Here is a 57,671-nt window from a genome sequence, read left to right as displayed (position 1 = left end):
GGCGCACATCGTTTGCCCATACTCAAATGCAACACGCAACAATGTCGATGTGCGTCTAACCGTGGTGTAGAAGCACCGATGGCGCTGTGCCAGAAAGCGATCATCATCATTGACGGATAAAGGCAGTTTTCACTGCCTTTTTCTTCTTTCTCGTCTTACTGCATTTTGCTGTTTCGCCAGTTATCGGATGACCACTCGGTGAAACGTGTTCCCCAGAATACCGCCAAGAATCAAAAACGGCAGGTACACCCAGCCAGAGAGTGAGAAGTTCGCGATCGGTGTAAACAAAGCACCGACATTACAGCCGTTGGCAAGGCGAGTGCCCAGTCCCATCAGTAGACCGCCCAGCGCGAACAGGGCAAATTGTTTCGCAGAATGGTTGAGCTGGAACGAGAAAGAGAAATTGCCCAGAAACAGCACCGCGATTAAAGTGCCCAGCATAATGGCCAGGTTCTGAACAGAAATACTGTGGCTGAAAAAAGGCGTGGTAAACATCTCAGCTGGGCGGTGGGTAAAGTCGGCGATTGTCTCTGCGCTCACTCCCAGTGCCATCAAGCCTTTACCAAACCAGATTCCAAAGGGGGTAGAGGCTCCCCAACCGGCCCCGGTCGAAACCATCATGATGCCGAAGATCAGCGCAATCACCAGTGCTGCGGTTTTCATTTCCCAGATGTTGCCGAACCAGCGGCGATATGTCTCTGCGCTAAACAGCGAAAAATGCTGGGGTTTATCGTTGTTGGCCAGGTTTTGGCGGGCAATTTCGCCGTCAACACCCAGGAAGGTACCGTTAGCATGGCGGTAGTTCTGGTACATTTTCGCTAAGTAACCAACGACAGAGGCCAGAACAATGGTGGTTATCACTGACATGAAGTAGCCGTTTAACGGTCCCCAGGTGAACAGATCCGGCATATATACCCCTTTCCCGGCAAAGCTAGGTGTCGAGATGGCCGTTGTGGTGATCCACGACTGAGTCGCTTGCAACGGAAAGCCCAGAAACACCCCGGCAGCGAAAAAGATCAGGGTGGTTAACGCCCTTGGCACATCGCTCACCATCTCAACCATCACACCGGTTGCACAGCAGCTCGAGAAGCTCATACCGGCACCAAACATGACGCCACCCAGCATCAGCCCCAGGTTGATAGGGTTCACCCATAAATCGTAATCCGCGACGTTTGCATTGAACAACAAACCGGCATTGATAATTGCAGTGACGACGAACATGAACATCAGGGTTTGCAGGAGTTGTGTCGAGCCACGTCGGTAAGCGCGGTTCACACTGCCGGCAAAGCCAATGGAACCTTTGGTTAACGCAAATCCAAGACTCAGACCGAACAACAGACGTAAAAACAGCGATGTATTTTCAAGGAAAACCGCGCCAAGGGTGAGCGAACTGAGGGTGATGAGACTGGCAAGCAGTGCCTGTTTTTTGTTCATAGTGATAACCAAAAATAACTAAAGCGATTAACGAGCGGGTACGCTAGTGAGTAGGTGTGAGTGAAGGAGAGGATTATTCTCTTTGTTTAGGTATAAATCCAGCTATTGATATAACCATTTATTATATGACCATGCATAGCGTTATATTGCTGGCGTGACACTCTTAACGGTTATTGCAAATAGGCTTTTTGATGGCTTGGGTTGAGGGAAGGATCCGTTGAGTGGCCTAAGTCTCACCACTATTCTGAATACGCATGTTTTATGATCTGGTACACGCCTTCTAGTTCTAAATGGGTATTGCATGTGGTGGCATAGGAAAGATACTCTTTTTACCGTTAACGTTATGAAAAAATAGATAAATATTGTTTAGTCAATCAATGCGATTGAGCTGGCCTTTTTCAAAGGCCGTGATTTAAAACAGCACTCAGCAACATGCCGTGTTCTACCTGACCTAACCTAGCCTTTGCTCGATGTATCACTGGAAGACAATATGAGCAGCCCCTGCAAAGGGGTTTCTTTTTAGTACAGACAGGTTATATCCATGCTGCCTTCTTAATCCTCTTCCTGAAAGAGCTGGTGAATCCAGTGATACTGCACATTCTTCTGGCGGCACAACCAAATTGACTGTACGCAAGCGTACGGACAGCCTCGGGTCGTAATAATCGGGAGTTGTTCATGCTCCGCTAAATATTGCGGCATATATGCTAACCAGGGTTGAGTGTTCACCAGGGCGATCAGCGTCGATATATCATCCACTCTTGCGGTAATTTTGCGCTTAAATTCTGAATCAAACCACCCGTCTTCACTGCTGTTTTCGACAGTATGTCCGTACACCGGATGGGAAGGAACAATAAACGGATGGGTTAAGACTGTTTGGATATCAATCGGCTGAGAGTGAGTGGCAACATGAATGGCGAGAGGGTGATGTTTGCTGGCAACAATCACAAAGGGGACGTCACAGATTTTCTCGCTGTAGATGGAGGGTAGCACAACAGATTGGCCCGCCAGTGTTGTTGTCAGGGCAATGTCCACCTGATGTTTCAGTAAGGGTGACAGATCGGGCGCAATTTTTATGTCGAGGCTGTGATCGGCCTGATGTGTGCTTAACCGGTTTACCACTGTCGGCAGATAATGGGCGAGCACTCCCGCCGGCCCAGATACTCTGACGTGACAGCGCCTCGGGTTACCCAGTTCAAATTCGATTTTTTCATGGATTCCCAGTAGCTCGACAGCGCGTTCACGCAGTAACTTTCCGGCTGGGGTAAGTTGCCAGCCATGACCTGTGCGGTCAAACAGTTCATGTTGATAATAGTCTTCGATTCTTTTAATGGCTTTTGACAGTGTCCCCGGTTGCATGGAAAGCCGAACTGCGGCATTTCGTAAGCTGGCTTCTTTCGCGACTTCGACAAACAGGTGCAAGTCTTCAATTTTCATAATGATTCCAAAGTGGAAACACTTGTTGGTTTTGTGTTTCTTAATTGTAGTCAAAGGTCAATATACAATAAAAACCCAAAGACACAATCAGGGCAGCAGAAGTGAACCGATTTACGCCGTTAACAGTGTCAGGTAAGCACCTGAAAAACAGACTTGTCGTGCCTCCTATGGCATCGCAAACCGCCAATGTGGAAGGGTTGGCAACCGAGCAGACGCTTCGCCATTATGCGAATCTGGCCAAGGCAAATCCTGGCTTGTTGATGGTGGAATACTCGTTTGTGGACCTCTCAGGCCGCAGTGAAACCAATCAGCTTGGCGCACACAGTGATGCCTGCCTGCCAGGGCTGAGTGAGATTGCCAATGTTATTAAACAGCAGGGTACGCTGGTGGGGTTGCAGTTAACCCACTGTGGCGGGAAAGCACCCAGAGTCATTTGCAGCGATCTGATGGGGCCATCCGGCATCACAGTGCCTGCGTATGATCGGGTGCTGGAAAAGCCGAGAGCGATGACTCGTGAAGATGTGGAGCTGTGGAAAACGCGATTCATTGAGGCCGCAATACGTGCAGAAAAAGCGGGGTTTGATTTTGTCGAAATCCACTGTGCGCATGGTTACGGTCTGAATCAGTTTCTTTCGCCGATTACCAATCAACGTGAGGATGAGTACGGTGGTGACCAGCGCAATCGCTCCCGATTAATGGTGGAAATCATTCAGGGAATCACACAACACACTAACCTGACAATCATGGCGCGTATTCCGGGTCAGGATCTATACCCAGAAGGGCTCACCCCAAACCAGATGCTGGAAACTTGCCGTTATTTCATTGAAGCCGGGCTCGATGTACTGGATGTGTCTTCAGGTATTGGCGGCTGGAACCGACCTAAACAACGTCGAGGACAGGGGTATCTGGTTGAAGAGTCAGCATACATCAAAGCGGCTGACTTGGGAGTGCCTGTGATTGGTGTGGGTGGTATCGAAGAGGGCGATTTCATTGATCACGCGATTGAACAACAATGGCTCGACTTAGCCGCCGTCGGGCGGGCGATTCTTCATGACCCTGAAGGTTTTGCCTGGCAGCAAATGAAGCAACCTAGTCGGGAGCTTGAGCCGTCATAAAGCTGTGCTGCTGACGTCATCAGTGAATTGACGAAGTTTATACCCATTAAAAAAGGTCTGGTTTCAAACCAGACCTTTCTCTTATGCCCCGTGTCCGCTTACGATTGATTAAGCAAGCGGTTCTGGCTGATTTCTGGCAAAACAACGTGCTGGCTCATTGCTTTAGCATGTTGCAGCTGTTTTTTTCTCAGCTGGATATGACACAGTTCCATCACCATACCAAACGCCATGGCAAAGTAGACATAGCCTTTGTTGATATGAAGATTAAAGCCTTCCGCCATTAACAAGCCACCCAGCAATACCAGGAACATCAGTGCCAGTGTTTTAAACCCAGGGTACTCGTTGACAACCTTATTCACCTTTTCAACGATCAAGACCATTACTATCGCGGAGGAAACAATGGCTGCCACCATGATAGGAACTTCTTTGGTCAGACCGACGGCGGTAATCACCGAGTCCATCGAGAACACTGCATCAATGGCGAGGATCTGGAGCAGAACCACCACGATACCGGTTCGCGCATGAGTTGAATGGTGAGTTTCGACTTGTGTCAGCCATGACCACAGCTCTTTACCACTTTTTGCCAGCAGGAAAGCACCACCACCAATCATGATTAAAGCACGACCGGTTAGTGAGAGATCACCGACTGTCAGGAGTGGTTGAGTTAACGACATGACCCAGCTGATCGAAAAGACCAGACCAATTCGTGCCGCCACGGCCAGGGCAATACCCAGGTTACGTGCCATCTTTCGTTGATGGAGTGGCAAACGCTCACACAAAACGGAAATAAAAACAACGTTATCTACGCCGAGCACAAGTTCAAGAGCAAATAAAGTTGCGAACACCACCCAGGTTTCGGGTTGCATGAAGAGTTCTAACATGTTGTTGCCTCCAGGAAAGTGGAAGCAGGGGAGTAACACGATCGACTAAGGGGATCGTCCATGGAGTTTTAATACCTCTGTTGCTTAGGAAGCATGAGTAAATCACCACACCGAATTTTTAGCAAGAGAAATAATTGTGTCAAATTGTAACCGTAATAATCGTAGGAAAGACAAATCTCAGACTCCAGATTGCATTGAAAACTATTTATTTGTTAACCAGATCAGTAAATAACAATAAGCTGGACAATAGAGCCTCAATAATTCATGGCACTGAATAGCAGATGAAAAATCTCATAGCCAATAAGAAAACAGATAGCTAATGGAAAAACAGTACGCGGTTAATAGATTGTGAACTGAAAATAACAGTAAACAGGTAGTTGAGCTTGATCATTTTGTTATATTTCAGAATTTTCCGTATATGTGAATGCCATTTCGAAATGAGCCTGAGCGGGCGGTGAAAGCAAGTTTATCTATCCCCCAATGAAATATTCGGGTGGCAGCGGATCGCAATAACTCGAGGGTATCCATTGGAATCAGAGTGATGCAGAAGTGATAACGTTGAGATGTACATCTGCATATATCAAATTAAAAGCAACATTTATTATATATCCCTCTGATCTAATAGAGTTGTTTAAAGTGGCTAATGTAAAACACGTAATGCTAATTGTGGCTGTTTTGGGGAGTGAAAGATATTTAGCAATTAAATGCCACTGTTAATCGGTGTTCATATTCGGCGTAAGTTTCTTTTCGTTTCATTTAAAACAATGAACCTCGACGTATTCCAATTTGGTATATGTGGTTATGATTCGAACCTCTATCACTATTTCTATTACAAATGAAAACGCTTTGTCAGCCGCTGATTAAAAACAGATGTGCACGTGTAGGCTGTGCACTGCTTATCGGGTTACTGTGTTTCTCGCTGGGTATTTTTCAATTGCTTCGACAGGCTGAAAGAGTTGTTCGGCAGCAAGTGCATGTCGATCTGTCACTTGCTACCTACGTGTTTGATAAAACTATCGCCAATGCTGAATTTGCCGCGGAAAGCGCGGCACCTCTTCTAGGAGCAGAATGTAGTCGGGCACTTCCGATATTGCGAAACCTGGTTGCCACGGTGCCTGATGTCAGAACGATCAATCTGGTTACAGACGGCCAGCAGATGTGTAGTTCATTGTATGAAGGGGGAGATACGGCACTCGCGACTGGCACCAATAATACTGTCGAAGTCACTAGCGCTCAGTTTACTGAGCACACACTGCAATTATTACCTGTGAATTCAGGCATTCCTAACGCATCTGTTCTGGGTTACCGTCATCGCTTGACCGAAGGTGAAGTGCTGATTGGCATAAGCATTTATTACATTGAAAACATACTTCGCTATACCAGCAGCCGGGATATTCTGATGAGCTTTGAAGTGGGTGGACAATGGCTGACTGAGTCAGGCGAGATTACTCGGGGGGGCGCGATTCAAGCATCAGATACACTGGCGTCTGAAACGTACGAGTACAAGGTAAATGCTTACATCCCTGATAATTATATTCTTGGTTATGCTCTGGGGAATTACCGCCTCAGTGCCTTTTGGTATCTGGTGGTGAGCGCGGTTTTTTCTTTCCTGGCTTATTGGCGTCTGAGCCAGTCGACCTCTCCGGTGGCTGAACTTCGCAGGGGGTTGGAGAAAAAGGAGTTTGTTCCTTTTTTACAGCCCATCTTTTCACCGCAAGGGACATTGATTGGCGGCGAGGTGCTGGCGCGCTGGAACCACCCGGAACTCGGAGCAATCAGGCCGGATAACTTTATTCCATTGGCGGAAGAAACCGGGTTAGTTAAGCCCATGACCCTGCAGCTGATGGATCAGGTTGAACGTGATTTTCTTGGCCTTGGCGAGCTGCTGCCATCAGGATTTCATATTGGCTTTAATATCTGTGCAGCCCATTGTGAAGATATGTCGTTTGTGCGGCGCTGTGAGCAATTTCTGAGCACATTCGCTGAGCGGCAGATTGAATTGGTTATTGAACTGACCGAACGTTCGGTTATTCAGGATGAAAAGCAAGCCAAGTTGTTTTTTCAGGCGCTCTCGGATTGCGATGTCAAAATTGCGGTCGATGATTTTGGCACCGGTTATTCCAGTCTGACAACACTGAAAAATTACCATGTCGATTTTCTGAAAGTGGATAAGAGCTTTGTCTCGTTGATTGGCAGTAACGCGATTACCCGGCATATTGTCGAGAATGTGCTGGACTTGGCATTGCGGATGAACCTGAAAGTGGTGGCTGAAGGTGTCGAAACGCAGGAACAGGCGGATTACCTTAGCCGAAAAGGGGTGGATTATCTGCAAGGCTTCCTGCTTGGAGCGCCGGTCAGTATCGATGAGTTCATTCGGCGTTATATCCTCTCTCAGGATACAGATATAGCCTCAACACAGACTGCCCAAATCCAAACCCGATTTAACTATGCAGAACAAAAAAGGCGGCCCGCCAGCATAAACTCCCTTTCATAGGTATTGGGCTGAGGCCGCCTTGTGCATAGACTTAGCGCTCTCATTTATCCGAGTTTTGCCGAGCCTGAAGCAAATAGTCGGCAAACTCGGCGAACCCTAATCCTCCGGGTTGGCGAGTGATATACGTCGGTTTGTGCGTCAGGTTGGGCAATGACTGACGAATATTGGCGACGCCTATGGTCAGTGGCAGCCATTCAAACATGGCTTCATCATTGAGTGAATCGCCGAGATAAACGAGCGGTGTGCTATTCGCTTTTAGAGGCGGCTGCGCCGCCGATAAGTCAGCCGATAAGCGATCTGATACAGTACTCGGCAATGCCACCGATAATGTCCCCAACAAGGCTTCGCTGCTTACCCGTTTACTGTGTTCGCCCACCCAGGCATTGATATGAATGGAGCTTTGGGTGGCATGCACGGTTTGGCCATTAACCCGCATCGCATGGATATTTTTCAGTATGTCAGCACAAATTGCCGGGTCGACCGCAGGCCGATCCTGACCGATATTCACAGCCACGTCGCAGAATCGCAGTGGCTGATCCGCTGCCAGTTCGATGTCCGGATACTGGTTCAGTAATTCCTGAATCTGCCTTTTTAGCGCATTCTGATTGGCTTGCATAATAGCCTGTGAGGAGGCAAAACGGGTGATGAACTGCCCGTCACGCTTAGACATCCAGAAAGCACCATTTTCGCCGATCACCGTATGAACAGGCCAAAGTTTGGCGATATGATCACACCATCCGGCACAGGCTCCGGTCACCGCAACGACATGGATACCAGCCTGCTGCAGTTGTTCAAGCGCTATCAGTGTTTGGGAAGGCAGGCGTCCTTCCCAGGTCAGTGTATCGTCGACGTCAGTGAATACCCACTTTATGTGCCGTGCTGTGTCGGACGGTAATGCCGTTAGCGGTTCAGGCATTCATCACCTCTTTGATGTCAGAGCAGGCCGGATCCCAGTGGATGCGTTGCTCAGTGTGTTTATCGAATACGTGCAGGTGTTTATGTGCAACCCCAACGCCAAACTTATCACCAATAACGACTTTTGTATGGCCTTCCACTCGCATAACCAGTTTTTGCGGGGTGTGGTCTGATTGATTTATCAGAGCAGGATTCTGGTTTCCGCTGTCAGTCACCTGGCAATAAAGGAGCAGGTCAGCACCAAGCGACTCAATCAACTCGACATCAACATGGAACCAAGGATGTTGCGGATTCATAACCAGGTGTTCAGGGCGCAGGCCGAGAGTCACGGCTCCTTGCGGTAGGGCACCTGTATCGATTGGCAAAATGGCACTGTCAGACAGCCGGATTCCTTGTGAGGTGATTTCCGCGTCAAGGATATTCATGGAGGGAGAGCCGATGAAAGTGGCCACAAACACTGATGCTGGATTATCGTAAAGGTCCAGTGGTGTGCCGACCTGCTCAACGTTCCCTTTGTTGAGTACCACCAATTTGTCGGCAAGGGTCATGGCTTCAACCTGATCGTGAGTGACATAGACCGACGTTGTTCCCAGACGACGTTGCAGCTTTTTGATTTCAAGGCGCATCTGTACCCGCAGCTTGGCATCAAGGTTGGATAAAGGCTCATCGAACAGGAACACCTTCGGCTCGCGGACAATGGCCCGACCCATGGCGACACGCTGACGTTGGCCGCCAGACAATTGCTTCGGTTTGCGATCCAACAGGTGAGACAGCTCCAGCATAGTCGCCGCCTCGGTGACCAGCCGCTTGATTTCCGCTTTGGGTGTTTTACGGTTTTTCAGGCCATAAGCCATGTTGTCGTACACCGACATGTGCGGATAAAGCGCATAGTTTTGAAAGACCATGGCGATGTCACGTTCGCCCGGTTCCAGATGGTTGACTTCCCGGCTGTCGATTTTCAGGCTGCCGTTGGTGATTTCCTCCAGCCCGGCAATCATCCGGAGCAGGGTGGATTTCCCGCAGCCGCTCGGGCCGACCAGCACGACCATCTCGCCGTCAGCGATAGTCAGGTTGAGTTGTTTGATCGCCTGATAGCCGTTCGGGTAACTTTTTGCGATGTCTGTGAGGGTTAACGTTGCCATTTATTTCTCCGAATCCACTAAACCTTTGACAAATGCCTTTTGCATCACGATGACCACAATGACCGGGGGCAGCATCGCAATCAGGGTCGTTGCCATAATCTTGTTCCATTCAATCACACCATCGACTACGCCTAGCATCTGTTTGATTCCCATGACGATGGTGTAGTAGTCGCTATCGGTGGTGATCAGCAGTGGCCAGAGATACTGGTTCCAGCCGTAAATGAAGGTGATCACAAACAGCGCGGCTATATTGGTGCGCGACAGCGGCAACAGAATGTCAAAAAAGAACTTAATGGGACCGGCGCCATCGATACGTGCCGCTTCGACCAGTTCGGCAGGCACAGTAAGGAAAAACTGACGGAACAGGAAAGTGGCGGTTGCACTGGCAATTAACGGGATGGTCAGGCCGTAAAACGAGTTCAGCATGTTGAGGTTAGCGATCACTTCAAAGGTTGGCATGATTCGTACCTCAACCGGCAGCATCAGCGTGAAGAAGATCATCCAGAATGCCAGCATACGACCGGGAAAGCGGAAAAATACCACAGCATATGCCGATAAAATGGAGATGCTCAGTTTGCCGACGGTAATGCAGAGTGCCATGATCAGGGAATTAACCAGCATCAGCGTAATAGGCAGTTCACTGTTGTTAAATGCACTTTCGTTGCGAAACAACTCACCAAAGACAGAAAAGCCCAGATCCCCGAACCAGAGGGGGGTGCCGGTAGCAAAAGCCGTGTTTTCGTGGGTGGTCGCCACCAGAGCCAGCCAAACCGGTAAGGCGATACTGACAATGCCAAGTATCAGTAACAGATGGCAGAAAAATGTAAACAGGGGTCTTCGCTCTACCATCAGTACGCTACCTTCTTCTCAACATATTTAAACTGGAACACAGTCAGCACGCCAACCAGTGCCATCAGGATGACCGATTGCGCCGCTGACGAGCCCAGATCCAAACCAATGAAGCCGTCGTTGTACACCTTGTACACCAGAGTGGAGGTGCTGTTACCCGGTCCGCCCTGCGTCATCCCGTGAATGATTGGGAAAGTATCGAAAAAGGCATAGACAAAGTTAACGACAAGCAGGAAAAAGCTGGTCGGGGAAATCAACGGAAAGCTGATAGTCCAGAAGCGCTTTAGCGGGCCACTGCCGTCAATCGCAGCGGCCTCAAGCAGGGATTTAGGCACTGATTGCAGCGCGGCAAGAAAGAACAGGAAGTTATAGCTGACCTGTTTCCAGGTCGCGGTGATGATCACCATCCACATGGCGTGAGTGCCGTTCAGGGTCGGATTCCAGTCGATACCTATAGCCTCAAGCATGGCGGTAATGATTCCGATGGTCGGATCAAACAGGAACAGCCACAGTGAGCCGGCAACCACGGGAGCAACCGCATAGGGCCAGATCAGAAAAGTACGATAGAGCATGGCTCCACGCACGATTTGCTCCGCAACGGCAGACAGGATCAGCGCAGCAACAAGGGCCAGCACCGCAACACTGATACTGAACTGAAGCGTGGTGAGCAGAGAGCCGAGATAATAGCTGTCGCTGAACAGCTTGATAAAATTCTCCAAGCCGACAAATTCGCGGCTCATCCCAAAGGCATCTTCTAATTGTGAAGATTGAAACACCGCTTGCCCGGCTGGCCAGATAAAGAACACCACAGTAATGATGAGCTGAGGCGTAATAAGCGCAACGGGCAGCCATTTGTGTTTAAAAATGACTTGTGAAGACATAACGGATACCAAAAAAGGTAAAATCAAAAACGTATGACCAGCTTTAGCTTCAGCCTTAGTCTTAGCTTCAGACGCAAGGGGCAGGGGCTGGTAAGAAGTGTTCCGGTGGCTGCTGGTCACTTGTTCATACAGCCAGCGGTTAGTAAAGCTGCCGATTCATAAAGCCAGCAGTCTTAGTCAGGCATCTGGAAACATTGCTGACCGCGATTGCAGCCAGCAATGTATCAGAGCCCGGGATTCACTTACTGGGTACGTTCGAAGCGACGAAGTTGCTCATCGCCCCGGCGGACGGCGTTGTTGAGTGCAGTTTTTGCCGATTGCTTGCCCGCCCAGACGGCTTCCAACTCTTCGTTGATAATGTCACGGGTTTGCAGGAAGTTACCGAAACGTAGCCCTTTTGAGTTGGCTGTCGGTGCAGAAGACGTCATCTGCAAGACCGCGGTGTCAGTCCCCGGGTTCGACTGATAAAAGCCTTGTTTCTGAGTCAGCTCATAAGCCTGTTTAGTGATAGGCAGGTAACCGGAGAACTGGTGCCAATCGGCCTGAACTTCAGGGCTCGACAGGTAAGAGAAAAACTTGGCAACGCCTTTATATTCGTCTTTCGTATGGCCCTGCAGTACCCACAGCGAAGCCCCGCCGATGATGGTATTTTGAGGTTTGTCGATAACGGTATCGTCGTAAGGCAACTGTGCAACGCCAACGTTGATGCCTTTCATGTTTTCTTTAATACCCGCCAGACCCGCTGATGAGCCCATGGTCATTGCACATTCTTGCGTGTAGAACAGTGGCATACCGTCCGACTGACGACCACCGTATTTAAAGATACCTTCTTTCGACCATTCTCCAATCTGGGCGATATGCTTGATGAATGGCTCAGAGTTGAAGGTAAACTCGGTGTCATTGCCTTTGAAGCCGTTGTTATTAGTGGCCAGTGGCAGGTTGTTGCGGGCTCCAAAGTTTTCAATCTGAGTCCAGGACTGCCAGGTGGTGGTAAAGCCACATTTCGCACCGGATTCAATCAGTTTGCGAGAAATGGCATCCATCTCTTTCCAGGTTGCCGGTGGCTGAGTGATACCGGCTTTCTGGAACATATCTTTGTTGTAATACAGTACCGGTGTTGAGCTGTTAAACGGCATCGACAGCATCTTGCCGTCATTGGTGGTGTAGTATCCGGTCACCGCAGCCAGGTAGTTATCCGGAGTGAAAGGTTCTTTGGTGTCTTCCATCAGCTGATAAACCGGGTAAATCGCTTTTTCGGCACCCATCATGGTGGCAGTACCTACTTCAAACACCTGGACAATAGCTGGTTGTTCTTTAGCGCGAAATGCGGCGATTGCACTGGTCATGGTCTCGGCGTAGCTGCCTTTGTAGACTGGCTTTATCACATAGTCAGACTGGCTGGCATTAAAGTCGGCTGCGATTGCATTGACTTTCTGCCCTAGCGCGCCGCCCATGGCGTGCCACCATTCAACTTCTGTTTTGGCCTGAACACTGGCGCTGGCCAGCGCAGCGGTGACCGCCAGTCCCACGAGGTGCTTCATAGACATTTTTTTCCCCGACATTGTGTATTCCCTTAACGTTTAGACGCTGATGAAAAGTGTGGAATGCGCTTCGTTCCTGAACCGGGCTGACGTACAGCCAGTCGTTTGAAAACAGGCGGGCAGAAGCACATTCCTGAAAATGTTCATATGAAACCTAAAGAACTCTGATGACGCTTCAATGACAGTAAAATGAACATATATGAACGTGTTATCGGTTCGTTTGATGCAATCCTGCTGTCACAAAACTCTGTCAGCCTGCCAGTCATTTTCTTCTGCATGCGATCGCTTCAGGCCATTCATCCTGAACGCATGGGGAGTGGGTAAGGACACAAGACACGAGATGGAACCATTGAATATTCGCCAACAGCACATTGTTGAGCTGCTGAATCAACAGGAATATTGCTCGATTGACGATCTGGCCTCAGCGTTTAGTGTGACGACGCAAACCATTCGGCGGGATATCAATGCGCTGTGCGATTTGGGGATGGCAAGGCGGCACCATGGAGGGGTTGGTTTGCCGGGTTCCCTGAGCAACCGCAGTTACGTGACCCGACAAGTAACGCATCAGGCGGAGAAGCAACGTATCGCTCAAGCGGTTGTGCGGGAAATTCCGGATGGCAGTACAATCTTTCTGGGGATTGGCACCACAATCGCGGCCATTGCTGAACATTTGGGGCATTTACAAAGTTTGCGGGTGATCACTAATAATTTTGAAGCCGCACAAATTCTGACCCGGTTTCCCCAGATCGAAACCTGGATGCCCGGCGGACGAATACGGTGCAATGACCGGGATATTGTCGGAGATACGGTCGCGTCGTTTTTCGGCCAGTTTTATGCCGATATCGGTATCATCGGTTGCGCCGCAGTGAGCCACATTTCGGCGTCAAAGTTGCTGGCCCCTGACCCGGCTAAAGCTTCAGGCTCAGAGACAGTTTTAGGCACAGCCAAATGTTTATGCACCGATAATTTGCCAGCGGGTGATGTCGAAATAGCTTCAGTCAGCACGGCGTTTGCTATGGAGTATGAGCTTCGAGAGGCAAAGGTTAGCCAGGCGATTCTATCGGGCTCACAGCAAACATGGCTGGTGGCCAACAGAACAAAATGGCAGCGTAAAGCAAACGCGATCATTGCACCACTGCACAGCTTTGATCGGGTTTTCAGTGGTGACCAGGATTAAGCGTCATCAACAAGATATGAAGAGCGGAATTTAAGATCAGGTAAAAGAATGACTGAAAACTGCATCAGAAATGCTGTGACAACTTGCCTTTGAAAAACTTATTGAGAGATATCAATGAGGGTGAAAAAGAGCCTGATAACGGGGTAATTTCGCCATCACGGGGCGATTTTTCTCTATCTTCACTGATTCGGTTATCTGAGAAGATGTGCAGAAAGCTTACACATGGTGTCGGGTTCGAATAAAAACCGTAATGTCTCTCAGTGTTTATCGTGTTAATTAAAGACTAGACTGTAGAAATGCTTATCCAATGAAGGAAATAACAATGATCGAGCAAGGCCAAAAACTACCGGCAGCGACCCTGAGCCAACTGACCAAAGACGGTATGGTCAACCACGAAGTTACCGAGCTGTTTGCCGGTAAGAAAGTGGTACTGTTTGCTGTACCAGGTGCATTCACACCAACGTGTTCAGAAGCGCATCTGCCGGGTTATGTCGTACTGGCTGACCAGCTTAAGGATAAAGGCGTGGATCTGATTGCCTGTGTTTCTGTCAACGATGCATTTGTGATGAAAGCATGGGGCGAAGCACAAAATGCCTCTGAAATCATGATGCTGGCTGACGGCGATGCCAGCTTCACCAAAGCTCTGGGCCTGGAGATGGATACTGAGTCATTTGGTGGTGTCCGTTCGCAGCGCTATGCGATGGTGATTGAAGACGGTGTGGTGACGCTGCTGAACGTTGAAGCGCCAAAAGAATTTGAAGCGAGCAAAGCAGAAACTATTCTGGCGAGCCTGTAATTCAGTATTTGCTTTTAAGCACCATTACGAAAAACGGAAGCCAAGGCTTCCGTTTTTTTATGTGCGCAATGCCTTCAACGCGTTTTTCGACTCGCTTAACGGTAAGCCCGACGACATTATTCCCAGCAAAGGAGTGAGCCTTATTGAGAGCGCTCTGCCGGAGAATATGACTGCAGCCATGACTCAAAAAACTCAGTGAATGCGCGTACTTGTCGGGGCTGAAATTTTCGGCTTGGAAAAATTGCCTGCAAGCCTATGCTGTCTGAATCTGTTTTTTCTAAATCTATTTTTTCTGAATCAATGTAGCTAAACCCTTTCACCTGGCCTTCGAACAGCAATTGCAGATTACCGACATTGATATCAGCCTGAACATCCACGAGTGATTTCAGTGCAATGCCACATCCTGCCAGCGCCCAAGCCCGGATCAATCCGCCATCACCGGAAACCATTGCCGGTGTCACTTTGAGTGACAACAATTGGTTATTATGACGGAAATACCATTCGTTAAGTAGCTCGCCGTGGCGCTCCATCACCAGACAGCGGTGTTCAAGGAGATCGTTAGGATGGATGGGCATACCATAGGCACGCAAATAGGCTGGTGACGCACACAGTACCCGTCGGTTGTCTGCCAGTGGTTTAGCAATCAGGTTACTGTCAGGCAGGTTGCCGTAGCGGATTGCCATATCTAACCCATCTTCCACCAGCTTTACCACCCCGTCAGTGAGATAGAGATGGGGAATCACCTGCGGGTGTTGAGCAACAAACGCGGCCAGTGCCGGTGCCACATATTGCAGTCCGAAATCTGAAGGGGCAGAGATCCGCAGTGTGCCGGATAATACCGCCTCTGTTTCTGACAGGCTGGCTTCTGTCGCGGCCACTTCATCCAAGACGCGCAGGCAGCCCTGATAAAAACGTTCTCCGGCATGGGTGAGGGTGATACTGCGTGTATTGCGATTGAGCAAGCGCGTCTGATAGCGCTGTTCAAGCCGGTTTATTCGGGCGGTCATACTGGCCGGGGACAAGCCGAGTTGCCGTCCGGCGGCGGCTAATCCGTTCGCTTTAACCACCTGTACAAACAGGGTCATGTCGTCGACTTTGCTCATGGGGTTTTTCTCATAAGATCGTTATCATCTGACTGTTTTTTCAGTGATTTTCTGAGAATGGCTCTTGCTGGTCATTTTCAACGAAGGGCATTCAATTTAAACAAAGCGTGTTCAGCTTTAACGAATACTATTTAGATTTTGTGAATAGTGTTTTCATATCTTAGGGTATTATCAAATTTAACTGAATAGATAGACTGAATCAAAGACCCATCAGTTATTCAGGAAAGGTTATGACCTACAACACGTTATTTACTCAACAGGCTCTTGGCTCCACAACCACGGCAAATCGTATTGTAATGGCTCCGATGACTCGGTCTCGCACTGCGCAACCGGGCGATATTCCGACGCCGATGATGGCGCAGTATTACGCGCAGCGTGCCAGTGCCGGATTCATTGTGACGGAAGCCACGCAAATTACACCGCAGGGGAAAGGGTACTCATTCACGCCGGGAATTTATTCGCAAGCGCAGATCGTCGGCTGGCGTCTGGTTACTGACGCGGTGCATCAGGCAGGTGGTAAGATTTTCCTTCAGCTCTGGCATGTGGGCAGAATGTCGCATCCGTCGTTTCATCCGGATGGTAAGCCAGTGGCACCCTCGGCGATTGCGCCTGATGCGCAGGTCTGGGTTGTCGGTGATGATGGTGTGGGTCGGATGCTGGACTGTCCGGTTCCCCGGGCGTTGGAAAAAGAAGAGATTGAAGACATTATCGAAGACTATCGTCAGGCGGCAATTAACGCCATGGAGGCGGGATTTGACGGGGTGGAGATTCATGGTGCCAATGGCTATTTGATCGATCAGTTTCTGCGTCGCACCTCGAATCATCGTACTGATGAATACGGAGGTTCGATGGAAAACAGGATTCGCTTTGCGGTTGAGGTCGCTCAAGCTATCAGTGAGGCTATCGGAGCTGATAGGGTTGGTATTCGCCTGGCGCCTTATATCACGCAGCGTGGGATGAACGACAGTGAAGCCACAGATACCATTTTACTGGCTGCGGAGTCATTTAATCAGTTAGGGCTGGCGTATATTCATCTGGCAGAAGCCGACTGGGAAGATGCACCGGTAGTGCCTGAAACGTTTCGGTATGCACTGCGAGAACTGTTTGAGGGTGCAATTGTGGTGGCTGGCAACTACAGCAAAGCCGCAGGGGAAGCGTTGCTTGAAAAGGGGCTGATAGACTTTGTGGCGTTTGGCCGCAAGTTCATCGCCAACCCGGATTTGCCTTACCGCCTTGAGCATAATCTGACACTGAGTGAGATCAGTGACGCCGGTACCTTGTTTGGTGGCAATGAACAAGGTTACACCGATTATCCGGTTTATCAGGACTGACGATCAACATTGATAGTTCACGGCTTTTGCGAGCATCAGCGCAGCGCTACACTTACGCCGAAAAAACGACTCAGGCTTTGAGGAGACTCAAAGCCTGAGTCGTGACTGATATAGGGTGAGCGTATTACGACTGAAAACCTGCGGCGTTCATCAGGTAACGAAACCCCATTGACACCATGCCCAGTGCAGTGACACTACATACCCAAATCAATACCAGCCACGCTGTTTGCCGGATTACCGGATGCCTGACCTTTTGGAGGCGACTGGCATTGGCCGTTCTTAGGGCCTTGGTCTCGAAAGTGGCAGCGGCAGTGGGTTGGCCTGTCCCGGTTATGTCTGGCAATTCTTGGTGCATGCGGGCATCGATTTTGCTCATATTATCTCTCCGTTATGAAAGAGAACCTTGTTGAGTGCCGTTCTGTCGTTGCCTTTCAGCAAGCGGAAGCGAACGGCCCTCAATCCTTATCTGTTCATATTCTTCGGTTGAAGATGATCTTAACGTTCAAACTCGTCAATTTCCCGAATCCTGAATGCGAGTTCAAAAGTCTCTCTCGGCATCAGTGATAGGCTTCGCCGGCTTTTACTTTGCCGCTGAACACGTGATAGGTCCAGAAGGTATATCCCAGGATAAATGGAATAATGAACAGCGCCCCAACCAGCATAAAGCCCAGACTTTCCGGAGGTGCCGCCGCTTCCCAGATACTGATTTCCGGTGGAATGATGTTTGGCCATAAGCTGATGCCAAGCCCGCTAAAGCCCAGAAAGGTGAGTAGCAGTGCCATAACAAATGGGCTGGTTTGCCCTTGTTGTTGTATGGCGGTATGAATCCGCCACAGGCAATAACCGGTCAGCAACGGTACGGGTGCGAGGAAAAACAGGTTTGGCATACTGAACCAACGCTCGGCAATCGATGGATAGGCCAACGGTGTCCACAAGCTCACAACGATCATGGCAATAAGAAATGCGATCAGTAAATATCGTGTTGCCTGATACATCTGCTGTTGAAGTGCTGACTCGGTTTTCATGATCAGCCACGTCGAGCCCAATAGCGCGTAGGTCACCACCAGGCCCAGCCCGCAGAATAACGGGAAGGGAGCCAGCCAGTCGAAACCACCACCAGCAAAGGTTCTGCCTGCAACAGGGAAGCCTTCAATGACCGCACCGACCGCGATGCCCTGACAGAAAGTGGCGACAATGGAACCGATAATAAAGGCTTTATCCCAGAAAGCCTGATGTTCCGGTAACGCCTTAAAGCGAAACTCGAACGCAACACCACGAAAAATCAGGGCAATCAGCATGATGGTCAGTGGAATGGTCAGCGCATCAATGATGACGGCATAAGCCAGTGGGAAAGCGCCAAACAGCGCCGCGCCACCCAACACCAGCCAGGTTTCGTTACCGTCCCAAACCGGGGCGACGGTGTTGACCATCAGATCGCGTTCGTCACGGTTTTTTACTAATGGCATCAGTATCCCGATACCTAAGTCAAAGCCATCCATTGTGATATACATCAGGGTGGCGAAAATGATGATGCCGAACCAAATCACGGCAAGTTCAATTCCCATCGTTGTGCTCCTTTAGTGATCCCGAGCGGCTAAAGCCGACCTGACAGGGACAGCGGTTCATGTGTCGTGTTTGGTTTTGCGTTTGTGCCAGTATCAGACAGGCTGGTGTCAGGATCGTCAGGGCCTTGTTTGATCTGATTGATCATGTAGAAATACCCGACCCCGAACACTAGGGAATAGACCACAAAGAAAGTGAGCAGGCTGATACTCATGTGCAAATCACCATGGGCGGACACCGCATGTTGTGTTCTGAGCAGGCCATGAACGACCCAGGGCTGGCGGCCTACCTCGGTGGTTACCCATCCGGCCAGAATCGCAATGAGTCCGGCTGGTCCCATCATCAGGACAAAACGGTGGAAGCGGGGACTGCAGTAGAGGGTGCCCTTTTTCCGTAACCACAGGCTGATGCCTCCTTGCAGCATCATCAGTAGGCCAAGGGCAACCATGATGCGGAACGACCAGAAGACGATGGGGGAGTTCGGTCGATCCTCCGGTGCAAACTCTTTCAGTGCCGGAACCTGCTGTTCGAGGCTGTGCGTCAGGATCAAACTGGCAAGGTAGGGGATCTCGATTTTGTAATCGGTTTGTTCTGTTTTCATGTTCGGCATGCCAAACAGGATCAGTGGGGTAGGTTCACCATTACTGTTGTCCCAGTGCCCTTCAATGGCCGCGATTTTGGCAGGCTGGTATTGCAGGGTATTCAGACCGTGCAAATCACCGACAAATGCCTGAATAGGCGCCGTCAATAACAGCATCCACAATGACATCGAAAACATCCGTTTGATTGCAGAGGAGCGGTTACCTTTGAGCAAGTGCCAGGCGGCAGACGCACCGACAAACAGTGCGCTGCTCAGGAAGGCCGCAATTACCATGTGCGCCAGACGGTATGGGAAAGATGGGTTGAAAATCACCGCCAGCCAGTCGACCGGAATGACCTGACCATTTTGAATCTCAAAGCCCTGTGGAGTGTGCATCCAGCTGTTTGACGCCAGAATCCAGAATGTGGAAATCAGCGTGCCCAGCGCCACCATGCAGGTGGCGAAGAAATGGAGTTTGTCGCCGACCCGATTCCAGCCAAACAGCATGACCCCGAGAAATCCGGCTTCAAGGAAAAAGGCTGTCAGTACCTCATAGGTCAGCAGAGGACCGGTGATACTGCCGGCAAATTCGGAAAATCCACTCCAGTTGGTGCCGAACTGGTAAGCCATGACCAGCCCGGACACAACACCCATTCCGAAATTAACCGCAAAAATTTTGGACCAAAAATGGTAAAGAGTTTTGTAATCCGGGTGGCGGGTTTTCAGCCATAACCCTTCAAGGACGGCCAGATAACTGGCGAGGCCAATGGTGATGGCTGGGAAAATAATGTGGAACGAAACCGTAAAGGCAAACTGGATTCGTGCCAACATGTAAGCATCTAAACCTAACATGTACTACCTGTGCTTAAAAATGGAAGGTGGTGGCATGGTAGGCGGTGGCACATTTCCCGCATAGATACAGAACAGGATTGTTAATCTATAACAGATTTTTCCATCATAGTGTTATAGTTGTTCTCAGGCTGAGTGAGTTCAAACCAGGGTAAGTAAAGCAAGTAAGGCCAGGTAAAGCAGATCAAAGCAAAGCAGGCAGGCGAGTACTTAGCCCAACCACAAAAGTTAGCCCCAGCAGGAAGAAATACGAACAGGTGCGGTTATGGCGAAATATGAACAACTGGTGCAACAGATCCAAAGGCAGATTCATACTGGTGTCTGGCAGGCCGGGGACAAACTTCCATCGCTGCGTAAACAGGCGGAACATGGCAATATGAGCCTGATGACCGTACTGCAGGCGTACCAGGTACTGGAAAGTCAGGGGTGGATCGTCTCGTATCCTCGCTCGGGCTACCGGGTCGCGCCTGAAATCAGGCCGGTTGCTGAAGTACAGGAAGCTGCTGCCGTGCTGTCGACTGAGTCGGTCGACGTGAACGATTTTATCTTCGATGTGCTGCAGGCTATCCGCAATCCGCGCATGGCTAGTTTTGGTCATGCCTACCTGGATCCGGCTCTGGCTCCCCGCCAGCAAGCCAATCGCTCACTGACGGCAGCGGTGCGCTCCATGCCGCTGACCAGCGTGGTCGACAACCTGCCACCTGGCAACGAGGAACTGCGACAGCTGATTGCCCAGCGTTATGCCGCGCAGGGAATGAATATCTCTCCGGATGAAATCGTGATTACCGCTGGAGGGCTAGAGGCACTGAATCTGAGTCTGCGTGCAGTGACCAGACCCGGTGACTGGGTGGTTGTTGAATCACCCACGTTTTACGGTGCGCTGCAAGCGCTTGAAAACCTTGGGCTGAAAGCTATCTCGGTGCGTACTCACCCGCAGGAAGGCATTGATCTGGGCTCCCTGGAGCGGGCACTGCAAACCCACTCTGCGAAAGCATGTTGGTTGATGACCAATCATCAAAACCCGTTGGGTTATACGTTGTCGCTTGAGAAAAAGCAGCAGTTGGCCGCGTTGCTGAAAAAGTATCAGGTACATCTGATTGAAGATGATGTATACAGCGAGCTGTATATCGGTGACAGTAAACCGTTGCCCGCCAAGGCTTTCGATGAACAGGGGCAATTCATGCATTGCTCTTCGTTTTCCAAAACGCTGGTGGAAGGGTTTCGTATCGGCTGGGTTGCCGCAGGAAAACAAGCGCTGAAAATTCAGAAATTGCAATTGATGAGCACTCTTGCCACCAGTGTGCCAATACAGCTGGCGCTGGCTCATTTTCTAACCACCCGCAACTACGGCAGTCACTTACGCCAACTACGCCGTACTCTCAGCCAGCGCAAGCAAGCAAACTATGTGTGTCTGAAAGCTCACTTGCCTGATACGGTGAAAATACACCGTTCAGACGGCGGTTACTTTTTATGGCTAGAACTGCCACCATCCATGGATGCGACAGAACTTTACCAGGCTGCACTGTCTGAAAATATCAGTATTGCGCCGGGCCGGATGTTTGCGACTGGCGAGCAGTTTAATCATTGTTTCCGATTCAACGCGTCATTTCCGCTAAACGATGCCCATGAGCAGGCGATCGTCCGGCTTGCAGAACTGATAAAAGCACAATTGGGTTAGTCACACTGGACTGGCACAACTGCAAAGCCGCAGGTGCCAGTGCTAACGGCCTCATTACTCAATGTTTGCCCCTGGCAGTGCGTGCAAGATCTGAAAAATGGCCGGATTGTCCGGACACCGGTAATGCCTGGCTCTTGGCGAGCTCATCACTGTCTCTTTGACCATATTCGTGGTTTCGAGCCAATGATGCTGATCATCGCTTAGGGAAAATTGATAGGTCACAATCCGCTCATTATTTTCAATATTCAGTCTCAGTTGATTGTGTCGCTCAGAGGGAAGACGAGTCACACTTTTACAGGTCGCCAGGAAGTGATCAAATGCTTCAAGTGCTTGATTGACCATATTAACCTGCTGCTGGCTCAAGGCATAGTAGTGGTGATTGATCTGGTAGCTTCTTAGTTCGGTGTCAATGACACGGCTCGACGCTGACGTATTTGACGCCGAAGAATTTGACGCTGATGGGCTTGATGTCAGCGGCGAGATCAGCTCAATCTGTGCTGGTAACAGTGTGTTGGTCAGTGTCATTACGTTGGGTCTGAACGTAAAATACAGGCTGACTGCAATAACTGAAAAACTGATCGCTATGATTACAAAGGTTTTTTTCATAAGTCACTTGTCATGTTTATCTTGTTTGGACTTTATTATTTTCGCTTATTTAGCTTGGCCCTTTTCACACGAATCTTCTACGCTAATGTGCGCTAAGAGAGCCTAAGCTCTCCTAGCGCAAGATGAAACGCTTTACTGTTTTTTACGTCATCAACTACTGAATAGACGTAGTGATCAGATTTCCTTGTGGGTCAAACAGTTGTATTGCACTGAGATGGATTTTACTCAGGTCATCAGCTGAAATTGTCATGATGCATCCAGAGGCTGGTTGTTCAATCGCTTCCAGATATCCACAACTCTTACTTGCTAAGGTTTGCTCATTCATCAGCAAGAACGTTGCTTCTGCGGCCCGTATTCCTTGCCCCTGAGTAATGGTCAACTGACCGTTCTGCTGGTTGAAAGTCACTGCAGGCTGACCCGAAACTGTTTCGTTGGGGTTATTCGGGCTGACAATCAACGCCATAGAAACAGTATTGTTCAACTGAGTCGGTCCCAGTGCTTTGCTCGCATATTGTTTTCCAACGCCACCGGTATCTGGCGTGCTGTTGTCATTATTGCTGTTGCTATTGTCATCGGAGTTACACGCCGAGAGCAGCAATGTAGCAAGAATTAGCAGACTTTTTCTCATTGTAGTATCCCCTTAAATTACATCGATTTTTTAACAATAGTCAGATCGAACAGATCAATTTTTCCATTCCGGTTAAAGTCACCAAGAATCAGCTTCGGATTTGCCTGAGTACTCTGACCATACATCTCAATTAAATGGTCATAGTCTAGGGTGTCGACTGTAGCGTCCTGGTTAACATCCCCGGCCAGGCCATTTCCAGGAATAAGCATCGATAGATAAACGTCAAAATCCGCTTTGTCTGAGCCGGTTGAGAAGTCTTTTAGAGGGTCCAGACCTAGCTGGTATTCTGTAGAGCTGTTCACACCGTCATTGTCATGATCTTTGTAACCATCGGTCGCGTCTTGAGGATCGAAGCCGTACTGATTTTCGATATGATCAGGGATCCCATCTTTGTCACTGTCGATCGTCGGCAAATAGGCAAATACCACTTTGTTGTCGGTGACCACTTCGTTGGTAAAGTTTTGCGTGAGTGTGATATCCAGGCTGTGTTTATCCAGCTCCGGATTGTTCTCATTCGAATAAACGAAGGTGTGTTGATAGCTCTCACCGTTTGCGTAGTCAGTACTGCTGTCTTGGGCTGAATGGCTGATGAAAGTCAGTGTATTCGCCACAATGCTTGGGGTTACCGCGTTGGCATTAGTGTCCCCGATGTTTTCCAAGGAGACAGTAACAGTAAACAGGGTATGCCCATTTTCAGGCTGGCTACTGACGTTGACTTTATCAATGGTGAACAGCCCTTCATTAGAGGTAAAGCCATCGGCTCTTAAACGAGCTTCTGCCACTTTAGCGGTCAAAATGGTGCTCTCTGTTTGCCAGTGAGTCAGTGCTTCTGACAGTTGAGCGGTCAGTGCTTTTTCCTGAGCCGAATCAGAGGTACCTAACTCCAGCAAGGTGGCAGCGATAGCCAGTTTATTACTGATCGCTTGTATTTTCAGATTAATGGCAGCAGTGAGTGCATCCGTGCGTAGTGCATCCCAGTTACCCGGTCTGCCATACTGCCTTTCCAGCTGATCGGCACTGATGATGTATGCCATCATGGCAGAAATATTTTGTTGGTCATTGTCGACCGCCGGCGTGAGGCTATTGATGTAGTAATCAAAGAATGCGTCTAGCTTGCCATCGCTCAGCAACTGATTAGCCTGAATGAAGTGTTCATCGAGTGTGGCACTGGTTACCGGGATCGATTTCGTTGTGAGCTGAGTGTTTAACTGCTCAAGTTTTTTGTCAGCAAAAGCGAACGATGTGCGGCTCATCGCACGGTAAGGGCTGATCGAAGAGTCTGCGCCGTCGGAAGTTCGCTCAATGACATTCTCAATCTGTGAATCCAGCACAAGGAAATGTGAAGACGCGACAGCAGAGTTAGTCGCGGAAACCGTGATATCACCCACCTTCAAACCTTTATCCAAGGCGCTGAGGGCTGTTTTCACGGTAGCCAAAGCAGGAATGGTATTTGCGATGCTGGCTGGCAGGATATCCAGCGTGCTGTCGATGGAACTGACAGCTCCACCAATAACGCCAATAATATCACTGAGTTTACTGGTATTCGCTAAGGTGGATTTGACGGCTTCCGCTTGCTTAAGCATCTGATTCAGCGACTGGTTAGCCTGATTGAGTCGGTAAGCCAGTGCGTCTGCCGTCAGGGATGTCGTGATGTTCGAGTGAACCCCGATTGATTTCTCAAACTTCGTGTCTGCACCATTGGCGTAGATAGGAATCAGTAAGTCGAGTGCGGCTTGCTGTGCCATGTTTTCAATCAGAGGTAAATTAGGATTGGTGGTTGCGACAGCCAGTAAGGTTTTCAGCTCCGTCACCAGGCCATGATGTTGTTCTTCAAGGTTCATTTTCACAACATCAAGTAGTAAGTTACTGAGATTTTTCGTGAGTTGTCCCAGACTGGATGCTGTAATCTCGAGTAACTCTTTGACCTGGCTATAAGTCCAGCGAATGATAGCCCAGTCTGCTGCGGCAGGATCCAGCTTGCCGGCCACAGTTCTGAGCTGCTCTTCAATTTTTGTGAAAGTAGAGTTGAGGTCAAGGAAGGTCATGACGATTTTCGCCAGGCTGCCACCGATAATCTTGACATCATTTTCAATGTACTGGTTCGATTTATGAACGGCTTGGGTTGCAATATCCATGCGTTTTAACCCTTCTTGCTGGGCATCGGAAGGGCCATCACCAAGCTCGTCGGAGGAATCCGGAATGGTTGAAATCCAGTTTAAAGCCGTATTGGCTTCAGCCTCAAATGGCGCATTGCTGATAAGCGTGGGTCCAAAAGCTTTTATTTGATTGAGTCGTTTACTCACGCTGGCTTTGATTTCAGCCACAGTTAACAGAGCCAGGTTGAATGAGAGTTCCTCAACGCTGATATCAATGTCACCACTGTCGTTGACTGTGGTTGTGACGGTCATTTCCTGCGGTGCGTAAAAACCGGTCAATCCAGCGGTGATTTGATAGGTCTGATCCCCGGTCAATTCAATATCCACAGTTCCGGTACCATCGCTGATGTAAGTGGTGCTGTTACCATCTTTGTCCGTCACGGTGACTTGAGCCGATGCAATTGCCCGAGGTTCCGGATCATTATTCATCACAACTAACGAAAATCGCCCTGTTTTCAGATCCGGGGTATAAGGAGCCTGATCGCGGATCAGAGGTTGACCATTAGGATGAACAATCATTTGGCGGGTCAGTCCATCGTGCAGACCAACAGGATCGGTAAAGCTGAATTGATAGCTGCTGCGAACGGCATCACCGAGTTGTGACAGCAGAACATCGCCATTGAAAGGCCAGTTCAGACTGGTGCCAAGAGAGAGATATTGTGACTCAGGGGATGAGTAGTAAACGGCTTGTTGCTGGGTTGAGAGGGCCGCCAGTGAAAATGTTGCCGTTGTATCACTGTCGCCGCCGTCACCCGCCACATGAGCCGGGGCATCGGTTATGAGCATGATTATTTGCTGCGCATCAGCCCGCCAGCTTAACTCTGAACCGGCTGAGATAATCGAGTCCAGCGGGTTTTCCGGCCAGTCTGAACCACCATGAGCGACAAGGGACGATACCCAGTTTTTAAATGCATCGGCATTGTTGGTAAAGCTGATTTTCTTGCGGTAAGGAACTTCATCACCAAACGAGAACCCGGCCAGTCGGTAATCAATATCGGCAGCGGCCAGTGCATCCACAAATTCACGGATATTGGCAATTACTGTATTAATTTCACCACTCATGGAACCCGTCGAATCGATGACAAAAGCAATGTCAGCTTTCGTCGAGGTGGAACCGATTTCGCTGACAAAAATGTCTAAAGGAGTCTGCCGCTCTGTCAGTGCTGGGTGAGTAATTGCCAATGCTAAGTCAGAGGAAGTTAGGCCTGATACATGTTCACCCTCACTGTCTCGTACACTGAAGAAGCCGCTTACTGTTGGGAAAGAGTGAGCATTGATCTCGGTGATCGTTACCTGACTTGGTGTAGCGATGCCTGCACTGCGGCTGACAGCGATACTTTTCGCTATGGGGGTCTGATTCATAGCTGCCAGATCTTTGGATACAGCTTCAAGGTAAGTTGGCGATAAGTATTCAACCTGAGCCATCGTTGCCGGAGCAATGAACAAGCTCAAGGGTAACAGGTAGGGGTGCTTCACGTTATCTTCCTCTGATATAGGTATGACTGAAAAATCAGAGAGGAAATATAGGTATCTTTTTATAAGCAGTTAACTGCATATTTGCGAAAAATTGCAATCAACAGGCGAGCAAGTAAAAAAACGCGCATTTGTTACATCGTTTCTCTTTTTATTGTGATATATGTCGGTCATAACTCTCTGTTATTGATGTGATCTATCAATAATTTGTGCTTAATGTTTGATTTGAAATGCAAAGGATTACATTGTTGCTCAATAGTATGCGTTTTAGGCACGATTATTGACTCTTCAGTGTGATCTTTATACCAACTTGAAATTTGAGCTTTGAGCAGTCGTTAAGTGGCGGAATAATGCCTGTCACTGAATCAATGTTGGCTGCCTTGGAACAAAAACCATACCCATTAAGTTGCTTATTGTGCCATCATGCGGTTCGCTGAAAGGTATAAATAGTATGTGAAGATTCTATTGGAGAAGGAATGACGGCTACAGATACCCATGGATGGTTTAATCACGCATTGACCTCATATTTTTGTTTCAACAATACACGCACCTTATCTACGAGCCGGCCCAGCCAGTTGACACTGGTACGAAAACCGGGAATGACGGCTTATATTGATTCGACCCGCCGCTACGATAATCACGTGGTTATTCATCAGAAATGCGCTGAATCAGATATTGAAGAGGTGCTTGGGTTGTATCCTGACCATCTTTCGCCTGAAATCAGTATTGAACCCGCGGCAACGGATTTTTCTCTTTCTCAATGCCTCATGAAACACCATTTTGTGCCAGCCTACTCGCATGAGTTTCTCGCAATGAGGGCAGAGAGTTACCAGGCTTCGCCAATAAAACAGGAAATCAGAGTTGAGCGGTGGGAGTGTGAAAAAGTGGATGATTTTCTGGCTTTATTGCAAACAGCCGGTGTGGAATGCAGCGAGACTGTCTGGGAAGAAAAACGGCGGTACTACTGTACTGAGCAATTTCGTTGCTTTGTCGCCTTTTATGATGACCAGCCCTGTGCCTGGGCAACGTCATACCTGGTCGATAATGGCATGAGTCGTTGTTCTCTAGTCAGTGATAAAGTGGATGATACTGTCATTATTGCGCGAGAGACAGGTGCTGAGGCTGCATCAGATATGGCTCCGAACACTCGGAAGGGGAGTGATCGCCGTGTCGCGATTTTCGCGAATGCGTATACGCAGGAAGCTTATCGGGGCAAGGGATGTCAAACCGCATTACTGCATGCTCGCATTCAGGATGCCAAAGCGGCTAAAATCACGCATTTACTCACCGATGTTATGCCGGACACCATTAGTAGTCGAAATTGTAAGGCTGCCGGATTCACGACTAAGACGATCCGTATCGTATGGGCCCGTTCTTAAAGTGGTAGGAAAAGTAAGAAAATAGGGCCATCTGGCCCTATTTGGGTGCTGTAAGAAAACGCCTTGGCGTTTAACCCTGCGATTCTGAACGCAAAAGGCGGTCTTATTTGATGACGGCGGCTGTAACCAGCAGTTCAACTTTCAGCTCAGGGCGTGCCAGTTTGGCTTCGCCACAAGCTCTAGCCGGCTGGTAGCCTTCTTCGAACCACTCATCCCACACTGCATTCATTTCGGCGAAGTCATTCATATCGGCCAGCCATACGGTTGTTTGCAGCACATGTTTGCGGTCAGAGCCGGCTTCAATCAGCAGCGCTTCAACCCGGCGTAGTGCTTCTGCAGTTTGCTCGGCAACACTGGTACCCGCAACACCTACCTGGCCACACAAGTAGACAGTGTCATTGTGGATCACGATCTTACTCATGCGCTGATTCGTGTGCTTTCGTTGAATAATTGTCATTATGTTGTTCCTTCACTTTTCTGTAGGGCTGAATATAAGATCTTTCTGATGGTGCCAGACTGGCTAATTCGCTAAGTTTCAGGGGCTTTATCGGATGGCGAATCCGGTAATATCCTACCTGAGCAGGCTCTTTACCGGTTTCTGCCGCCATGATTTCCGCCACTGTTGAGCCACAGTAGCGTCCCTGACAGGGGCCCATTCCGCAGCGGGTTAAGGCTTTGACCTGATTGATGCCGTTGCAGTGATTTCTGGCCATCTTACGAATGTCCCCGGCTGTCACTTCCTCACACCGACAGATAATTGTGCTGTCTTCTGGCGTCATTGCCTGTTGAGGAGGCGAATATAACGTATCCAGGAAAGGACGAATGGCCAGTTCTTTTCGAATTGCCAAAATAAGGCGCTGCGTTTCTTGCTGCCACCGTTCAGAAGGGAGGTAGCCTAGCGCATGCAAGGCGTCGATTGCAACCAAATGGCCTTGTTTTTCAGCCACTTTTGCCCCACCTATCCCACAGCCATCACCCGCAACGGCAATGCCCGCCAGGGAAGTATTCAAGGTTTCGTCGAGAGTCGGCTTCCAGCAGCGTTGCTGAGAATCCCACTCGTGGTCGATTCCCATAGAGCGGGTCAGTTGGACATTCGGAATGACGCCGATATGGCTCAGCACTGTTGATGTCGTTAGGGTATGTGCTTTGCCCTTGATGTTAAATGTCAGTTGTTCCAGCTGCTCACCGCCGCCAGCCCGGATATCGGTCGCTTGCGTATAATGCGGTATCTCGGCTTGTTTGATCTGCTTAAGGAGTTTAAGACCTTTCACGATATACTGGTGACCAAACAACGCGTTGGCCAGATAGCGGCTGGCCTTCAGATAGCTGGTCGGCAATTGAGTATCGACAATGGCCGCGGGGGTGGCACCGGCATTAATCAACTGCCCTGCAAGCAAATACAGCAACGGTCCGGTACCGACCAATACGGCATTTTTAGGGGCGATTCCTGACGTTTTGAGCAGAATCTGGCTGGCTCCGGCTGTCATCACCCCGGGTAGTGTCCAGCCGGGGAATGCAAAGCTGCGTTCGATTGCCCCGGTAGCGATAATAATTCGCTTGGCGTGGAGCTTTTCACTTTTTCCCCGACGGCTCCAGTACACCGTTCTGTTCGGATCAACGCGCCAGATAGTCGCCTCATTGATGTAGTCCAGTTGTACTTCACTGAATGCTTGTAGCAGCGTGCTGCCATGCAGATAGTCCGGCCCCAGAACATTTCCCATCGGGTGTCCTTGGGTTGAAATCGCCCGGTAAATCTGCCCGCCCGGACGGGGCTGCTCATCCAGCAACACTACGCTGGCACCTGCTTTCGCGCACTCCGTTGCGGCGACCATGCCGGCCGGGCCTGCGCCAATAATACAAACATCGACATTACGCATAATTTTTCCCTTTTGGCCTAGTACCGCTGGCGTTTTACCTGAATGCCGGGCTCAACCAGACGCATACATCCCTGAACGTTTTGCTCGCCATCCACCTCAACACGGCATTCAAAGCAGCTCCCCATCATGCAGAAGGGGGCTCTGGCTGACTGGGTTGCCGGTGTGGTGCGGGTTGAGCGTATCCCTGCGACCAGCAACGCCGCAGCAATGGTATCGCCCTTGTTCGCTCGAATTTCCTCGCCTTCCCAGTAAAAAACTACCTTAGAAGAGGAGTTGGAGGCACCATCAAGCCTCACAAAGCTGGAATCGTTTTTCACTGAATAGCTCCAGGTCAGGGTGGCTGGCTTCATTTTCCAGCCACTGTGGTAAGAGGTAACTGTGGGCTGCGGCGAGGGTAATGCCACTGTGGCAGCTCACCAGGTAAGCACCGGGATGGGATGTTGACTGCTCATAAATCGGCAGCCCATCCGGAGAAATAATCCTTAACGCCCCCCAGCTGCGGATCAGCTTGGTTTGGGCCAGAAACGGATAAATGGCGATCGCACGCTCCGCGATGGCGGCCGTGATATCCAGAGTGTCTTCCTCGTCGAAGCCGACGTTCTCTTTGGAGTCCCCAATCTGAATCCCACCTTCGTCAACCTGCCTGATCAGTCCTGACGCCCGTTTGAGCCGTGGCGGCAGTTTTTCGGTGATCAGAACCTGGCCTTTTTGCGGGGTAACCGGTGCCTGAAAGCCAAGTTGCGGGCCAAGCGTGGCTGCCCCTAAACCTGCGCAGAGCACCAGTTTGTCACTCAGGTATTCGCGACCGTCAGTGAGCTGCGCCACGTAACGGCCATCGGCATTCTGTGTGATGTGCTCCACCTGCACCTTGGTGATGAGCCTGCCGCCTAATGTCAGGATCGTCTGGGTATAAGCACGCAGGAGTTTGAGCGGATTTACGTGGCCGTCTTCTGCACCAAAAATGGCACCAATGACGTCTGGACCGATTTCCGGCTCCTCTTGAATCAACCGCCCACGATCCCACACTTCGTAAGGATGGTCGGACCCAAGGGCCGCGCGGATGTTCTCGTACTGGGCGGCGCGCGCCAGCATTTCAGCTTCACTGAAGTGGAAGTCGTAACCGCCGTTCTGTACCAGCTTGACGTCGATACCGCTGATGTCTGCCAGCTCGGCAGCCAGATTTTTCCACATGCCGACCGAGCGACGGGTCCAGGCGGCATAATGTGGCGCATCCAGCCCTTTGCAGGAGAGCCACACCAGGCCAAAATTGCCGCGGGAAGCCCGGTGATCGCTGTCGCCTCCGTCCAGAACGGTGACCTGATGACCGGCTTTCAGCAAGCCAAAAGCCACCGCACAGCCCACGATACCGCCGCCGATAATGGTAGATTCCGGTTTCATGAAATATCTCTTATGTCTGAGTGTTGCGGAGGAGAGGCCCTCCGCAACCAGGGAGGGATTAGTTCAGGGCTTTATCAACGATGGCCTGACTCCACTCGGCACCGATATCGTTCAGGATCTCAGGCCAGACGGTACGACGTACTTTGTCTGACGTCTGAGCAAGCTGTTGTGGTGTCACCTGAATGATTTGCGCGCCGTTATCTGCCAGTTTTTTCTCATTAGCGATTTGATCTTGCTCCGCCTGCTGCCAGCGACGCTGCTCGAAATTGGCCGCGGCTGCTTTCAGTGCCGCCTGCTCTTTGTCAGACAGATCATGGAATCGCTCGCTGTTGATCATCAGATACCAGATTTCAAAGTGGGTGTTGAGCGGAATATAGGTCTTCGTGACATCGCGGAATGATGCGTAATACCCTTCCGCACCGGAGCCAATTACGCCATCCACTACACCGGTCTGAACCGCGGTAAAGGCTTCCGAAAAGGGGAGTGGCGAGCCGATGTAGCCGACATTGTCAGCCAGCAGCTGAAAGCTCTTGATTGGCGGAACGCGTAGTTTAATGCCTTTGCTGACATCCGGCTGGCCCGGTTCGACGGCATCACGGTTGAGTGAGATACCACCAAAATAGACCGGGTAGGCAGCCAGCAGAGTGATGTCCTGATGGGTAAACAGCTCTTCCATCGCTTCACGAACCGGCGCACCATTGCCATAAATTTTCTGTGCTTCTTCCCAGTTGGTGGCCAGATATGGCAGTAAACCCAGCTGCATGCGACGGTCTGTTGCTGTGGATGCCGGTTGAACAGCCATGTCGATTGCCCCGACCGAAATGCGCTCCTGCACCAGGGTGTAATCACCCAGCGCGTTGGCCGCATAGATGCGCAGTTTCACGTCGCCGTCAGTGGTGGTGTTAATTTCTTCGCCCATGCGTTTGATGTCGTTATCGATGACGGTCCCTTGCGGACGGACATGGCTGATTTTTAATGTGGCAGCCGTTGCCGGTAGGACGCTCAGCGTAGCAGCAGCCAGCAGCAGAGCCTGGGCGGTCTTCTTCAGTTTCATGTTGTGAGTAAACTTGCCTGTCAATTTCATAATCAATTTCCTTATTATCAGTAGCCAAACAGGGTTGGCAGGAAGAGTGATAAGTCAGACCAGAAGGAAGTCAGGACCACCACTGGTAAGTAGCCGAATAGAATCAGCATCATTGCCGGGCCAACCACTTCGGCGAATTTCACATTACCGATGCGGGCACCAAGGTACAGAATCGAAGCATAAGGCGGTGTCACGCCGCCCATCGCGGTATTAACACCCATGATGGCTGCGAACTGAATCGGGCTGATGCCAATCGCAGTCATCAGCGGAAGCAGCAGAGGCGCAATCAAAATGATGGCGGTGATGTCATTGACGACCATGCCGACCAAAAACAGCAGGATGTTAATGAAAATCAGCAGCAGTGCTTTGTTTTCTGTGATACCGAAGATGGTATCAACCAGCTCCTGAGGCACATTTTCCACAACAAACATCTGGCTCAGGATCAGGCTGAACAGAATCATGAACATGATGGAACCGACTGCCGTGGCCGATTCTTTGCCCGATGCCAGCAGCGATTTCCAGTTCAGCCCTTTGTAGATCATGAAACCGACGGGTACCGCGTAAATTACTGCCACGGCCGCGGCTTCTGTTGGTGTCATGATCCCGCCGTAAATACCACCCAGAATGATGACCGGCATCAGCAACGCCGGGATAGCGTGAACCGTGCGCGATGATGCTTCTTTAAGCATGTCGCCGAAAGGTAGCTTCTCTTCCAGAACCAGCGGGAACTTGCGCGCCATCAGGAGGTTGATCACCGCAAAGTTGAACGTCACCAGCAGGCCCGGTCCCAGCGTGGCCAGAAAGCAGGCCAGGATGGACGTATCGGTAACCCAGCCGTACACAATCATGGTGACGCTGGGAGGGATCAGCAGGCCAAGAATCGACGAGTTCGCGATTAGCGCAGTCGCATAAGCGCGAGGGTAGCCGCGTTTTTCCATCTCAGGAATCAGCAGCGGGCCGATCGCGGCAACCCCGGTCAGGCCACTGCCGGAAATGGCACCGATGATGGCACAGCTGACTGAGGCGACAATACCCAGACCGCCTCGGATGTGCCCGACAAACACATTTACAAACCGTAACAAACTGGCCGCGATACCACTTTGACTCATGATCGTACCAGCCAGCACGAATAACGGGATAGCCAGTAGGATAGGGTTGGTAAGCTGGCCGGTTCCCCACATCATGTTGCCTTTCATCGAGATATCGCCGAAATAGGTCATGATCATCAGGGCGCCGCCGAAGCAGAACGGCAATGGAACGCCAATAGTGAGCAGGAGTACCAGTGCTCCTACTGCAAACAGTGCAACTTCAACCATTGTTATGCTTTCTCCACGGAATAGTGAGGGGACGTCAACTGACGAACCAGTCTGATAATGTGAAGCCCGATAAAGCCGGAAATCAGCAGTAGGCCAAGAAACAACGAGCACTCATGGAAAAACGTTGGGATATAAAGGGTCGGGCTTTCCTTCCACACTCGCAGGGCATATTTGAAATAATCCCACGCCCAGTAAGTGAGCCAGAGAGAAATCACAAAGCTGATCACTTCGCCGATCAGAGCCAGAATGGTGTGGCCTCGCTCGGTTTTGATAAAGATCTCCAGCACATTGGCTCGGATCTGGGTATCTTCCCGCGAGGCATTCACGGCCCCCAGCATGTAAAGCCACAGGGTGGGGATGATGATGGTTTCTTCCAGTCCCATGATTGGCACTTCGAAGATGTATCGGGTTACCACCTGAACGAACTGAGAGAGGGCTACAATGCCCATTAGTCCGGTTAGCAGGTATCTGAACAATCGCTCCACAGCACATTTCCTTATTGTTGCTTTTGTGAATACGTTGTTAATTTAATGCTGACAACCAATAGAAACAAATTTAAAATTTCTCTGATTCCATAATTTTTTCTTATAGGGTGAGGTATGGATACCAATTTGTCCGTTAAGCAATTGGAAACATTCAGAACTGTCATGCGCTCGGGGTCTGTGTCGGTCGCCGCTCGCGCATTGTGCCGGACGCAGCCTGCTGTCAGCGCCATGTTGGTGAGTCTGGAGAATGAGCTGGGTTTTAAGCTATTCGAGCGTAACAAGGGGCGGCTGATTCCCAAACCGGAAGCCTATTTCCTGCTGGAAGAGACCGAAGCGATTCTGGAACGCCTGACGCGCGCATCGCAGTTGATGGCAGAGGTGAAAAATCTGTCGCGGGGAAGCCTGCGGGTTGCTTGTATGCCGGCAGCATCACTGTATTTCATGCCGCATGTGATTGCTGATTTCGTCAAAGACCGGCCTCATGTCAATGTCTCCATGATGATGCGAAGCTCGATGATCGTGCACGATTGGGTCGCTTCGCAGCAGTATGATATCGGTTATGCGGAAATGCCGAAGGAGCGGGATTCCATCAATGTTGAGCCTATTCGGCTCAAAGGGGTGTGCGCGATACACAAAAATGATCCGCTGGCGCAGAAAAAGGTCATCACACCCAAAGATCTCGATAATGTGCCGCTGGCGACGCTTTTCTCTCAGCATCCGACCAGCGAACTGGTGCGCTTCTTGTTTGATGAAAACGGGGCTCGTTACTATCCCCGTTTTGAACTACAGAATTACATCTCAGGGTTTGAGTTTGTGGAACACCAGTTATGTTGTTCCATTTGTGATCCGATGAGTGCTGCCAGTTATACCATCAGCAAATCTGGTCATGGAGATGTGGTGTTCAGGCCTTTTATTCCGGAGGTTATTTTCGAGCATGCGATCATTACACCGTCGCACAAGCCCTTGTCCCGCCTTGCGCAAGCGTTTGTGGAAAATATCCATGCCGGACTGGAAAAGTTTATTGAGCCCACGCATCGTTTTTCAAGTCGAGCTTAAGCAAGCCGAGTCAGAGGAAATATGCAGGCAGTGGGCTATCTCTCGGACAAACAAAAACGGAGCTCTCAGCTCCGTTTCTTCAGTAAATTTATAACCCGTTTTCGTTGCTCAACAACCAGCGGCGCATCAGGTCTGCCAGCTGATCTTGCTCTTCTTTGCTCAATGGCTTAAGCAACGCATGCTCATTGGCGACGTGCGCTTCGACCGCTTTATTGATCACATCCATCCCTTCATCTGTCAGGGTGATGGTACAACTGCGACGATCCTGATCGCTGGCCTGACGATGGATGAGACCTCGCTGAACCAGATGTTCAATGCGGGTACTCATGGCTCCCGAAGACAGCATTAATGTCTGGTACAAATCGGTAGGGGTCAGCGGAACCTGGCTTCTTCTTAGGGTCGCCAGAATATCAAACTCAATTGAATTCAGGTTGTGTTGTTTGAAAACCGCTATCAGCTGCTTTTCTATCAGGCGCTGCATGCGGCTCATGCGACCAATGATGCCCATTGGTGAACAATCGAGATCCGGACGACAGGCCTGCCACTGCTGTAGCACTCTATCTACATGATCGTTATTCAATTTATCGTCTCACACAGTAATTACTCATTAGAAAGATACTTAATTGATGAGCTAAACGCCAGCACCGCTTTCGATGTTGAGAGGTTGCGCCACGCAGGTGGTCAAATGGTTATCAGCCCTCACGCCTTTTTGCTCTCAACACCCCATTTTTATTATCAGCACCATTATTTCTCTCAAGAAAAAGTACTTTTCTAAAAAGATACTTGATGAATTTAAGACTGAAACCTAACATGCAGATATCTTTTTTGAAAGATACATCTAATTGGAGATACTTACTGTAAGGGTATCTTCGGAAGTGGTGTCATAGGTAGATGATTGGTTTAAAGGTGTTTTTACATGAAGCGTGCGGAAAAAGTATGGAACAGATAAATCAGGCAGCCGATACCAAACTGGCGAAATCAGTCGGCACAATCGCCTTAGCGCTGATCGGAGGGGGATTGCTGACGTTGATGATAGAAACCAACAGCCAACTCGCGCAAACCAGCAGCCCGATGTTTGCATCTTGGGTGGCACATGGCGTCGGTGCTGCCGTTGCGCTTGTGATGATGTGGTTGGTACTGCAGCGCAGCAAAACGCCGCGACAGAGTGAAGAAAACCAAGCCCATACATCGCAAACGGCTAAAGTACCGATTTGGTTTTACCTCGGCGGTATTCCGGGGGCGTTTACGGTCATATTGGCGGCAACCGCTATCAATGGGGGACTGACGTTATCAGCGACAATTTCTCTGGGTTTGGTTGGGCAGATTGTGTTTGGTATGGTCGCCGATCACTTTGGATTACTCAGAACGCGGCAAAGACAAATTAGCGGGTCGGATTTACTGATTGTGGCCCTTGTTTTGCTGGGCAGTATCTTGATTTTATTTGGGTGACAGACATGTTAAGTCTTGTGGTTATTGCATTATTGAACGGCATCCTGATTGGTACCGCACGTACTATTAATGGTCAGCTGAGTGTATCAACAGGCGCTTTTAAAGCCTCACTCTGGAATCATGTGATCGGATTCAGTGTCCTGACTGTTTTTCTGACAGTGCTGGCCGGATGGCAGTGGGCGCAGTGGACAGTGGCTGATTTGCCTCCGCATGCTTTTTTAGGTGGCGTATTTGGCGCGTTGTTTGTGGCTGTGAGTAGCTATATTTTCCCTAAATTGGGCGCGATGAATGCCGCGATTCTGGTTATTGGCGGACAAATGATTTCAGCGGTGATGCTGGACTGGGTTTCAGCTCAACAGATGCCGGGCGGTATGAAAATCGCTGGGGTAGTGCTTGTGTTAGCTGGTATTTATCTGACACGGAAAAAGTCATAGCCGCAAAAAACATCAGCTTATCAGAGGTTTTTGAGCTGGCTGCACACGAGCAGGCGTTAGGTCAATCAAAACGAGAAAGAGGAAAACAAGCAAGAGCCCAAATAGGGTTTTACACTGTAAAGACGCTTCTAAGGCTAATTTTATTGGGCGCTTTATCGCTCACTTTGAGAGCACTTTTTACGCAGCTGCCAGGAGTCGATGATGGAATCAAGCATTAGGATGGAGCCAAGGATCAGTATCGTCACGCTGGGAGTGGAGGATCTGGAGCGATCCTACCGTTTCTACCATGATGGTTTAGGTTTTCCGACATCTGGCCAGCCAGAGAAAGGCATTATATTTTTTCAGACGGGGGGCGTTTGTCTGGCGCTCTACCCCTTCGATAAACTGGCTGAGGATGTTTCGGAAAATCTGGTGTTACAGCACCCTGCAGGCAGTTTTAGTGGCGTGACTCTCGCACACAATACTCGCAGCAGAGAAGAGGTTGATGCTGTTCTGGAGCAAGTAAAACAAGCTGGCGGTGCAATCATCAAGTCGGCTCAGGACGTATTTTGGGGTGGCTACAGTGGTTATTTTTCTGATCCCGATGGTCATATTTGGGAAGTCGCTTACGCCGATTTCTGGAAGTTTCATGAAGACGGCAGGTTGGTGATTGAGTAACGCAGGGGGAATAGCTTAGGGAATACTTTCACTTCCCACTTAGTCATGACGAGACGGACTTTTAAACGGGAAAGTCTCGCTTTGTTTTTTGCTTTTTTGCTTTTGTCAGTCGATTAAACATTTTCCGTATTGTTATTCATTCCGCTTTTTTCCTCGATATATTTTTATCCCCGAACAGTATTTTTCCACAAAGACTATTTCCCTCTTTATTTTCCCTGATTTTTTCATACACGACACATTTTCTCCGCTGGATCTATATATGACTGAGGTTTGCGCTGAGTTATTAATAACCAATCGCTGATGGTGCTCAGGGGGGCGACAAGTTGTGAAAATGTTTACCTGGTATAAAGGTGAGTGGTGTGAATTCGGTATTTTCTTGCATGCCATTTTGAGCCGGATTATCCACAAAATCGATTTTTATTATCTGTTTAGCGTATTGAAAGAGGCGTTTTGCAGATTTTATTGCACCGAGTTTATTAAGAGGGTTCTCAAAAGCCATGATGATAGATTGCACGTTGGTTAATAATGTGTAAAGAATTTGGGGTTTGATGCAGATCAATAACGTGAGGATAGAATGAAAAAAACAATAAAAACGCTGGTGGCACTGGGCCTGTGTGGCGTAATGAACATGGCTCATGCTGAAAATTTCACGATTGGAACCGGTAGCCAGAGCGGTACGTATTACCCTTATGGTGGCCTACTGGCAAAACTGTGGAGTGAAAATCTGCCGGATTTTAATATGCGGGTAGAGGTCACGGCTGCTTCAGTGGAAAACACCATTAAAGTGGTGCAGGACAAGCAACTGGTGGGCTTCGCCATGGGAGATGTCGTTATTCAGGCCCAGAACGGTGAAAAGCCATTTCCGAGAAAACTGGACGTCGCGGTTTTAACAGCCCTGTACCCGAATGTGGTTCAGTTTGTTGTTCCGGCAGATTCGGACATTCATACCCTTGCCGATCTGAAAGGGAAAAAAGTTTCTCTGGGCGCACCGGGTTCGGGCACCCGAGTGAGCGCAAGAAGCATTTTGGCGGCGTTGGGAGTTGATGAATCCAGTATGACGGTGCAGTCACTGAACTTTTCTGCGACCACAGAAGCGCTTGCGAATGGCCAGATTGATGCGGGTGTTTTTGTCGGCAGTTCCGGTTTAGGAGCGATCACGGAATTGGCGTTAACCCGGGATATCCGAATTCTGAATTTCACGGATCAGGATATGGCCACCATTTCCAAATCCCTGCCTGCTTATCAGTCCGTAACGATTCAACCGGGTGTGTATAACGGGGTCGGCGAGTTTACAGCTCCTGCGGTGTGGAACGTGCTGGTGGTGAATCAGCGTATGGATGATAAGTTGGCCTATGACATGACTAAAGTTATCTTTGAAAACTCAAAAGCGCTCAACAACGCCCTGAGTGTTGCCAAATTCACCACAGTCGAAAATATGAATCAGTTAAGCCAGGTTCCATTGCATCCCGGCTCGAAGAAATATTTTCAAGAGCAGTTGCAGCACAACGAATAAAAGGCAGAGCAGGGAATGAGTAAGAGTAGAAACTGGAATGTTCTGGTGACTGAGCGGCTAATTGGGTTAGCCGCCGTCGCTGCCGTGGCATTGTCGGCTTTCCAAATCTGGCAGGGTGTAACTGCTACACTGGCGGCACCGATATTTCGCCCAATTCATATCAGTTGGGTGCTGGTTTTGATTTTTCTGGTTAAACCGGCTTTTCATCAACGGCACCACACGGGCCTGTATCTGTCTGGTCGACTGGCGGATTTGGCCTGTATTGTGCTGACCATCTGGGCGACCTGGCATATTAGTGTGTTTGATTATGACGACATGAGCTTTTTGCTGGATGGTTTATCGTCCAGTGACAAAGTGGCCGGAGTCATTATCCTGCTTGCCCTGCTGGAAGCGACCCGGCGTACAGTTGGTGCGGTCATGTCCTGCCTGGCAATCTTGTTCATTCTGTATGCGCTATTTGGTTCCTTGCTGCCGGACGCCATTGCCAGTAAAAGCTTCAGCATTGAAGAGATGATTCGTTTTCATATCTTTTCCACGAATGGTGTTTACGGTGCACCGCTCGGTATTGCTGCCGGCGTAGTGTTCACGTTTGTATTGTTTGGGGCATTTTTACAGGTATCGGGCGCGGGTCAGTTTTTTATTGATTGTGCCTTTGCTCTGGCCGGTAAATACCGGGGTGGTCCCGCCAAAGCCAGCGTGCTGGCTTCCGCTGCACTGGGATCAATTTCCGGTTCTGCCATTGCCAATACGGTGACAACCGGTTCGCTTACCATCCCGATGATGAAAAAGCTGGGATACAAGCCAGAGCAGGCCGCCGGTATTGAAGCCGCCGCCTCAACGGGCGGGCAGATTATGCCGCCTGTGATGGGCGCCGGGGCATTTGTGATGGCCCAGTTTACCGGTATCGCTTACTCGGACATTTTGCTGGTTTCCATCGTACCGGCAGCCCTGTATTTCTTGTCATCTTTGCTCTACATCCACCTGATGGCGTGTAAGCTTGGGCTGCAGGGCATGACACAGACCGAAAAGATCAAAACGGTACTGGTGCGTGGCTGGCACTTCCTGGCACCGCTGATTTTTATCACTATTTTGCTGATGATGAGCTACTCGCCTGTGTTAGTGGGGATTGCCGGATGTGCGTCGATCCTGGCTGCAGCGATGGTACGTAAATCCACCCGAGTCACGCTTCCGCTGATCCTCCAGGGGATGAAGGAAGGGGCGCTGATGGCTTTGCCGATTTCGGTAGCCTGTGCCTGTGCGGGGATTATTGTTGGTGTGATTGGCCAGACGGGGATTGGTCTGCAGTTTACCCAGTTCTTACTGGCGATGTCCGGTAACCAACTGTGGTCTGTGATGGGGCTTATCGCGCTGGCGGCGTTGATTCTGGGGATGGGACTTCCTGTGACGGCGGCCTATATCGTGCTGTCAGTGATGGCTGTCCCGGCGCTGATGGACTTGGGTGTGAGTTTGCTTGCCGCACATATGATTGTGTTCTGGTTGTCTCAGACATCCAATATCACGCCGCCTATTGCCCTTGCCGCTTTTGCTGGTGCGGGTATCGCTAATGCTTCCCCGATGAAATCAGCCGTGCAAGCCATGAAACTGGCGCAGGGATTCTTTTTGATTCCGGTGATGATGGCACACGGGCATCTTGTCTGGTTCAACGATTTTTCCACAGGAGCCTTTGTTCTTTCGGTGGTTTATACACTGGGGTTGATCGTTGCGTTTGCCGGGAGTATTGAGGGACGCCTGTTCAATCCGCTGTCATGGTTGTCGCGCGGCATTCTGTTTGTTTGTGCATTAGCCTTAGCATTTCTCGATTACGACCTGGTCAACATCGTGGCCTGCGTGGGCATTGCGGTTCTGACGCTACTCAATCAGATTCTGCCACGTCGTCAGGCTTTGAAAGTGAGTTAGGGGTAAGCGGTCACGTTGAATGGCGGTGTGTGCCTAAATGTGTAATGAGAGCGCCCCGGACAGGTAATGCTGCGGGGCATTTTTAATGGTGAGGGTTATGCCCTGATTGCCGCAGGACGAGAAGGGTGTTTGTGATACCACTCTTCCATGAATGCCATAAAGGTACGGGCGGCCTGCGATAAATAATGGCTACTTTTCCAGCCGATACCAAACTCGACTTTGATGGCGGGATTGAAGGGGACACAGACTAACGGGTCGTTGTCACTGATGATCAGATTCAGGCAAGTGCTGATTCCAACAGAGTTTCTGACCAGATCTTTGGCAAGTTCAATCAGGTTGGTTTCAAAGCGAAGGTCAGGCTTAACATGATATTTGCGACAGTAACGGCTGACGGCTTCACGCAGAAAATATCCTTCCCGGAACAATATCAGTGGCTGCTGGCAGAATTGCCCCAGCGTAATACTCGAGAGTTGGGCAAACGGGTGGTCTTCGTTCACACAGGCCATAATCTCTTCTGGACACAGTGCGACATACCTGAGTTGTTCTACGGGTTTGTCGGTCCGGACAAACGCAAGATCCAGTTCACCGTCCAGCAGCATCGTTTCGAGCGTGGCGGTACCATGCTCTTGCACATGAATGCGAATGTTGGGGTATTTCTGACTAAAGGCAGACAAAGCTGCCGGCAGGAAATAAGAGCCCAGCATTGCCGAAACGCCAAAATGGATTTCTCCGCGTTCCAACCCTTTCAGTTCTTCAATTTCCAACTCTGCCTGTTCAACATCTTCCAGAATTCGACGGGCATGAAACAGCAAACGACGACCATCGGAGGTTAACTGAACCTGCCGTTTGTTTCGGTTGATCAGTTTCAGGCCGGTCTCTTTCTCCAGTTTTTGCATGCTGACACTGAGTGCCGACTGAGCAATATCCAGTTGAGCCGCCGTTTTGGTGAAGTTACCGTTTTTTACCAGGGCAACAAAGTACTGCAGGCGCTTAATATCCATTTGTTTGAATGCTAACCACAAATGAGAATAGAGATACCAATCTAACTTTTTTAAAACGGGTTGCAACAGCAATTCAATATTATGAAGTCCGAAAGAGTGAAGACCGGAATATGATCACAGTTTCAGTGTGATGCTCGGCATAGCAACGATCACGAGATTCGAAAAAGCGCTCAAGCAAGCTTGACTGGCTTGCCCATCAAGAAAGAATACCTTGTCCATATAATGGATAGACTTTAAGCAGCATTTGCGATACAAATCCGTTATCGGATTGTTTGTTTTTTGTGGGTGAGGGAGCATGTTAGAAGCGTTTGGCGTTATCAATATTTGGACTTATTTAGCGGGATTGACCATGATTATTCTCGCCCCCGGCCCAAACTCTTTGTATGTGTTGAAATCGAGCTCAACGTATGGCGTAAAATCCGGTTATAAGGCGGCTTCGGCTGTGCTTGTTGGTGATGCAATACTGATTCTTCTTTCTTATCTTGGCATTGCCTCGCTGATTCAGGCATCACCCGTTCTTTTCACCGTTATTCGTTATTTGGGTGCCGCATACCTGCTGTATTTGGGAATCAAATTAATCCATCACTATTGGTTTAACCGAAATGTTGCGCAACAAGGGGAAGCGCTGCCGGTAAAACGGGAAAATGTGTTTGGTAAAGCACTGACATTGAGTTTGACCAATCCCAAGGCGATTCTTTTCTATGTGTCGTTTTTTATTCAGTTCATTGACTACACCTATGAACACACGTGGATTTCTTACCTTATCCTTGCGGCTATTTTACAAGTTTTCAGCATTGTTTATCTGAGCTTTTTGATTTTCCTCGGTTCATCACTGACTCAGGTGTTTCGTAATAATCAGTCGTTGTCGAAACTGGGTAATAGCCTGCTGGGACTGTTGTTTGTCGGATTTGCTGCACGTTTGGCGAGTTTAAGCTAGCGGTTCTGATTCGCTTAAACCGGCAGCCTGTTCTGCTCAACCTTATAAATTAAAAAATCTAACGGCCCTGGTGGCCGTTTTTTATTGCAAGGTATGGTGTGAAGGTCGTTAAAAAGGAGGTTGACCGTTATTTCTCATCGTTAATTTACTGTTGTTCTACGATGTGTCTGCACTCTTATTTTGTGATGAAAATTGATATTTTTAATAATTAATGGGTGGCGATACGGTGGCATTTGCTCTTTGTCACAGTTTTTTCGTTTTCTAAATATAGACTGCAAAAAAACAAGAGACATAAGTCGTATTTTTCTCCCCCGTAGGATTTCTTCATGAAAAAGAACATTATCGCCCTGGCCCTTGGTAGTGTCATCGCATTAAGCGCCGCCCCAGTTGTACTGGCAGAGAATTCTTCAGCCGTTCAAGCTACTGTTGAGCATGCCCAGTTTGTAACGAAACGGCAGGTTGTTGATCAGTTACTGGAAGACGCGGTAACGGCGTTTAAATCTCCGGCGCGGATTTCTCATGCGGGTTTTACCGCAAAAATGCCAAGTAACATGGAAATAGTCACAGACCGTTTGTTGGAGGCATATGCCTTAGAGCCGTACCGCACCGACCTGTTGATCTCAGCGGCAAATGCTCAGATCTATAACAAAAATGTCGACAGAGCGATTGAGTTGTTTGAACAAGCACTGACGGTTGCGCCGGATGATGTTGATTTACATGCGTACTTAGCGGTATGGCAGCGATACAAAGGCAACGATGCAGCAACGAAAGCGCACATGAAAACGTTGACCAAACTGAATGCTGGCAGAGCAGCGGACATTGAGCGTATTTTTTCAACGGTTGACCGCATTCTGGATACACCGCTTAAAGAGAAGGCTGAAAGTGGCGTACTTAAAGATAAAGGTGCCATTGTGACTTTAGGCTATGCGCTGAACCCTGACGGTTCAATGCATCAAATTCTGATTGAACGTCTGGAAACGACTTTAGCGATGGCAAAAGCTAACCCGGACGCGCTGATTGTGCTGACGGGCGGGGTACCGAAAAATCATAAAACCGAAGGTAAGTTGATGGCAGATTGGCTGATTGCTAAAGGCGTTAGCAAAGACCGTCTAATCGAGGAAAACTACGCCACCAGCACAGTGGATAATGCCCTGTTTAGCAGCTATGCACTGGCACGGCATGGTATTAAGCACGCAACTATCATCAGCTCAGCCAGCCATGTGCGTCGTGGCCAGGCGCTGTTTGAGATCGCAAGCTGGCAAACGGGCCCTCAGGGAATCACATTTGATACCGTTGCTTATCCGGACAAGCCGCTGAAAGAGTTGGCGAAAGCCAGTGACAGTGAATTGTTGGGCATCTACCGAGATGCGCTTCGTACCTACGGTATGTGGAGTTATCGTTCTTACCCGCTGGAGTCACGTTGATCGAAACGGGCTACAGCCGGTGAAAGATCTATTGAAGAACTTATAATAAAGAAAAGGCCACGTTGGTGGCCTTTTTCATGTCACTGAACCGTTCGAAATCGAGTCCTAAGCTGAATCAGGTCAGTGATCATATCGAACAGATATGGGCATTTTTCAGCCTGGCGATGCTTACTCGCGCGGCAGATTCGCGATAGCGTTACCCATTTCAATCAGCTTGTTCAGAATGGTTTCACCGTCCTGGCGCAGGCCGTTGTGCTCATACTCGTTGGTGATCCAAGCTTTGCTGTTTGGAATGCCGCGCAGGGTTTCCAGCGAGTAATCCATCTCTACATACATATCTTCAGCGTAGACCGCACAGGTGACAGGGACGGTATTCTCTGCCAGAGCCTCAATATCATATAGAGCCGGCCAGTCTTGCTTAGTGGCCAGAATAGCGGCGGCATCTTTAAGCGGTGTCAGGCAGGCAAACTGATCAAACATCCACGGAAAGACCATCTCACCGGTAAACAGGAAAGGTTTGCCTGACGCGTAATGGAACTGCGGATAGCTGTCCCGGACACGGTGTGCAGACCAGTTTGAGGCGCTCTGCTGACAATATATGGACTCATGCAAAATCGCGTAAATCGGATTGGTCTGATACGACTGCTCTGCCAGCATAGCATTGAGGAAGCTATAGCTGAGTGTCTCTTGCCCGCTTGCTGTGACAAACGCGTCTTCCAGCAGGTAGTACATGGGCAGATTGGCGTGGCTGCGGCCAAGGTTAATGCCAATCATCTGGAACTGCTCAACAGTAAATCGCTGGCCGTTAGGAAGTCGAACATCATTATTTAGCAGAAAATCGGCAATTTTTCGGCACTGCTCCTGTGCCTGTGGGAACTGGGTGAAGAAGGCATTGTTTTTATCCAGAACACGTTGGTAGGTTGCCTGATACACATCATCAGCATGGCGGCTCAGAGACGGCACGCCACCGGTCAGGTACGCGCGGCTCAGGCTGTGCGGATAAAATGACAGATAGGTCAGTGAACAGAATCCGCCAAAACTTTGTCCCAGAATCGCCCACTGTTTCACGCCCAGCGATTCACGGATTGCTTCTGCGTCGCGCACAATATTGTCAGCACGAAAATGCGACAAATACTCAGCCTGATCTGGTGCAGACAGATGGGCCAGGGTTTGGTGGCTGATGACCCTACTGTTGCCGGTACCTCGTTGATCTAACAGCAGCACCCGGTATTCCTGCAGGGCACGTTTCAGCCAGCCTGATCGGCTGTCAGGACGTGGAGACGGAAAACCCGGACCACCTTGCAAATACACCAGCCATGGTAAATCCGCATCCTGCCGCGCTAAATCAACCACCTCGCGTGCAAAGACTGAGATACGGCGGCCTTGTGGCTGATTGTAATCGAGTGGAAGCTCAAAAGTGTGCTGGCGATAGAGTAAATCACCATCAATGAAGGAAGTTTGCACGCGTTTCTCCTTTTACTTGTGAAAACAACAGGCTGATTGTGTGTTGAATGACGGCTATCCTACCGCAACCCGGTCTGAAAAGCAGTAGGATTTCCATGGCGGTAGGAAAGCAGCGATTCAAACATCCGGGCGTCATCAAAGTGGCGCATCCCGATGAAAGCCGTAGCATGGTGACCCCATTGGCGCATCATGCCGGGAGAGGGAATACCAAACGGCCATAAATAGCTTTTTTCCAGTCGTTCGCTGGCCAGCAGCCAGCCATTTTCATCAAACAAGCTTTTATGAGAGCCTGTTTGAATCAGAGAGTCCGGAACGGGCAAATTGCGTAGCTGATGATAGGCAAGGGGGGCTAGGTGGACTGGAGCGGGTGCCGAAAGGTGCTCGACGTCTGGGTTAGTCTGCCGGTACTGCCAGTCTACATGTTTGATCATGTGCTCACTATGTGACAGTGTCACTGATAAGTGCTGCGTAACTTTAGGTAATGTCTCGGAGAGCAGCACCGAACGCCTGATAGGAACTTCTGTACCGGGTTGAGTCTCAACAAAGGTGAGAGCGTCGTTAAGGTTAAAGACCATATGGTAACAGCCGCAATGGTGAATGCTGTCTAGCACTAAGGGTTCCCCCTGTTGATTAAGTGTCAGCCTGAGCAGTATTGCGTCAAATGGTCCGGCGTAAGGATCCACCGGGCGTCGGGGGGTACGACGAGGAAACCAGAGGCTGTAATGCAGTTGTAGGAGAATCTGCTGGTGGAAACGGGTGTAACTGTGTCCCAGGTAAACCGCAGGTCGGTTGGTGGCGACTTCGGGTTGCGGGGTAGTGAAATAGCCAACGGTGCCGGGGCGATCATCATCCGACAGGGTGTCGATACGAATGTCCGGCGCATAATAGTGGGTCAAGCGCTGAATTTGTTGCTGACTAAGTTGCGGCCAGTTCAGGGAGGACGTGGTCTGGGCCTCGGCAAACCATTGTTGGATGGTCGCATGATTCAAGCGGTTATCATTGTCATCAAGTAGTTGATAGATGATGACTTTTTCTTCCCCCGGAGGTCTGTTTGAGGCGGGGGAGTGGTCTGTCTCCCTAGCGTAAGCCGTATCGAAACCGGCTTTGATACGGGCCTGCTCTTTGAGGATGCTGGAATGGGCGAATCGGGCCGCCACCGGATAAACCCCAAGAATACGCAGCCAGGGCTCGTAATCTGAGGGGATGGGAGGTGCGGATGAGCGAATGTGATCCCAAAATTCGTCCTTTTTCGATGCGCGTAATGATAAGTTTATCGCCGCTTGGGTAAGCGAATCAGCGCAGCTATCTAGTTGGTTGAGATCAAAGGTGTGCTTAGCCTTTGCGGTAAAGAGATTCGTGAATGAATGATTCGCGACCAGATTACGGAACTCCGCATGTCGTTGTTCTTTCGAGAGCCGTGCGGTATAGGTCAGCCACTGTTCTTTGTCTTTTTGCGTTTTGACGTCCAGTAATACGGACTGGCTGAAGCGATCGAAAGCCAGAAATGGGATGGCGTCAGTCGTCACCACTTGGGCATCCTGCACCTTTTGGCGCCGTACTTCGCGTTTGAAATCGCTCAGCAAGTGATGACAGCTGACCAGCTTGGGTTCGCCAAGGTCGCTAAGCCGTTCAACCGGAGACTGGGTCGCACAGGCAAGCAGGCTAAACAGCAAAATGGCAGAAATCAGCGAGCGCATGGTTTGTCATCCGGTCTGTGTTGTTCTCTGGTTTGTCGTGGCAACGCGGTCAGGTGATAACAAGGTCTATTTGCAGATAAATCTTAGAACAAGATGAGTGACTGCAAGTTCGCAGCTTCGTGACATTACGGGTTTATTGTACGGGTTTATTGGACAGCAGCAAAACGGCTCAGCAGATAATGCTAAATCAGAGTATCTTCAATCCGATCATCATGCCGACAATCAAGATTAAAACTGAGCCGTCAGGTTATACCGCGAGTTACTTCATTTGCGCGATGACGTAGTTCAGGCCGCCGACAATGGCTGCAACCTGAGCATCATTACACTCTTGCGGTGTGACTTTCTCACTGTCCGGATACACCTCGGTTGTGGTGCCGTACGTGCAGTCAGACAGACCGTTACAGAGACTCAGTGCTTTCAGCGGGTAGTTAATCACCCCTTCCTGGACCACAGGGCTGCCAATAATGTTGCCGTCCTGATCTGGCGGTGCGATATGCGTAACCTGACGCACCGAGTCAATGATGGCTTGCTGGAAGTCAGGCTGCGGGTTTTCAGTATCACCTACAGTATAAAAACCGTCTGGCACGCTGTCTTCAATGTATGCTTTACCATCACGGGCAGCCAGTGCAGGGCGGAATTCTTCTTCATCGGTATCTGTGGTTTCGTGCAGATCGATGTGAACAAGAATCTCGGTCCCCAGCTCTTTCACCATCTTCATCAATGATGCAGATTCTTCTGCCGGGCTGTCTTCGTAGAACGAACGGTTGGGATCAATGGCTTTCGGGTTCCAGCGATTGATGGTCTCGTAGCCCCAAGGACTGACACAAGGCGCTACAACAATGTTGAAATGCTGGGTGTAGTTCTCGGCTTCTTGAGCCAGAAACTGCAGGGCACCGTGTACACCGCTGGTTTCATACCCGTGAACACCGCCAGTCACTAAAACCGTCGGTTTGCTTTCATCCCATTGACGGGTTTTAAGGGCAAACAGCGGATATTTTTCCGGGTTGTAACTGAGGGCGCCATATTGGAAAAGATCGAAACGCTTTTCCAGCGCATGAATTTTGCTTACGACTTCTTCCTGATATGAGCGTTTGATGGTGACCTGCTCAAACCATTGTTGTTTTTCCTTGTCGCCCCATGGCTGCCCTGGTGTGCCGATAGGGTATGAATGCGAACTTTTCATTATTGGCCTTATCTTGTGTGGGTTGATCCTTTGAGCACAGGATAATTGACTAAGATATCGGAAGCAAACTTTACCCATAGCCGTAACAGTCTGCGATCTTTCGTTTAACGCTGACCGGTATCCGATTGTCGCGATTGTGGAATCTTTTTTGACTCTGCCCGTTACACTCATTATTTTGTGAGGAAAACTCAGACATGATTCAGCTGAAACATCACTGATTTCATACTGATATCTTATCCCGAACAAGGAGTGTAGCTATTGAACGTTCATGAATGTGTGTCTTTTCTGCTGATTGATCAGCAGCAGGTTTTGCTGGAAACCCGCTCGATGGAGAAAGCTTGTGATCCGGGATTGATTTGTATTCCCGGCGGCCATATGGAAAGCGGGGAGAAGCAACTCGACACTCTGTTTCGAGAACTGGAAGAAGAGTTGGCGGTGAAGCCGGAATCGTACCGGTATTTGTGTTCGCTGTACCACCCGACATCAGAACTTCAACTGATTCACTACTACGTTGTTGATGCCTGGTCGGGCGACATGAAGGCACTGGAAGCGGATGAAGTGAACTGGTATGCCATAGACAACGCGCCTGTCAGTATTGATGCTGACAGAATCGCGCTGTCTGAGTATCAGCGACTTGCTGCAACCTTTAGCCAGAGGAAATAGCCTGTACTCAGCGGTGAGAAGACAGTTTGTGCGTCAGGTGGTTACGAACGCCTGGCCATTCTTGATCGATGATGGAAAAGATAACCGTATCGCGATAGGAACCGTCTTTCATTTTCTGGTGATTACGCAGTACACCGTCTTGCTTGGCACCTAAACGGGCAATCGCGGTTCGGGACTGCTGATTATGCCAGTGTGTGCAAAAGACAACGGAGATTGCCTCAAGCTGCTCAAAAGCGTGTTTCAGCAGTAACAATTTACATTCAGTATTGACAGAAGAACGTTGGAAACGCTTTGCATACCAGGTGTAGCCGATCTCGACCCGGTGATTGATTAAATCGGCATTGCAGAAACGGGTCGAACCAATGATCTGATTTGTCGACTTTTCAATCACGACGAAGGGCAGGGCCACGCCGTTTTGTTTGTCTGTAAGCGCTTTATCTATGTACTGGTTGACCGACACTTGATTCGGTACGCTGGTGTACCATAACGTCCACAACTCGCCATCAGAGGCGGCCGAGACAAGTGCATCGGCATGCTCAGGTTGCAGTGGTATCAGTTTGACTGTCTCGGACTCAAGTTCGATGTCCTGAAGCCATTTGTTGTCTCTCATCTGTGTATCATCCCTTTTTACTGTGAAGTCCTTTATTCAGGCAGCATGCACCGAATATTCGCTCATGCTGTCAGGTATTCAAAAACGGCGTGACGAAAATACTGCCCAGTATACTCGATTCCTTCCTGTTGTGTGAGTGTATGTGCATATGTGGCGCTAGAGACAACCGGACGTGTAACCTACGCCTGCACGCCTGCTGAATTATCCGTCGTCTCGCTGCAAGTTCTCAACCATTCGCGCAGATATTCGCTTGAAAGCGTCGATGTCTTGCGTACTCAGCCCTTCGCACATTTGTTTATCCAATTGTTTTTCGGCGAGGTGGATCTTGTTCATCAGCGCATGTCCATCATCGGTAAACGTCAGAATCTGGCTGCGTTTGTCGGCTGGATTCGGGTGCTTCTCAATCAGTGACATAGTGATCAGTTCTTTGACTAGCCGGGCAATTTGCCCTTTGTCTCGATGCATGATGCTGACTATGTGGTTGGCCGTACAGTCTGGTATCGTGGCAATGATCCTGAGGCACTGGGCATGCATGCCGTTCAAACCTAAGGCTTTTGCATTTATTGCCTGGCGGATATTCAGTCGATATCCACGGGAGAGGGCCATGACGACATCAGGCAGGGACTGATTGCTCATAGGGGCTCCTGAGTAATGTGAACACATAATATGGTTGACAATATCAACCAAAAGTCAATATAGTTGATTTTATCAACCAAGTGCCGACGGGACAACAGTCTTCCAGGGCGATTTGTCAGAAATGGATGCCTGATGGGGGCGTTCTCTGTGAATGATGACAAAGGTGACTGAATTCATACTGCCCGTTTCCGTGTTGTTTAAACCACTAAATTGCTTTCTCCACCCAAAAGCATACTGCGAATTTTATAGACAGGTCTTTACAGCAGCGACGTTCATCAGAGCGGATATATCAGAGCTTGTGACTAAGAGCTTGTTTATAAGATCTCACATACAAGAGCTCATATATAAGAGCTCATACATAAGAGCTCATATATAAGAGCTTAGCGGTTCCAGAGGGTAGGTTTGCTGAACATAGTGGGGGCAGCTTAAGCGCAACATGACACAGCATACTCAGAATGCTCGACAGGTTCCTCAGGAGAGAAAATGAAGCAAGCTACGTATACATCACAAGTTTCTGATTCAGGACAACCCGCCGCCACTCCGCGCCGCCCTCGTGCACGACTGGCCGAAGTGGTTAACGTGGAATCATTGTCTCCCCACTTGCAGCGCATCACGGTGGCGGGCGAGGCATTGCACACGCTCCCGGCCGGTGAAGAAGGCGGGTATGTGAAAGTGATTTTACCTGATCCCGGTTGTGATGAACTGGAGCTGGATCTTGGCCGTACACCGCGTCCGACCATGCGCTCTTACACGATTCAGGCGTTTGATCCTGAAACCACTGAGTTGGTGCTCGATTTTGTCGTTAACCGCCATCAGGGACCGGCAACGAACTGGGCCAAGACGGCAAAGCCGGGAGATAAAGTCGGCATTGCCGGACCGGGACCGAAAAAGCTGGATATCTGGGACGCGCCTCGCTACGTGTTACTGGGTGATCTTACCTCCCTGAATGCAGTGGCTGCTTACAGTCAGCGTATTTCGCCGTTAGCAAGCATTGATGCCGTGATCATCGTGCCGCATGAAGAAGACAAGGTGGCATTAGAAGTGTCGGCGAATACCCGGTTACATTGGGTATTGGAAAACCAGGAAAATGTACTTGTGGAGACGGTAAGAGGTTTCCGGGAATCTTTAACAACCGACACGGTTGTGTTCATGGGGCTCGAAGCGCGAGAAATACGACCGCTACGGAATCTGTTTCAGGACGAGATTGGTGTTCCCCGGCATCAGATGTTTGCGGTGGGTTACTGGAAACGCGGTGTGGATGCCGATCGGTTTGGTATGGAAAAACAGGCTAATCCGTTATAACCGAGCAGAGCAACATTCAATGACAAGATTTGACTGAAAGAACGGCAGAGGTGAGCTGCCAAAGAGGATGTGTACGGGATTGTATGGAATGGTATGTGGCTGGGTAAATCGTCGGCGTTATTGTTTGTAAATTGCTTAAGGTTGAACCAATTTTTGTAACCGTGGTTCGGTTTACATAATCCCTGAGAATAATCCGGTTCAAACTCCGAGAAATTCCTTTTATGCTTGTCGTATAACGATTTTTCAAACCATGAAGGTATATATCGTGAAACTCAATGATACCAGCTTGCTAAAACAAGCCTGCCTGGTGGCAGGCAACTGGGTGACGGCTCTGGATGAAGCCACTATGCCAGTGATTAACCCGTCAACCGGCAAGGTCATAGCCCACGTTCCGGTGCTGGGCAAGGATGAAACCCTGTCGGCCATTCATGCTGCTGAAAAAGCGATGGTAACCTGGAAAAAAACATTAGCCAAAGAGCGCACTGCCGTTTTGCGTAAATGGTTCGATCTGATCGTCGAAAATACCGATGATCTGGCCACGATTCTGACTGCAGAGCAAGGTAAACCGTTCAATGAAGCTAAGGGTGAAATCGCCTATGCCGCTAGCTTTATTGAGTGGTTTGCGGAAGAAGCTAAGCGTGCCTATGGTGAGATCGTTCCAAGTCACAAGCCTAATTCCCGAATTCTCGTCAGCAAAGAGCCTGTCGGGGTTGTCGGGGCGATCACTCCTTGGAACTTTCCGGCCGCAATGATCACCCGTAAATGCGGCCCGGCTTTTGCGGCAGGTTGTGCCGTGGTTCTGAAACCGGCGCCGGATACCCCTCTGACCGCGCTGGCACTGGCTGAGCTTGCCTCGCGCGCAGGTATTCCTGCCGGGTTGTTCAGCGTGTTGACCGGTGATGCGAAAGCCATCGGTGGCGCACTGACTGAGAGCAAAGTCGTGAAGAAGATATCGTTCACCGGGTCGACGGCTGTTGGTAAATTGCTGATGGAGCAATCTGCCGCGACGGTGAAAAAAATGGCTCTTGAGCTTGGTGGTAACGCACCGTTTATTGTGTGTGACGATGCGGATCTGGATGCGGCAGTTGAAGGGGTGATGATTGCCAAATTCCGCAACGCGGGGCAAACCTGTGTCTGTGCTAACCGGATCTATGTGCAGGATCGCGTTTATGACGCATTTACCCAGAAGCTGGTGGAAAAAGTCAAAGCCTTGAAAGTGGCGGATGGTTTTGATCCGGATGCGAAAATTGGCCCACTGATTAATCAGGCTGCTGTCGAAAAAGTGCAGAGCCATATTGATGATGCGTTGGCAAAAGGCGCCACATTGGCCTTTGGTGAGCCGCAGCCGGAAGGCACCAATTTCTTCCCGCCCCAGGTCATAACGGATGCGACAGATGATATGCGCATTGCCAGTGAAGAGACCTTCGGCCCGGTCGCTGCATTGTTCCGTTTCAGCGATGATGACGAGGTGATTCGCCGTGCCAACCATACCGACTCAGGGTTGGCCTCGTACGCTTATACTCAGTCACTGTCCCGCGCGTTTACATTCAGTGAACGGCTGGAATACGGCATGGTTGGCATCAACGAAGGGCTAATCTCGACCGAAGTAGCACCGTTTGGCGGCATAAAGGAATCCGGGCTGGGCCGTGAGGGCGCACGTCAGGGGCTTGAAGACTTTATGGATACCAAATACACCCTGATGGGTGGCCTGTAACTCATTGGTATTAAAGTCGCCATTTGCAGAGGGAAAGTGTTTATCCCTCTGCCAATATTCCTTACACTTAGGAATTGTTTGATATTACGGTCAGTGCTTGCTGGCCGTTTTTACAGGAAACTGAATAGGCACAGCCTGAGGAATCACGCATGACAAAAGCAAAAATCGGTATTGTAACGGTAAGTGACCGAGCCAGTGCGGGCGTTTACGAGGACATTTCGGGCAAGGCAATCATTGATACGCTGAGTGAGTATCTTGTCTCTGAATGGGAACCGGTTTACGAAGTGATTCCAGACGAGCAGGACGTTATTGAAGCCACGTTGATCAAGATGGCTGATGAACTAGACTGTAGTTTAATCGTGACTACTGGTGGTACTGGCCCTGCGAAACGTGACGTGACACCGGAAGCGACCGAAGCGGTGTGTGACCGAATGATGCCTGGTTTCGGTGAACTGATGCGAGCTGAGTCGCTGAAATTCGTACCGACGGCAATTTTGTCCCGCCAGACTGCGGGACTGCGTGGCGACAGCCTGATCGTCAACCTGCCGGGTAAACCAAAGTCGATTCGTGAGTGCCTGGATGCCGTATTCCCGGCTATTCCTTACTGTATTGACCTGATGGAAGGGCCATGCCTGGAATGTAACGAAGAGGTCATCAAGCCTTTCCGTCCGAAACAAAAGTAACAAGGTTTCCCGAAAGCCAGGCGTAATGCCTGGCTTTTTTGTCTGGATCCCCAAAAACACTTTGGGTATCCGTGAAATTCTGGCCGGGTGTACGCATTCTTTATCTTCGCCCTGGGGAGGAAACATGAAAATGATACCTATCGCATTAACGGTGATTCTGGCGACGGCTCCGGCTTATGCCAGTTGGGAAGAAATCAAAAAATCGGCGTCTGAGCTGGGAGAAAAAGTCAGCGAAGGCTCCAAAAAAGCCTGGGATAATGTGGCCGATTTCTCAAAAGAGACCTGGGATTCTGTGTCTGAGTGGGGAAAAGATGCCTACAACACCGCGGGTGAGTGGACAGATGAATCGGTGAAGAAGAGTAAAGAGTGGCTGGATGTTGCAGATGCCAAACTTGATGACATGTTGGAACCGGAAACGCCGGAAGAAGCACGCCTGGCGTTAGATACGATGTCTGATACTGCGCTGGTCAGGCTGTTTAACGAGCAACCGTCAGCAAAATTGTTGTTTGATCAGGCTTATGGTTACGCCGTGTTTGATTCTCGTAAGTTTTCACTCTTGCTTCATACCGACCAAGGGGCAGGGGTCGCGGTTAATCGCGAAACTGATGAACGTACGTACATGAAAATGTTTGGAGCCGGTCTCGCTGCCGGGCTGGGCGGCAAGTTTTATCAGCAAGTCATTTTGTTCGAAGATAAAGCGACGTTTGAAAATTTCGTGAAAGATGGCTGGGAAGCGACCTCTGAAGTGAGTGCCGTAGCGGGGGATGAGAGTAAAGGGATGACCGCGAAATACAACGGTGGTATGGCCATTTATCAAATCGGTGAAAAAGGGTTACTGCTGAACGCCAGTATTTCCGGATCGCGCTATTGGGTTGATGAAACCCTGATGTAATAAAACACGCGTCTGTTAGTCTTTTCTTTCCTGTCTGAATATCTGTACCCATCTTGGCGCGGTACAGATATTCCTCCTCAAAAAAATGAGGACAATGTCAAAATTCTTCCGAAAAATTTAATCCCTGCCTGCATTAGTCGTTACATCCATATAGAGTGTTCTTCATAATTTTATCAATTGCTGTTGTGGTAGCCGCGTCTGTCGGATTAATGGCTGAAGTCACCTTGCCTTCTTTATATTTTCTCGCTGCCATTAGTCTGTTCGACGCACGACTTCTCCAAGATGTAAAAAGGAGCCTGAAATGAATTTCAAACGGACATGGGGATATATTTCTTTGTTGCTGGGATTGGTGTCACTGATGTGTGGTGGCGTCGCGTTTGCCGGATTACTGGGCAGCAGCCATGTGATCGTGGAAGTCGGTGATGTGATGATGAAAGGCGGCGCCGATGCGCTGGCGCAGGTCTCACCGGAACAAACCGTTGCAGAAATGAAAAGCAAGTATCAGATGATTGTCTCTGCGGGTGGAATTCTGTTCTTTGTCGGTGCCTGGATGATGCGGGATCAGTGGGACTGAGTAAAACCCGTGTTTGTTCCTTAATGATGTTTATCCTGGGATGCGGCACATAAAAAAAACGCCTGTCAATTCCCAGACAGGCGCAGCAATAAATCGATTAAGGAACAACATATTTGAAGCACGCGAATCATACGTTTCGATCAAAAAATGCGCAACGATCACTTTTGTAAAACTTGCTGATATTTTGTTAAATCCTTTCTGGGTCAAAGAACTATGTTTCGATTTTTTTCTCAGCAGATAAGCTCGTTCCAACGCCGCGTTCTAGCCTGATTTCTCTTCAGCCCTCATCCCTACGATTGTGCGCAATGTGCTTTTGTCATGTTATTGGCCTTGAAAAGACAGCCGATCGGGCTATCTCTTTGGGCCTCTGTTGGTGACGGTGTGGGCTGTGTCATTTATCTGCCGAGCCGAGCCGAGCCGAGCCGAGCCGAGCCGAGCCGAGAAGCCGTGGTCAATAATCGTTAAGGGTTACGATGACGCAGGGACTGACGCCGACTTTTTCTGAGTGTCTTCCTGGGATTCCAAAGCGTTTTGCTTTTGGCTTTGCTCTTGGCTTTGGTCAGGGTCAGAGGCGGAACTGCGGTGTTGATTGTGTTTAGCATACGGATCAGTTGTACTGTCTGAATCAGGTTTTGAACCTGCCTGCTGTGTGTGAGACGTGGTATCGGGCTGCTGCACAGTTAAAATCTTATCGCACAAATAGCGACCAATCGGGATGGCTGACGTTGCAGCCGGAGAGGGAGCGTTACAGACATGCAAGCTACGAGGGCTCTCGGCGAACAGAAAATCATGCACCAGAGTACCGTCACTCAATACTGCCTGAGCACGGATACCCGCCGGATAGGGTTGTAAATCTTTCGTCGTCAGTTGCGGGCAGTATTTATTGACCAGGTTGAGGTAACCCGGTTTCCACCAGGAATTTTTGGTTTCTGTCAGACCGGTTTTCAGGTGTTTCGCCGTGACCTTCCAGAAACCTTTGAAACGCACCATGTCAGTAATATCCCGCGCGCTTACGTTCAACGTCCCATACCCTTCCCGTTTCCAGCCTTGAACGGCATTCGGCCCGACAGTGACGGAGCCATCAATCATGCGGGTTAAGTGGACGCCTAAAAACGGCAGTTCAGGATCCGGGATAGGGTAAATCAGGTGGTTCACAATCTTGTTGTGTTGTGGTGCCAGGCGGTAGTACTCACCGCGATAGGGGATAATCTGAAAATCAGTATCCAGCCCCAGCATCCGGGTGATTCGATCTGCCATTAATCCGGCACAGCTGATGAGAAAGCGGGTACGTAGCATAAATGGCTGCCCATCGCTTTTACAGCCAACCTGAATCGTTTCCGGAGATTCGTGCAGCGATATCACTTCACTCCGCCGGGCGATACGCCCGCCAAGGCTTACGAATGCTTCAGCCATTTTTTGAGTGACCAGACGGTAGTCGACAATACCGGTCGCCGCTACAAAAATTGCGCCTAATCCGGTAATGTTTGGTTCGCGGGACTTGAGCGTCGCCTCATCCAATTTTTCTACGTCAATGCCGTTTTCCAGGCAGCGTTCGTACAGAGCATCCATCCTTGCCAACTCGTCGGTATTGGTCGCAACCAGTAACTTGCCGCACACCTCTACCGGGATGTTATGCTGTCGGCAAAAAGCTTTGGTTGCTTGCTCGCCTTCTTTACAGAATGTGGCTTTCAGGCTGCCGG

The 57,671-nt window shown here is 49.7% G+C and carries 53 protein-coding genes and 1 pseudogene (2 of these 54 only partly in view); 24 read left to right on the top strand and 30 right to left on the bottom strand.

Translation table 11 applies throughout. The features are described from left to right. Window positions 1-70 carry the end of an organic hydroperoxide resistance protein gene (locus tag C9I92_RS16730; RefSeq protein ID WP_047886117.1) on the top strand. It extends 356 nt beyond the left edge of the window, so 70 of the gene's 426 nt are visible here — the last part of the coding sequence; its start codon lies off the left edge, out of view; the stop codon is at window positions 68-70. Window positions 71-180: 110 nt separating this feature from the next. Here C9I92_RS16730 and C9I92_RS16725 read toward each other — a convergent pair whose 3' ends face one another. Continuing rightward, window positions 181-1,434: a YeeE/YedE family protein gene (locus tag C9I92_RS16725; RefSeq protein WP_047886116.1), complete on the bottom strand. Its 1,254-nt coding sequence runs from the start codon at window positions 1,432-1,434 to the stop codon at window positions 181-183. 552 nt (window positions 1,435-1,986) lie between these two features. Further along, window positions 1,987-2,868, bottom strand: a complete 882-nt coding sequence (locus tag C9I92_RS16720; RefSeq protein WP_047886115.1) for a LysR family transcriptional regulator — start codon at window positions 2,866-2,868, stop codon at window positions 1,987-1,989. A 101-nt stretch (window positions 2,869-2,969) separates the two neighbouring features. On the opposite strand from C9I92_RS16720, the gene C9I92_RS16715 reads away from it, so the two are divergent. Then, the gene (locus tag C9I92_RS16715) at window positions 2,970-3,983 is read left to right on the top strand and encodes an NADH:flavin oxidoreductase (protein WP_047886114.1); all 1,014 of its coding nucleotides are present in this window, start codon (window positions 2,970-2,972) and stop codon (window positions 3,981-3,983) included. Between the two features lie 98 nt (window positions 3,984-4,081). On the opposite strand, the gene C9I92_RS16710 is transcribed toward C9I92_RS16715, so the two are convergent. After that, entirely contained in the window at window positions 4,082-4,864 is a 783-nt protein-coding gene (locus C9I92_RS16710; RefSeq protein WP_047886113.1) for a TerC family protein, read from the bottom strand. A 934-nt stretch (window positions 4,865-5,798) separates the two neighbouring features. Between C9I92_RS16710 and C9I92_RS16705 the strand changes: the two genes are divergently transcribed. Further along, window positions 5,799-7,358 (top strand): EAL domain-containing protein, encoded by a 1,560-nt coding sequence (locus C9I92_RS16705; RefSeq protein ID WP_170108376.1) that lies wholly within the window; start codon window positions 5,799-5,801, stop codon window positions 7,356-7,358. A gap of 40 nt (window positions 7,359-7,398) precedes the next feature. Here C9I92_RS16705 and C9I92_RS16700 read toward each other — a convergent pair whose 3' ends face one another. The 5 genes from C9I92_RS16700 to ugpB form a co-directional block, all read right to left on the bottom strand. After that, window positions 7,399-8,274, bottom strand: coding sequence for an HAD family hydrolase (locus C9I92_RS16700; protein WP_047886112.1), 876 nt, complete (start codon window positions 8,272-8,274; stop codon window positions 7,399-7,401). Continuing rightward, a complete protein-coding gene (locus C9I92_RS16695) occupies window positions 8,267-9,415 on the bottom strand; it encodes a sn-glycerol-3-phosphate import ATP-binding protein UgpC (RefSeq protein ID WP_047886111.1) in 1,149 nt (382 codons plus the stop codon). Before C9I92_RS16695 ends, C9I92_RS16700 begins: the two co-directional genes overlap by 8 nt. Beyond that, window positions 9,416-10,264: a sn-glycerol-3-phosphate ABC transporter permease UgpE gene (ugpE, locus tag C9I92_RS16690; RefSeq protein ID WP_047886110.1), complete on the bottom strand. Its 849-nt coding sequence runs from the start codon at window positions 10,262-10,264 to the stop codon at window positions 9,416-9,418. Continuing rightward, window positions 10,264-11,145 (bottom strand): sn-glycerol-3-phosphate ABC transporter permease UgpA, encoded by an 882-nt coding sequence (gene ugpA, locus C9I92_RS16685; RefSeq protein WP_047886384.1) that lies wholly within the window; start codon window positions 11,143-11,145, stop codon window positions 10,264-10,266. Before ugpA ends, ugpE begins: the two co-directional genes overlap by 1 nt. 242 nt (window positions 11,146-11,387) lie before the next feature. Then, a complete protein-coding gene (ugpB, locus tag C9I92_RS16680) occupies window positions 11,388-12,692 on the bottom strand; it encodes a sn-glycerol-3-phosphate ABC transporter substrate-binding protein UgpB (protein WP_047886383.1) in 1,305 nt (434 codons plus the stop codon). 183 nt (window positions 12,693-12,875) lie between these two features. Here ugpB and C9I92_RS25810 point away from each other — a divergent pair, with 183 nt between their 5' ends. The 3 genes from C9I92_RS25810 (at window position 12,876) to C9I92_RS16670 (ending at window position 14,659) form a co-directional block, all read left to right on the top strand. Beyond that, window positions 12,876-13,010, top strand: coding sequence for a hypothetical protein (locus C9I92_RS25810; protein WP_273859842.1), 135 nt, complete (start codon window positions 12,876-12,878; stop codon window positions 13,008-13,010). Window positions 13,011-13,026: 16 nt separating this feature from the next. Beyond that, a complete protein-coding gene (locus C9I92_RS16675; RefSeq protein ID WP_047886109.1) occupies window positions 13,027-13,863 on the top strand; it encodes a DeoR/GlpR family DNA-binding transcription regulator in 837 nt (278 codons plus the stop codon). 322 nt (window positions 13,864-14,185) lie between these two features. Beyond that, window positions 14,186-14,659: a peroxiredoxin gene (locus C9I92_RS16670; RefSeq protein ID WP_047886108.1), complete on the top strand. Its 474-nt coding sequence runs from the start codon at window positions 14,186-14,188 to the stop codon at window positions 14,657-14,659. Between the two features lie 140 nt (window positions 14,660-14,799). On the opposite strand, the gene C9I92_RS16665 is transcribed toward C9I92_RS16670, so the two are convergent. Next, window positions 14,800-15,762: a LysR family transcriptional regulator gene (locus tag C9I92_RS16665; protein ID WP_047886107.1), complete on the bottom strand. Its 963-nt coding sequence runs from the start codon at window positions 15,760-15,762 to the stop codon at window positions 14,800-14,802. A gap of 230 nt (window positions 15,763-15,992) precedes the next feature. Here C9I92_RS16665 and C9I92_RS16660 point away from each other — a divergent pair, with 230 nt between their 5' ends. Then, window positions 15,993-17,093: an alkene reductase gene (locus C9I92_RS16660; protein ID WP_047886106.1), complete on the top strand. Its 1,101-nt coding sequence runs from the start codon at window positions 15,993-15,995 to the stop codon at window positions 17,091-17,093. A 124-nt stretch (window positions 17,094-17,217) separates the two neighbouring features. Here the strand turns inward: C9I92_RS16660 and C9I92_RS25805 are convergent, their stop codons facing one another. From C9I92_RS25805 to C9I92_RS16645, 3 genes are all read right to left on the bottom strand, one after another. Next, the gene (locus tag C9I92_RS25805; protein WP_047886105.1) at window positions 17,218-17,469 is read right to left on the bottom strand and encodes a DUF2474 domain-containing protein; all 252 of its coding nucleotides are present in this window, start codon (window positions 17,467-17,469) and stop codon (window positions 17,218-17,220) included. A gap of 181 nt (window positions 17,470-17,650) precedes the next feature. Continuing rightward, the gene (gene cydB / locus C9I92_RS16650; RefSeq protein ID WP_047886104.1) at window positions 17,651-18,658 is read right to left on the bottom strand and encodes a cytochrome d ubiquinol oxidase subunit II; all 1,008 of its coding nucleotides are present in this window, start codon (window positions 18,656-18,658) and stop codon (window positions 17,651-17,653) included. A gap of 29 nt (window positions 18,659-18,687) precedes the next feature. After that, window positions 18,688-20,088 carry a cytochrome ubiquinol oxidase subunit I gene (locus C9I92_RS16645; protein ID WP_047886103.1) on the bottom strand — a complete coding sequence of 467 codons (1,401 nt, stop codon included), beginning with the start codon at window positions 20,086-20,088 and terminating at the stop codon, window positions 18,688-18,690. Between the two features lie 262 nt (window positions 20,089-20,350). Here C9I92_RS16645 and C9I92_RS16640 point away from each other — a divergent pair, with 262 nt between their 5' ends. Then, the gene (locus tag C9I92_RS16640; RefSeq protein WP_047886102.1) at window positions 20,351-21,763 is read left to right on the top strand and encodes an aminotransferase-like domain-containing protein; all 1,413 of its coding nucleotides are present in this window, start codon (window positions 20,351-20,353) and stop codon (window positions 21,761-21,763) included. Window positions 21,764-21,817: 54 nt separating this feature from the next. Here the strand turns inward: C9I92_RS16640 and C9I92_RS16635 are convergent, their stop codons facing one another. The 3 genes from C9I92_RS16635 to C9I92_RS16625 all read right to left on the bottom strand — a co-directional run bounded on the left by C9I92_RS16635 (window position 21,818) and on the right by C9I92_RS16625 (window position 26,629). Next, window positions 21,818-22,369: a hypothetical protein gene (locus C9I92_RS16635; RefSeq protein ID WP_047886101.1), complete on the bottom strand. Its 552-nt coding sequence runs from the start codon at window positions 22,367-22,369 to the stop codon at window positions 21,818-21,820. Between the two features lie 154 nt (window positions 22,370-22,523). Next, complete coding sequence (locus tag C9I92_RS16630) at window positions 22,524-22,997, bottom strand: hypothetical protein (protein WP_047886100.1); 474 nt, start codon at window positions 22,995-22,997, stop codon at window positions 22,524-22,526. A 17-nt stretch (window positions 22,998-23,014) separates the two neighbouring features. Then, window positions 23,015-26,629: a VWA domain-containing protein gene (locus C9I92_RS16625; protein ID WP_047886099.1), complete on the bottom strand. Its 3,615-nt coding sequence runs from the start codon at window positions 26,627-26,629 to the stop codon at window positions 23,015-23,017. A 473-nt stretch (window positions 26,630-27,102) separates the two neighbouring features. On the opposite strand from C9I92_RS16625, the gene C9I92_RS16620 reads away from it, so the two are divergent. Then, window positions 27,103-28,005, top strand: coding sequence for a GNAT family N-acetyltransferase (locus C9I92_RS16620; RefSeq protein WP_047886098.1), 903 nt, complete (start codon window positions 27,103-27,105; stop codon window positions 28,003-28,005). Between the two features lie 103 nt (window positions 28,006-28,108). Here the strand turns inward: C9I92_RS16620 and C9I92_RS16615 are convergent, their stop codons facing one another. The 7 genes from C9I92_RS16615 to C9I92_RS16585 are packed head-to-tail and all read right to left on the bottom strand — an operon-like array spanning window position 28,109 to window position 34,165. After that, entirely contained in the window at window positions 28,109-28,462 is a 354-nt protein-coding gene (locus C9I92_RS16615; RefSeq protein ID WP_047886097.1) for a RidA family protein, read from the bottom strand. After that, complete coding sequence (locus C9I92_RS16610; protein ID WP_047886096.1) at window positions 28,419-29,882, bottom strand: NAD(P)/FAD-dependent oxidoreductase; 1,464 nt, start codon at window positions 29,880-29,882, stop codon at window positions 28,419-28,421. Before C9I92_RS16610 ends, C9I92_RS16615 begins: the two co-directional genes overlap by 44 nt. Window positions 29,883-29,899: 17 nt before the next feature. Next, on the bottom strand, window positions 29,900-30,199 hold the full coding sequence (locus tag C9I92_RS16605; RefSeq protein WP_047886095.1) for a (2Fe-2S)-binding protein: 300 nt from the start codon (window positions 30,197-30,199) through the stop codon (window positions 29,900-29,902). Then, window positions 30,168-31,280, bottom strand: a complete 1,113-nt coding sequence (locus tag C9I92_RS16600) for an NAD(P)/FAD-dependent oxidoreductase (protein WP_047886094.1) — start codon at window positions 31,278-31,280, stop codon at window positions 30,168-30,170. Before C9I92_RS16600 ends, C9I92_RS16605 begins: the two co-directional genes overlap by 32 nt. 58 nt (window positions 31,281-31,338) lie before the next feature. Beyond that, window positions 31,339-32,364, bottom strand: a complete 1,026-nt coding sequence (dctP, locus tag C9I92_RS16595; protein ID WP_107193886.1) for a TRAP transporter substrate-binding protein DctP — start codon at window positions 32,362-32,364, stop codon at window positions 31,339-31,341. Window positions 32,365-32,381: 17 nt separating this feature from the next. Then, on the bottom strand, window positions 32,382-33,680 hold the full coding sequence (locus C9I92_RS16590) for a TRAP transporter large permease (RefSeq protein ID WP_047886093.1): 1,299 nt from the start codon (window positions 33,678-33,680) through the stop codon (window positions 32,382-32,384). A 2-nt stretch (window positions 33,681-33,682) separates the two neighbouring features. Further along, window positions 33,683-34,165 (bottom strand): TRAP transporter small permease, encoded by a 483-nt coding sequence (locus tag C9I92_RS16585; RefSeq protein ID WP_047886092.1) that lies wholly within the window; start codon window positions 34,163-34,165, stop codon window positions 33,683-33,685. A 114-nt stretch (window positions 34,166-34,279) separates the two neighbouring features. Here C9I92_RS16585 and C9I92_RS16580 point away from each other — a divergent pair, with 114 nt between their 5' ends. Continuing rightward, window positions 34,280-35,221, top strand: coding sequence for a LysR family transcriptional regulator (locus tag C9I92_RS16580; protein ID WP_047886091.1), 942 nt, complete (start codon window positions 34,280-34,282; stop codon window positions 35,219-35,221). An 88-nt stretch (window positions 35,222-35,309) separates the two neighbouring features. Here C9I92_RS16580 and C9I92_RS16575 read toward each other — a convergent pair whose 3' ends face one another. Further along, complete coding sequence (locus tag C9I92_RS16575; protein ID WP_047886090.1) at window positions 35,310-35,801, bottom strand: MarR family winged helix-turn-helix transcriptional regulator; 492 nt, start codon at window positions 35,799-35,801, stop codon at window positions 35,310-35,312. On the opposite strand from C9I92_RS16575, the gene C9I92_RS25600 reads away from it, so the two are divergent. The 6 genes from C9I92_RS25600 to C9I92_RS16550 all read left to right on the top strand — a co-directional run bounded on the left by C9I92_RS25600 (window position 35,787) and on the right by C9I92_RS16550 (window position 41,191). Beyond that, window positions 35,787-35,996, top strand: coding sequence for a hypothetical protein (locus tag C9I92_RS25600; RefSeq protein ID WP_169776037.1), 210 nt, complete (start codon window positions 35,787-35,789; stop codon window positions 35,994-35,996). The genes C9I92_RS16575 and C9I92_RS25600 overlap by 15 nt on opposite strands. 161 nt (window positions 35,997-36,157) lie before the next feature. Next, window positions 36,158-36,670 carry a DMT family transporter gene (locus C9I92_RS16570; protein WP_047886089.1) on the top strand — a complete coding sequence of 171 codons (513 nt, stop codon included), beginning with the start codon at window positions 36,158-36,160 and terminating at the stop codon, window positions 36,668-36,670. Between the two features lie 5 nt (window positions 36,671-36,675). Next, window positions 36,676-37,104 carry a DMT family transporter gene (locus tag C9I92_RS16565; RefSeq protein WP_047886088.1) on the top strand — a complete coding sequence of 143 codons (429 nt, stop codon included), beginning with the start codon at window positions 36,676-36,678 and terminating at the stop codon, window positions 37,102-37,104. Window positions 37,105-37,323: 219 nt separating this feature from the next. Next, window positions 37,324-37,761, top strand: a complete 438-nt coding sequence (locus tag C9I92_RS16560) for a VOC family protein (protein WP_047886381.1) — start codon at window positions 37,324-37,326, stop codon at window positions 37,759-37,761. Between the two features lie 574 nt (window positions 37,762-38,335). Next, the gene (locus C9I92_RS16555; RefSeq protein ID WP_047886087.1) at window positions 38,336-39,274 is read left to right on the top strand and encodes a TAXI family TRAP transporter solute-binding subunit; all 939 of its coding nucleotides are present in this window, start codon (window positions 38,336-38,338) and stop codon (window positions 39,272-39,274) included. Window positions 39,275-39,289: 15 nt separating this feature from the next. Next, the gene (locus C9I92_RS16550) at window positions 39,290-41,191 is read left to right on the top strand and encodes a TRAP transporter permease (RefSeq protein WP_047886086.1); all 1,902 of its coding nucleotides are present in this window, start codon (window positions 39,290-39,292) and stop codon (window positions 41,189-41,191) included. A 95-nt stretch (window positions 41,192-41,286) separates the two neighbouring features. Here the strand turns inward: C9I92_RS16550 and C9I92_RS16545 are convergent, their stop codons facing one another. Further along, window positions 41,287-42,192 (bottom strand): LysR family transcriptional regulator, encoded by a 906-nt coding sequence (locus tag C9I92_RS16545; RefSeq protein ID WP_047886085.1) that lies wholly within the window; start codon window positions 42,190-42,192, stop codon window positions 41,287-41,289. 295 nt (window positions 42,193-42,487) lie between these two features. Here C9I92_RS16545 and leuE point away from each other — a divergent pair, with 295 nt between their 5' ends. Next, complete coding sequence (leuE, locus tag C9I92_RS16540) at window positions 42,488-43,129, top strand: leucine efflux protein LeuE (protein WP_047886084.1); 642 nt, start codon at window positions 42,488-42,490, stop codon at window positions 43,127-43,129. 326 nt (window positions 43,130-43,455) lie between these two features. Then, window positions 43,456-44,553 (top strand): YdcF family protein, encoded by a 1,098-nt coding sequence (locus C9I92_RS16535; protein WP_047886083.1) that lies wholly within the window; start codon window positions 43,456-43,458, stop codon window positions 44,551-44,553. Window positions 44,554-44,721: 168 nt separating this feature from the next. Here C9I92_RS16535 and C9I92_RS16530 read toward each other — a convergent pair whose 3' ends face one another. The 3 genes from C9I92_RS16530 to C9I92_RS16520 all read right to left on the bottom strand — a co-directional run bounded on the left by C9I92_RS16530 (window position 44,722) and on the right by C9I92_RS16520 (window position 48,897). Next, window positions 44,722-46,017 carry an alpha/beta fold hydrolase gene (locus C9I92_RS16530; RefSeq protein WP_047886082.1) on the bottom strand — a complete coding sequence of 432 codons (1,296 nt, stop codon included), beginning with the start codon at window positions 46,015-46,017 and terminating at the stop codon, window positions 44,722-44,724. A gap of 59 nt (window positions 46,018-46,076) precedes the next feature. Further along, entirely contained in the window at window positions 46,077-47,714 is a 1,638-nt protein-coding gene (locus C9I92_RS16525) for a hypothetical protein (RefSeq protein ID WP_047886081.1), read from the bottom strand. 259 nt (window positions 47,715-47,973) lie between these two features. Then, window positions 47,974-48,897 (bottom strand): M14 family metallopeptidase, encoded by a 924-nt coding sequence (locus C9I92_RS16520; protein ID WP_047886080.1) that lies wholly within the window; start codon window positions 48,895-48,897, stop codon window positions 47,974-47,976. A 258-nt stretch (window positions 48,898-49,155) separates the two neighbouring features. Between C9I92_RS16520 and C9I92_RS16515 the strand changes: the two genes are divergently transcribed. Beyond that, window positions 49,156-49,560 (top strand): NUDIX hydrolase, encoded by a 405-nt coding sequence (locus C9I92_RS16515; RefSeq protein ID WP_047886079.1) that lies wholly within the window; start codon window positions 49,156-49,158, stop codon window positions 49,558-49,560. A 7-nt stretch (window positions 49,561-49,567) separates the two neighbouring features. On the opposite strand, the gene C9I92_RS16510 is transcribed toward C9I92_RS16515, so the two are convergent. Continuing rightward, window positions 49,568-50,170: a GNAT family N-acetyltransferase gene (locus C9I92_RS16510; protein ID WP_047886078.1), complete on the bottom strand. Its 603-nt coding sequence runs from the start codon at window positions 50,168-50,170 to the stop codon at window positions 49,568-49,570. A gap of 201 nt (window positions 50,171-50,371) precedes the next feature. After that, window positions 50,372-50,806: a MarR family winged helix-turn-helix transcriptional regulator gene (locus tag C9I92_RS16505; protein WP_047886077.1), complete on the bottom strand. Its 435-nt coding sequence runs from the start codon at window positions 50,804-50,806 to the stop codon at window positions 50,372-50,374. Window positions 50,807-51,289: 483 nt separating this feature from the next. On the opposite strand from C9I92_RS16505, the gene C9I92_RS16500 reads away from it, so the two are divergent. The 5 genes from C9I92_RS16500 (at window position 51,290) to C9I92_RS16480 (ending at window position 55,971) form a co-directional block, all read left to right on the top strand. Further along, complete coding sequence (locus C9I92_RS16500; RefSeq protein ID WP_053061887.1) at window positions 51,290-52,108, top strand: siderophore-interacting protein; 819 nt, start codon at window positions 51,290-51,292, stop codon at window positions 52,106-52,108. Between the two features lie 265 nt (window positions 52,109-52,373). Then, window positions 52,374-53,822 carry an NAD-dependent succinate-semialdehyde dehydrogenase gene (locus C9I92_RS16495; protein ID WP_047886076.1) on the top strand — a complete coding sequence of 483 codons (1,449 nt, stop codon included), beginning with the start codon at window positions 52,374-52,376 and terminating at the stop codon, window positions 53,820-53,822. A 149-nt stretch (window positions 53,823-53,971) separates the two neighbouring features. Next, the gene (gene mog / locus C9I92_RS16490; protein WP_047886075.1) at window positions 53,972-54,505 is read left to right on the top strand and encodes a molybdopterin adenylyltransferase; all 534 of its coding nucleotides are present in this window, start codon (window positions 53,972-53,974) and stop codon (window positions 54,503-54,505) included. 124 nt (window positions 54,506-54,629) lie between these two features. Further along, window positions 54,630-55,397 carry a lipid-binding SYLF domain-containing protein gene (locus C9I92_RS16485; RefSeq protein ID WP_047886074.1) on the top strand — a complete coding sequence of 256 codons (768 nt, stop codon included), beginning with the start codon at window positions 54,630-54,632 and terminating at the stop codon, window positions 55,395-55,397. Window positions 55,398-55,698: 301 nt separating this feature from the next. Next, window positions 55,699-55,971 carry a hypothetical protein gene (locus tag C9I92_RS16480; protein WP_047886073.1) on the top strand — a complete coding sequence of 91 codons (273 nt, stop codon included), beginning with the start codon at window positions 55,699-55,701 and terminating at the stop codon, window positions 55,969-55,971. 684 nt (window positions 55,972-56,655) lie between these two features. On the opposite strand, the pseudogene lhgO reads toward C9I92_RS16480, so the two are convergent. Next, window positions 56,656-57,671: pseudogene (gene lhgO, locus C9I92_RS16475) on the bottom strand (L-2-hydroxyglutarate oxidase); its annotated part runs 181 nt beyond the window's last position; the annotation flags it as partial.

Source organism: Photobacterium ganghwense, assembly GCF_003025595.1.
GTDB lineage: Bacteria > Pseudomonadota > Gammaproteobacteria > Enterobacterales > Vibrionaceae > Photobacterium > Photobacterium ganghwense.
The sequence above is the reverse complement of the archived record's forward strand: the minus strand, read 5'-3'. Positions and strand labels throughout refer to the sequence as shown.

Bases quoted from the DNA above. Each gene is read 5' to 3' on its own strand.
- C9I92_RS16560 (WP_047886381.1), top strand. From the start codon at position 37,324: ATGGAGCCAAGGATCAGTATCGTCACGCTGGGAGTGGAGGATCTGGAG.
- ugpE (WP_047886110.1), bottom strand. From the start codon at position 10,264: ATGGTAGAGCGAAGACCCCTGTTTACATTTTTCTGCCATCTGTTACTG.
- C9I92_RS16505 (WP_047886077.1), bottom strand. From the start codon at position 50,806: ATGAGCAATCAGTCCCTGCCTGATGTCGTCATGGCCCTCTCCCGTGGA.
- C9I92_RS16660 (WP_047886106.1), top strand. From the start codon at position 15,993: ATGACCTACAACACGTTATTTACTCAACAGGCTCTTGGCTCCACAACC.
- C9I92_RS16555 (WP_047886087.1), top strand. From the start codon at position 38,336: ATGAAAAAAACAATAAAAACGCTGGTGGCACTGGGCCTGTGTGGCGTA.
- C9I92_RS16545 (WP_047886085.1), bottom strand. From the start codon at position 42,192: ATGGATATTAAGCGCCTGCAGTACTTTGTTGCCCTGGTAAAAAACGGT.
- C9I92_RS16565 (WP_047886088.1), top strand. From the start codon at position 36,676: ATGTTAAGTCTTGTGGTTATTGCATTATTGAACGGCATCCTGATTGGT.
- cydB (WP_047886104.1), bottom strand. From the start codon at position 18,658: ATGGGAATTGAACTTGCCGTGATTTGGTTCGGCATCATCATTTTCGCC.
- C9I92_RS16600 (WP_047886094.1), bottom strand. From the start codon at position 31,280: ATGAAACCGGAATCTACCATTATCGGCGGCGGTATCGTGGGCTGTGCG.
- C9I92_RS16620 (WP_047886098.1), top strand. From the start codon at position 27,103: ATGACGGCTACAGATACCCATGGATGGTTTAATCACGCATTGACCTCA.
- C9I92_RS16640 (WP_047886102.1), top strand. From the start codon at position 20,351: ATGGCGAAATATGAACAACTGGTGCAACAGATCCAAAGGCAGATTCAT.
- C9I92_RS25805 (WP_047886105.1), bottom strand. From the start codon at position 17,469: ATGAGCAAAATCGATGCCCGCATGCACCAAGAATTGCCAGACATAACC.
- C9I92_RS16520 (WP_047886080.1), bottom strand. From the start codon at position 48,897: ATGAAAAGTTCGCATTCATACCCTATCGGCACACCAGGGCAGCCATGG.
- C9I92_RS16510 (WP_047886078.1), bottom strand. From the start codon at position 50,170: ATGAGAGACAACAAATGGCTTCAGGACATCGAACTTGAGTCCGAGACA.
- C9I92_RS16500 (WP_053061887.1), top strand. From the start codon at position 51,290: ATGAAGCAAGCTACGTATACATCACAAGTTTCTGATTCAGGACAACCC.
- leuE (WP_047886084.1), top strand. From the start codon at position 42,488: ATGTTAGAAGCGTTTGGCGTTATCAATATTTGGACTTATTTAGCGGGA.
- C9I92_RS16610 (WP_047886096.1), bottom strand. From the start codon at position 29,882: ATGCGTAATGTCGATGTTTGTATTATTGGCGCAGGCCCGGCCGGCATG.
- C9I92_RS16535 (WP_047886083.1), top strand. From the start codon at position 43,456: ATGAAAAAGAACATTATCGCCCTGGCCCTTGGTAGTGTCATCGCATTA.
- C9I92_RS16665 (WP_047886107.1), bottom strand. From the start codon at position 15,762: ATGAGCAAAGTCGACGACATGACCCTGTTTGTACAGGTGGTTAAAGCG.
- C9I92_RS16695 (WP_047886111.1), bottom strand. From the start codon at position 9,415: ATGGCAACGTTAACCCTCACAGACATCGCAAAAAGTTACCCGAACGGC.
- C9I92_RS16485 (WP_047886074.1), top strand. From the start codon at position 54,630: ATGAAAATGATACCTATCGCATTAACGGTGATTCTGGCGACGGCTCCG.
- C9I92_RS16645 (WP_047886103.1), bottom strand. From the start codon at position 20,088: ATGTTAGGTTTAGATGCTTACATGTTGGCACGAATCCAGTTTGCCTTT.
- C9I92_RS16635 (WP_047886101.1), bottom strand. From the start codon at position 22,369: ATGAAAAAAACCTTTGTAATCATAGCGATCAGTTTTTCAGTTATTGCA.
- C9I92_RS25810 (WP_273859842.1), top strand. From the start codon at position 12,876: ATGAACATATATGAACGTGTTATCGGTTCGTTTGATGCAATCCTGCTG.
- C9I92_RS16675 (WP_047886109.1), top strand. From the start codon at position 13,027: ATGGAACCATTGAATATTCGCCAACAGCACATTGTTGAGCTGCTGAAT.
- C9I92_RS16725 (WP_047886116.1), bottom strand. From the start codon at position 1,434: ATGAACAAAAAACAGGCACTGCTTGCCAGTCTCATCACCCTCAGTTCG.
- C9I92_RS16580 (WP_047886091.1), top strand. From the start codon at position 34,280: ATGGATACCAATTTGTCCGTTAAGCAATTGGAAACATTCAGAACTGTC.
- C9I92_RS16630 (WP_047886100.1), bottom strand. From the start codon at position 22,997: ATGAGAAAAAGTCTGCTAATTCTTGCTACATTGCTGCTCTCGGCGTGT.
- C9I92_RS16710 (WP_047886113.1), bottom strand. From the start codon at position 4,864: ATGTTAGAACTCTTCATGCAACCCGAAACCTGGGTGGTGTTCGCAACT.
- dctP (WP_107193886.1), bottom strand. From the start codon at position 32,364: ATGAAATTGACAGGCAAGTTTACTCACAACATGAAACTGAAGAAGACC.
- C9I92_RS16615 (WP_047886097.1), bottom strand. From the start codon at position 28,462: ATGACAATTATTCAACGAAAGCACACGAATCAGCGCATGAGTAAGATC.
- C9I92_RS16720 (WP_047886115.1), bottom strand. From the start codon at position 2,868: ATGAAAATTGAAGACTTGCACCTGTTTGTCGAAGTCGCGAAAGAAGCC.
- C9I92_RS25600 (WP_169776037.1), top strand. From the start codon at position 35,787: ATGATCGTTATTCAATTTATCGTCTCACACAGTAATTACTCATTAGAA.
- C9I92_RS16700 (WP_047886112.1), bottom strand. From the start codon at position 8,274: ATGCCTGAACCGCTAACGGCATTACCGTCCGACACAGCACGGCACATA.
- ugpB (WP_047886383.1), bottom strand. From the start codon at position 12,692: ATGTCTATGAAGCACCTCGTGGGACTGGCGGTCACCGCTGCGCTGGCC.
- mog (WP_047886075.1), top strand. From the start codon at position 53,972: ATGACAAAAGCAAAAATCGGTATTGTAACGGTAAGTGACCGAGCCAGT.
- ugpA (WP_047886384.1), bottom strand. From the start codon at position 11,145: ATGTCTTCACAAGTCATTTTTAAACACAAATGGCTGCCCGTTGCGCTT.
- C9I92_RS16550 (WP_047886086.1), top strand. From the start codon at position 39,290: ATGAGTAAGAGTAGAAACTGGAATGTTCTGGTGACTGAGCGGCTAATT.
- C9I92_RS16570 (WP_047886089.1), top strand. From the start codon at position 36,158: ATGGAACAGATAAATCAGGCAGCCGATACCAAACTGGCGAAATCAGTC.
- C9I92_RS16525 (WP_047886081.1), bottom strand. From the start codon at position 47,714: ATGCGCTCGCTGATTTCTGCCATTTTGCTGTTTAGCCTGCTTGCCTGT.
- C9I92_RS16590 (WP_047886093.1), bottom strand. From the start codon at position 33,680: ATGGTTGAAGTTGCACTGTTTGCAGTAGGAGCACTGGTACTCCTGCTC.
- C9I92_RS16670 (WP_047886108.1), top strand. From the start codon at position 14,186: ATGATCGAGCAAGGCCAAAAACTACCGGCAGCGACCCTGAGCCAACTG.
- C9I92_RS16480 (WP_047886073.1), top strand. From the start codon at position 55,699: ATGAATTTCAAACGGACATGGGGATATATTTCTTTGTTGCTGGGATTG.